This window comes from Bacillota bacterium, assembly GCA_023511835.1.
GTDB lineage: Bacteria > Bacillota > Sulfobacillia > JAIMAT01 > JAIMAT01 > JAIMAT01.
The window spans coordinates 1-53,877 of record JAIMAT010000007.1; the positions used below are offsets into that span (position 1 = coordinate 1).

The window sequence follows — 53,877 nt, forward strand, 5'->3', positions numbered from 1 at the left end:
CCGTCGCCGTCCAGCAGGTCCAGCGCCGCGCGCAGCTGCGCCTCCCGCTCCCCCAGGTTGGCGCCCAGCCCCAGGAAGCCCCGCCTCCAGCCCGCCGAAACCCGCGCCTCCACGCGCCCTCTCCGCTCCTCCCCCGCCGCTCCCCGCTCAGCCCGGCCAGCTCCAGCTCGCCACCACGTCGTCGAAGGGGTGGTGGAGCGGCGCCTCCGGCTTGTGTACGCGCACCTCGAGGCCCGCCAGCGGTCCCGCGCCGAAGCGCTCCAGGAGCGCCGCGCCGATGCGGGCCGCCAGCGACTCGATCAGGTTGATCGGCTCCCCCTCCACCACCGCCCGCACCAGCCGGGCCACCGCCCCGTAATCGACCGACTCGCCCAACCGGTCGGCGCCCGGCCGGCCGGGCGCCAACTCCAGGAGCACGTCCACGCGGAAGGGGTGGAGCCCGCTTCGCTCGTAGGCGCGCGCCCCGTGCCGACCGTAGAAGAGGAGCCCGCGCAGCTCCAGGGCGACCCGGCCCTCCGGCCCGCCCGCCACGGCGGCGCGCCCGCGCGCCTCCGCGGCCGCGCGCACGGCGTCGGCCACGGCCAGCGCCCGCCGTGTCGGCCCCACGTCGTGGACGCGGACCATGGCGGCGCCGGCGCGGGCGGCCAGCACAGCCAGGGCCAGCGATCCCTCCAGCCGCCGCTCGGGCGGCTGCCCGAGCCAGCGGCCGGCCACCGCCTTGCGCGAGGCGCCCACCAGGAAGGGGTAGGCCGGCGGCATGGCTTCCTCCAGCCGCGCCATGAGCAGGAGGTCCTCCTCCACCCCCTTGCCGAAGCCGAGGCCGGGGTCGAGGAGGATGGCGCCGGGCGCGATCCCGGCCGCCAGCGCCCGCTCCGGCAGCTCCTCCATCTCCCGGCGGAAGGTGGAGAGGTAGGCGTCCGCCTCGCCGGCGCCTGGCGGCACCGCGCCCCGGGGCCGCCCCCCGCGCCCGCCGCCGTGGACCAGGACCACCGGCACGCCCAGGCGCGCCAGGGTGGAGGCCATGGCGGGATCGCGGGCGAGTCCGCCCACGTCGTTGACCAGCGCTGCGCCGGCGCGCACCGCCGCCTCCGCCACCCGCGCCCGGTAGGTGTCCACCGAGAGCGGCACGCCCAGCCGCGCTCCCGCCAGCGCCTCCAGCACGGGCAACAGGCGGCGCAGCTCCTCCTCCTCATCCACCGGTCGGGCTCCGGGTCGCGTCGACTCCGCGCCCACGTCGATCAGGTCGGCCCCCTCCGCCACCATCTCCCGCGCCCGGCCCACCGCCGCCGCCGGCTCCAGCCAGCGCCCGCGGTCCGGCCCGTCGGCGAAGGAGTCGGGGGTGGCGTTGAGCACGCCCATCACCAGCGTCCGCCCGCCCAGGGCGGGCAGCACCTCGCGCCACGTGGCCACCCGGTCTCCCGCCTCCTCTCGACGCCCTCCTTTTACCGCAGCAGGCCGCGGACCACCAGCCCGCCACCCAGCACCAGAAAGGCGGCGCCGGCGGCCAGCTGCAGGAGGCGCTCGGGCACCGCCCTCCCCAGCCAGCCGCCGGCCGCCGCACCCGCCGCCGCGTCCACCACCAGCGCCGCCGCCGCCCCCAGGAAGACGGCCAGCGGCGACCGGCTCTGCGCGGAGAGCAGGAGCACGCTCAGCTGCGTCTTGTCACCCAGCTCGGCCACCAGCACGACCCCGAAGGTCGAGAGCAGGAGGCGCCAGTCGACGGCGGCCCATCGCACGCCCATCCCCCCGCGGGGAGGAGTATGCGACGGGGCCCCGCGCCACCCGGCTCAGCGCGGGTGGCGCGCCTCCGCCAGGCTCCCGCTCCAGAGCAGCCGTCCCTCCTGTACCGGCACGCCCACCACCGGGGCCAGGCGCGGGTAGAGGAGCAGGACCAGGCCGGAGGAGAGGCCGGCCTTGACCAGGTTGAAGGGCAGGATGGTCCCCACCACCATGGGCGCCACCGCCTCCGCCGGCAGGTGGTAGAAGACGGGAAGGAACCACGCGTAGTTGAGGGCGCTGAGCAGCCCGGCCATCAGCACCGTGCCGCCCGCCATGCCGGCCGCCGCCCCCCAGCGGGTGGGGAAGCGCCGCGCCGTCAGGCCGGTCACCGTCACCAGCGCCAGGCCGGCCAGCAGGTTGGGAAGGACGCCCAGCCAGCCGAACTCGGACTTGCCGGAGAGCAGGTAGAGCGCGTCTTTCAGGATCTCCACCAGCACCCCGCCCCAGGGTCCCATGGCCAGCGAGGCGAAGACCGCCGGCACGTCGCCGGCGTCGTACTTCAGGTAGGAGGGAAAGGGCGGAAGCGGTACCTCCAAGAGGAACATGAGGGCGAAAGCCATGGCGCCCAGCACCGCCAGGCGCACCATCTGCACCAGCGTCAGACCGAAGGCCAGCCGTCGAACCCCGTTCTCCACCGCGCACGCCTCCACGCCAGGCCGCCTCCCGGGCCCATCAAAAAACCCCGGGCGGAAACCCGGGGCCTCTTGGGACCAGCAGGCGAAGGCCCGCGGCACATCACGCCGGCATCCACCGGCGGCGCCACCGCGCGGCACCACGCTGCTCCTTCTCCCATCCGGACTGTACCGTCGGCGCCGGGATCGCACCGGCTCCACCGCTTGCGCGGGTCGCGGGCTCGTCGAGCCGTCCTGGCGGCTCGCATCACCGCCGGTCAGGAATTGGGGCCGCAGCCCCTCACCTTGCCCCGAAGGAGACCAGCCTGTGCAGTTGTCGACGCCAGCTTAGCACGGCGGCTCCATCGCCGGCAAGGCGGGCAGCGGGCGCGGGCCGGCCGGCGGCAGCAGGTGCACCTGGGGTACGCCCAGCACGGGGTGGCGCACCACCGCCAGCGGCGTCCGGTAGACGGCCTCCAGCAGGTCGGGGCGGAGCACTTCCTCCGGGCGTCCCTGGGCCACCAGACGGCCCCCGGAGAGGACGAGCAGTCGGTCGCAGAAGAGCGCGGCCAGGTTGACGTCGTGCAGGGCGGCCAGGACGGCCAGACCGGCCTCCGCCTGGCGCCGGACGAGCTCCAGCAGCTCCGCCTGGTAGCGGAGGTCCAGGTGGGCGGTGGGCTCGTCCAGCAGGAGCACCTTCGGCTCCTGGGCCAGCGCCTGGGCGAGGAGGACGCGCTGCCGCTCGCCCCCGCTCAGCTCCAGGAAGGGCCGGTCGGCCAGCTCCAGCGCCCCGCTCGCGGCCAGGGCGCGCTCCACCGCCCTCCCCCCGTCGGCCGCCGCACCGCCGTGGACGTAGCGCCCCATCTCCACCACGTCGCGCACCGTCAGGCCGGCGGGCTCCGGCTCGCCCTGGGGGAGGACGGCCAGCCGACGCGCGCGCTGCGAGGCGCGCCCCCCGGCCTCCAGCCCCTCGAGACGCACCCGCCCCGCCTCCGGCTCCAGCGCCCCGGCCAGCAGTCGGATCAGCGTGCTCTTGCCGGCGCCGTTGGGGCCCAGCAGCCCCGCCACCTCCCCGCCGCGCAGCTCCAGCGAAATCCCTCGGACGACCAGGCGGCGCCGGTAGCCGCCCGCCAGGTCGCGCGCCTCCACGCGCACGGACTCCTTCACCGGCCGGTCGAGCGCGGCCACCGCTCCCGCCTCCCCTCGACGCGCAAGAGGACGAGCAAAAAGACTGGCGCCCCTGCCAGCGCCGTCACCACCCCCACGGGCAGCTCGCCCGGCGCGACCGCCGTCCGCGCCAGCAGGTCGGCCGCCACCAGCGCCGCCGCGCCGCCCAGCGCCGCCAGGGGGAGGAGCCAGGCGTGCCCGGCGCCGCCGAGAAGGCGCAGCAGGTGCGGCACGAGCAGGCCGACGAAGCCGATCATGCCCGCCAGCGCCACCGCACCCGCGGTGAGGAGCGAGGTGGCCACCAGCAGCCAGCCCAGCTGGCGCCCCACCTCCACGCCCAGGTAGCCGGCCCGCTCCTCGCCCATAAGGAGTGCGTCCAGCTCACGGTGGCGCGCCAGGGCCAGCGCGAGCCCCAGCAGCACCGGCGGAGCCGCCAGCGCCACCGCCCGCCAGTCGGCGCCGGAGAAGCCTCCCAGCAGCCAGAAGGTGATGGGCCCCAGCCGGGCGGGCTCCAGGCTGGCTACCAGCGAGACGCCGGCGGAGAGGAGGGAGGAGAGCGCCACGCCGGCCAGGAGCAGGCTGGCCGGCCCCGGCCGGCCGAGCAGGCGCGCCAGCGCCGCCACGGCGCCGAGGGTGGCGGTCGCCCCGGCGAAGGCGGCCACGGGCAGCGCCCACCAGGCCAGACCCCAGCCGGCGGGTCCGGGAAGGGCCGGCAGGAAGGCGATGACCAGGGTGGCGGCCAGCGCCGCCCCGCTGGAGAGCCCGAGCACGTACGGATCGGCCAACGGATTGCGGAAGACGGCCTGGAGCACCGCCCCCGAGACGGCCAGGGCGGCGCCGGTGAGCGCCGCCAGTAGCACGCGTGGCAGGCGGATCTGGAGCAGGATGACCAGGCGCGTAGGGTCGAGACGGTTCGGCGGCAGGATCGGGACGGCGCCCACCGCCAGGCCGGCCAGAAGGGCCAGCAGAAGGGTGAAGGCCGCCGCCAGCGCCAGCAGGTGGCGCCTGGGACGGCGCGGATCAGGGGGCAGGCTGTGGCGCCGGGAGCCGGGCGCCGGCGGACCGGCCGGTGGCGGGACGGCTTGCACCGCGCGGTTCTCCTCCCTGCGAGCCCCGCGAGAAGAACCGGCTCCCGTCGGGTCGGCCGAAAGGCGGGCACGCCCCGAAGACCGCGGGGGACCGCTTCGATCCGGGCAGGTCTCCTGGCTCCCGTTCCTCGGGCCCGGCGGCCTTCCCGCGGCCAGGGCGACCGCAGTGGCGCCTTTGCCGGACCCTCCCGGTCACAGTGGCGGTTCCGCGCCGGAATCGCCCCGCGCCCCCGCCCGGCGGGCGGGCGCGCGAAGGGCTCACCGGACTTCCCTATTCTCCCCCGGGGCTCGCCGCGGGGGCACCCGGATCCTCACTGCCCGTGCAGGCCGCCGCCTGCCGGGCGGGCGGGGCGGTCAGCGCCCCGCCTCGCGCCGCCGCTCGCGGCAGTCGGCGCAGAGGCCGTAGAACTTGAGCTCCCGGTCGGAGATGCGGAAGCCGGTCCGCCTTCCGATCTCCGCCTCCAGCTCGGCCAGCAGGGCGTCCGGCTGGAACTCCTCCACGCGTCCGCAGGCGGTGCAGACCAGGTGCAGGTGGCGCTGCCCCGTCCCCCGGTCCAGCTCGTAGCGGGCGCGCCCGTCGCCCAGCTCCAGCTTGTCCAGAACGCCCAGGTCGCTGAGCAGGTCCAGCGTGCGATAGATGGTGGCCAGGCCCACCTCGGGGTTCTGCTGGCGCACCTCCGCGTAGACGTCGTCGGCGCTCAGATGCTCGCCGGGATGGCGGAAGAAGACCTCCACCACGCGCCTGCGCTGCGGCGTCAGCTTCAGCTCGTGCGCCGCCAGCGTCTGGAGTACCGCCTCGACGTCCGTCACCGGGCCCACCTCGGGTCCATTGTAGCGCAGGGTTTGTGCCGGCCGGCTGCGAAGTGTAGGCTGGGGCCGGCCCCCGGAGTGCGCCGGCGGGGCGGCTTGAGCCGCCCGGATGACCGGCGCCGGGCGCCCGCCGCTTCGCGGGAGGGGAGCGCGTGTTCCGCAAGGTCCTGGTGGCCAATCGCGGCGAGATCGCCGTGCGCGTCATCCGCGCCTGCCACGAGATGAACATCGAGGCGGTGGCCGTTTACTCCGAGGCGGACGTCGACTCGCTGGCCGTCCGCCTCGCCGACGAAGCCTACCCCATCGGCCCCGCCCCGGCCAGCCAGTCGTATCTCAACATCGCCCGGCTGGTGGAGGTGGCGCGCCAGTCCGGGGCCGACGCCGTCCACCCCGGGTACGGCTTCCTTTCGGAGAACGAGGCCTTCGCCCGGGCGGTGGGGGAGGCAGGCCTGACGTTCATCGGCCCGACCCCCGAGGCGATCCAGGCGATGGGCGTCAAGGCCGAGGCACGCGAGCGCATGCGCCGCGCCGGCGTTCCCGTCATCCCGGGCTCCGAGGGGCCGGTGCGGAGCGTGGAGGAGGCGCGACGGGTGGCCGAGCAGATCGGCTACCCCCTTCTGATCAAGGCCTCGGCCGGGGGCGGCGGCCGCGGCATCCGCGTGGTGGAGGAGCCCTCGCAGCTGGAGCCGCTCCTGGAGAGCGCCGCGCGGGAGGCCGTCTCCGGTTTCGGCTCGGGCGAGGTCTACCTGGAGCGGCTCTTGCGCGCGCCGCGCCATGTCGAGTTCCAGGTGGTGGGCGACCGGTTGGGCGAGGTGGTCCACCTCTGGGAGCGCGACTCTTCGCTCCAGCGCCGGCGCCAGAAAGTGGTGGAGGAGGCGCCCAGCCCCATCGTCACCGCGGCGCTCCGCCGCCGCATGGGCGAGGCGGCCGTGCGCGCGGCCCGCGCCATCGGCTACCACACCGCTGGCACCGTCGAGTTCCTGGTCGACGGGAACGGCGACTTCTACTTCATCGAGATGAATACGCGCATCCAGGTGGAGCACCCGACCACCGAGTGGATCAGCGGACTCGACCTGGTCAAGCTCCAGATCCGCACCGCGGCAGGGGAGCCCCTGGGCTTCACCCAGGGCGATGTCCGGCCGCGGGGCTGGTCCATCGAGTTCCGCATCAACGTCGAGGATCCGCGCCGCAACTTCATCCCCTCGCCGGGGGCCATCACCGACTACCACGAGCCCGGCGGCCCGGGCGTGCGCGTGGACAGCGCCGCCTACGTCGGCTACGCCGTCCAGCCCTTCTACGACTCGCTCCTGGCCAAGCTGGTGGTCTGGGGGAACGACCGCGAGGAGGCGCTGGCCCGTGCCGCCCGCGCCCTGGACGAGTACCGCGTAGAGGGCGTGCAGACTACGCTGGAGATGCACCGCGCGCTCGTCGGCCATCCCGACTTCCGCGCAGGCCGCTACCACACGCAGTGGCTGGAGGGCGTCTTTCTCCCGGCCTTTCAGCGCGCCCCGGCCGTGCCGCGCTGAGGCGCGGTCTCGGGCGCCGGCAGCGGCGCCTCCTCGAAGAAGCGGAGCACCCCGAGAAAGATGCCCCAGGCGATCTTCCTCTGAAAGGAGGCGTCCTTCAGGCTCCGCTCCTCCGCGGGGTTGGAGAGGAAGCCGATCTCCACCGTGGCCGCGGGCATGGTCGCCCGGTTGAGCACCAGCTGGCGGATGTCGCTGGAGATCCCGCGGTCGACCATGCCCGAGGCCGCCACCAGCTCGTGCTGGATGTCGCCGGCCAGGCGCCGGTTCTGCCCGGCCGGGTCCGGCCGGTAGAAGGTCTGCGCCCCGCGGGCGGAGCGGTCCGGGTAGGCGTTGGCGTGGATGGAGAGAAAGAGGTCGGGGTCGAGCGCCTCGATGATGGTGGCCCGCTGGTAGAGGTCGGTCCGGTAGCGGCGCGGGTCCTGCGGCGCCAGGCCGCTCAGGTCGCGGTCGTCCTGGCGTGTCAGCACCACCGTGGCGCCGGCCGAGCGCAGGTCCTGCGCCAGGGCGAGCGAGACGCCCAGCACCACGTCCTTCTCCAGCGCGCCGTTGGAACCGACGCTTCCCGGATCGGCCCCGCCGTGGCCGGGGTCGATCAGGATCAGCCGCCCCGTCAGCAGGTCGGCCGTCGCCTGACGGCGCACCCACGGCGCCGCCGTGGCCACGCCCAGGGCCAGAAGCAGGCCGAGCAGCCCGACGGCCGCCAGCGGAGCGGCCGACCGGAGCGCCTTCAGATCCAGGAGCAACCGGCGCCCCCCCTCGCCTGCCGGCTCTCCCGGCTCAGCGGCGGGCTTCCGGTCCCGCCGTCTCGCCCCGCCGCACCTCGGTCAGCCGGTTGGCCTCGTCCACGAAGACGAGCGTGGGCACCCAGCCCTCCGCCTCCTCGGCCGTCACCCAGGCCAGCGAGAGGACGATCACCTCGTCGCCCGGCTGGAAGTGGCGGGCCGGCGGGCCGTTGAGGACGACGCGGCCCGAGCCCTCCGCCTCCGGGACGACGTAGGTGCGCCAGAGGACGCCGTTGGCGCGGTTGGCGATCTGGACCATCTCGTAGGGCAGGATGCCGGCGGCCGCCAGGAGGCCCCCGTCGATGCCGATGCTGCCCATGTAGTCGAGGTTGGCCCCGGTCACCCGCAGCCGGTGCAGCTTGGCCCGGCAGACCACCCGGAGCAAGCGCGACCCCCTCCTCCGCCAAGCGACGGGGGTGGCGAGAGCCGTTGGCCACCCCTCGCATCAGGCTTATGCGGCAGTGCTGGGGGTCAAGACCCGGGGATGGGGAGGTTCAGCGCTTGGAGAACTGAGGTGCCTTGCGCGCCTTCTTCAGGCCGTACTTCCGCCGCTCCTTCATGCGCGGGTCGCGGCGCAGGAGGCCCGCCTTCTTGAGGATCGGACGCAGCTGCGGATCGAGCGCCTGGAGCGCCCTGGCCAGCGCGTGCCGGACGGCCCCCGCCTGGCCGGAGACGCCTCCCCCGCGCACATTGACCAGCACGTCATAGCGGCCCTCCAGCTGACAGAGGCGGAGCGGCTCGGTCACCTGAACCCGCCAGTGGACGGCCGGGAAGTATTCCTCGTACGGATGGCCGTTGACCACGATCCGCCCGCTGCCGGGGACGACACGCAGGCGCGCCACCGCCTCCTTGCGCCGCCCCGTCCCCCAGTACTGCACCTTGTACGGCACTCGCCACCCTCCCTTGCTCGCGAGGCCCGTTGCCGCCGCGGCTCGCCCCGCCCGGCGGGGCCTGTGCCCCGGCCGGCGCCGGCCTCAGATCTCCACCGGCTCCGGCTTCTGCGCGGCGTGGGGGTGGCTGGGCCCCGCGTAGACGTGGAGCTTGCGGAGCTGGGCCCGGCCCAACCGGTTCCGCGGCATCATGCCGCGCACGGCCAGCTCGATGACCCGCTCCGGTCGCCGCTGGAGCATCGTCCCCAGCGACGTCGCCTTCAGCCCGTGCGGGTACCCGCTGTGCCGGTAGTAGATCTTCTGCTCGCGCTTCCGCCCGGAGACGTCGATCTTCTCCGCGTTGACCACGATGACGAAGTCGCCCGTATCCACGCCTGGCGTGTACTCGGGCTTGCCCTTGCCACGCAGGAGGTTGGCGACCGCCACGGCCACCTTGCCCAGCCGCTTCCCTTCCGCGTCGATCACGAACCACCTGCGGGGAAGGCTGCGAGGCTTGGCCATGAAGGTCTTCTGCGTCGCCAGCACGGTCTCACCTCCTCGCACCCTCCACGGGCTCCTTGCAGCAAGAGACCGCCCCGCAGCCTGCGCCCGGGGCGTCCCTGATCCGGCAGCCGGCGCTCCCGCGGCCCCGCGCGGCCGCGCGGCGGCGAACAGCGAATGGAGTTTATCCTCCGCCGTGAAAGGGTGTCAAGGCGCCCGACGCCTCCTCACCGGCCGCCCATGGGCACCAGGCGGCCAGCTGCAGACGGCGGGCCCTCTCCACCTCCCGCGGCTCCGCCAGGTCGTAGCGCACCTCGGCCAGGCAGAGGCCCTCGGGCGGCGCCGTGGCGGCGCGCAGCCGACCGGTCTCCAGGGCTCGGAGCGGCTCCGCCTCGTCCAGCGCGCCGGCGCCCACGGCCGCCAGCGCGCCCACGATGCGCCGCGCCATCCGGTAGAGGAAGCCCTGCGCCGTCACCCGGACCAGCACCACCGGCCCCCGCCGCTCCACCTCCACCCGCTCCACCCGGCGCCGCGTGCTGGCCACCGGTCGCCCCGCCGCCTGGTAGGCCCGGAAGTCGTGGAGCCCGGCCAGGCCGGCCGCCACCCGGCGCATGGGCTCCAGCTCCAGCCGGCGGCCCGGCGCCCAGAGCCTTCCTCGCAGGAAGGGCGGCGGCTCGCCCTCGGTCCAGACGACGTAGACGTAGCTCTTGGCCCTGGCCCAGCGGCGCGCGTCGAACGCCTCTTCCACCGGTTCGGCCGCGTAGACGCGGGCCGCCCCGGGCAGGCGCGCGTTGACCGCCCGCACCAGCCGCTCGGGGGCGATCTCGCGCTCCAGCGCCAGGTCGACCACTTGGCCCGCTGCATGGACGCCCGCGTCCGTCCGGCCGGCCGCCCGCACGCGGACCGCACCGCCGGCCAGCGGCGCCAGGGCCTCTTCCAGCGCGGCCCGGACCGTCGCCTCCCCGCGCCGCTGGCGCTCCCAGCCGCGGAAAGCGGAGCCGTCGTAGGCCAGCCAGAGGCGCCAGCGCGCCGTCGCTCACACCCCCAACAGGCGGTCGAGGAGGACGAAGAGCAGGGCGGCCGTCGTCACGCCCGCGGCCACCCAGTCGGCCCGGCCGATGCGGTACTCCCGGTAGCGGGTGCGCCCCTCGCCGCCGTGGTAGCAGCGCGCCTCCATGGCCGTGGCCAGCTCGTCGGCGCGGCGGAAGGCGCCCACGAAGAGCGGCACGAGGAGGGGCACCATGGCGCGCGCCCTGCGCAGCAGGTTGCCGCTCTCGAAGTCCGCGCCGCGCGCCTGCTGCGCCTTGAGGATGTTTTGCGCCTCCTCCAGGAGGGTGGGGATGAAGCGCAGGGCGATGGTCATCATCATGGCCAGCTCGTGGGCCGGTACCCCCACCCTGCGGAACGGCCGGAGGAGGCTCTCCAGGCCGTCCGTCAGTTCGATGGGCGAGGTGGTCAGGGTGAGAAGCGTGCTCGTCACCATGAGGAGGATAAGGCGGACCGCCATCTCCAGGCCAAGGCGGAGCCCCTCGGCCGTCACCGCCACCCGCCCCAGGCGATAGAGCGGGTGGCCGGGCGTCATCAGGGCGTTGAGCACCACGGTGAGGAGGAGGACGAAGGCCACCGGCCGCAGCCCCTGCCAGACCATACCGAGCGGCATGCGGGCCAGGAGGTAGCCCGCCAGCGGCAGCAGAAGCAGGGCCGCGTAGGCCGCCGGGCGGGCGGCGAAGAAGAGGACGACCACGTAGGCCATGGTCAGGAGCAGCTTGACACGGCTGTCCAGGCGGTGAACCGGCGAGTCGCCGGGCACGTAATGGCCGATGGTGAGCGCTTCCGGCACGGCTACCGCCCCCCCTCCCAGAGGCGCAGGATCTCGTCGCGGGCCTCCTCCACCGTGATGCGGTCGCTCCGCACGTCGTAGCCGCAGGCGCGCAGGCCCGCCAGCACCTGCGCCACCTGCGGAGGCGCCAGCCCCCAGGCGCGGAGCCGTTCCCCCTCGGCATAGACCTCGCGAGTCGGACCGGAGAGGACCAGCCGCCCGCGGTGCAGGACGAAGACCCGCTCCGCCAGCCGGGCCACGTCCTCCATGTTGTGGGTGACCAGGACCACCGTCATGCCGCGTCCGCGGTGGAACTGGCGGATCTGCTCCAGGATCTGCCGCCGCCCGCGGGGGTCGAGACCGGCGGTGGGCTCGTCCAGGACCAGCGTGCGCGGCTCCATGGCCAGGATGCTGGCGATGGCGACGCGGCGCATCTCGCCGCCGCTCAGCTCGAAGGGCGAGCGGCTCCAGAGGGCGGGCGCGACGCCCACCGCCTGCAGCGCCCGCTCCGAGCGGGTGCGTACTTCCTCGTCGGAGAGACCGAGGTTGCGCGGGCCGAAGCCGACCTCGGCCAGCACCGTCTCCTCGAAGAGCTGGTTCTCGGGGTACTGCATCACCAGGCCGACCCGCCGGCGCACCTCCAGCAGACGCGTGCGCCGGTCGCCCAGGTCGAGGCCGTCGACGACCACGCGTCCCCGCTGGGGGCGGATCAGCCCGTTGAAGTGCTGGATCAGGGTCGACTTGCCGGAGCCGGTGGAGCCGATGATGGCGACGAACTGGCCGTCCTCGATGCGCAGCGAGACGTCCTCCAGCGCCACCACCGGGTCCGGCCCGCGCTGGCCGTAGACGTAGCTCAGGTGCTCGACTTCAATCGGCATAGCGCCTCGACCAGCTCCCCCGGTGCGATCAGGTCGGCGGGAAGGGGAAGCCCGCGCCGCCGCAGCTCCAGGGCCAGCTCGCTCGCCTGGGGCACCTCCAGGCCCAGCTGGGCCACCTCCTCGACGCGCCCCAGGAGCGCGCGCGGGCTCGCGTCGGCCACCACGCGGCCTCCGTCCATGACCACGAGCCGCTCTGCCCGCGCCACCTCGTCCATGAAGTGGGTGATCATGACCACGGCGATGCCGCGCTCGCGCCGCAGGCGCTCCACCGCCTCCAGCACCTCCGCCCTGCCGGCAGGGTCGAGCATGGCGGTGGCCTCGTCCAGGACCAGGCAGCGCGGCTCCATGGCCAGGACGCCGGCGATGGCGACCCGCTGCTTCTGCCCGCCAGAAAGCTGATAGGGCGCCCGCCGGGCGAACTGGCTCATGCCCACGGCGGCCAGGGAGGAGGCGATGCGGCTGCGGATCTCGGCAGGAGGAAGCCCCAGGTTCTCCGGGCCGAAAGCGACGTCCTCCTCCACCAGGGAGGCCACGATCTGGTTGTCGGGGTTCTGGAAGACCATCCCCACCGTACGCCGGATGGTCCAGAGCTGGCCGGGATCCCGCGTGGACCTGCCGTCGACCAGGACCTCGCCCTCGGCGGGCAGGAGGAGCGCGTTCAGGTGCTTGGCCAAGGTGGACTTGCCTGAACCGTTGGCGCCGACCACCGCCACCCACTCGCCCTCGTCGACGGTCAGGTCGACGCCGTCCAGGGCCGTCCGCCGCTGCTCGCCCTCGTCGGGGGAGGGGTAGAAGTAGCGGACGCCGCGTACCTCGATCAGGTGGGCCATGCGGCCGTCTTCCGGCTCAGATCAGTTCGACCAGCACCATGGGGGCGGCGTCGCCGCGGCGTGGCCCCAGGCGGGTGATGCGCGTGTAGCCTCCATTGCGCGACGCGTACCGCGGCCCGATGGTGTCGAAAAGCTTCTTGACCACGTCCTCGCGCGTCAGGTAGGCCAGCGCCTGGCGGCGCGCGTGCAGGTCGCCGCGCTTGGCCAGCGTCACCATCTGGTCGGCGATGCGGGCCACCTCCTTGCCGCGCGCCTCGGTGGTCTCGATCTGCTCGTGCTCGAAGAGCGACGTGCTCAGTGCCCGGAGCATGGCCTGGCGGTGGCCTGTCCGTCGCCCCAGCTTGCGGTATGCCATTCCCCTTCTCCCCCCGCGGCCGCGGCGGCGGCTACTCCTCCGACGAACGGAGCGAGAGCCCCAGGGCCGCCAGCTTCTCCTGGACCTCCTCCAGCGACTTCCGGCCCAGGTTGCGGACTTTCATCATCTCTTCCGGCGTCTTGGCCACCAGCTCGCCGATGGTGTTGATGCCCGCCCGCTTGAGACAGTTGTAGGAGCGGATGGAGAGCTCCAGCTCGTCGATGGAGCGCTCCAGGAGGCGGTCGCGTTCGCTGGCCTCCGTCTCGGCGCCCTCCGCGGGCCCCTCTTCCCGCCCCACGAGACCCCGGAAGAGGTCGAGGTGCTCCTGAAGGATGGAGGCGGCCTCCGCCACCGCCGTCTTCGGGTCGACCGAGCCGTTGGTCCAGACCTCAAGGATCAGCCGGTCGTAGTTGGTCACCTGGCCGACGCGCGTGTCCTCGACGCGGAAGTTGACCCTGCGGATGGGCGTGAAGATCGAGTCGACGGCGATGACGCCGATGGGCTGGTCGGGTCGCTTGTTCCGGTCGCCCGGGACATAGCCGCGCCCATGCTCCACCGTCATCTCGATCTCCAGGCGGCCGCCCTCGTCCAGGGTGGCGATGAGCTGGTCGCCGTTGACCACCTCGACGTTCTCCGGGCAGAGGATATCCGCGCCGCGCACCTCGCCGGGTCCGCGGGCGTCGATGCGGATGGTGGCCGGGCCGTCCCCGTAGAGGCGCAGCGCGAGGCTCTTGATGTTGAGGATGATATCGGTCACGTCCTCGACCACGCCCGGAATGGTGGAGAACTCGTGCAGCACGCCGTCGATGCGTACGCTGGTGACGGCGGCGCCGGGGAGCGAGGAGAGCAGCACGCGCCGCAGCGAGTTGCCCAGGGTCGTGCCGTAGCCCCGCTCCAGCGGCTCCACGACGAACCGCCCGTAGGTGCCGTCCTCGGAGAGCTCCTCGCTCTCGATGGTCGGCTTCACGATCTCCAGCATCGGACGGCCTCCCCTGCGCTTACCTGGAGTAGTACTCGACGATCAGCTGCTCGCGCAGACCGGAGTCGATCTCCTCGCGCCTGGGAACGCGCAGGACCCGGCCGCGCAGGTTCTCCAGATCGGCGTCCAACCAGCCCGGCACCGTCGGGCCCACCGGTGATTCCCGCAGCGCCTGGAACTTCACCAGGTCGCGCGACTTGGGGCGCACCTCGACCACATCGCCCTCCCGCACCTGGTAGGAAGGGATGTCCACCTTCCGGCCGTTGACCTGGAAGTGGCCGTGGCGCACGAGCTGGCGGGCCTCCGGACGCGAGCCCGCCAGGCCGAGGCGGTAGACGACGTTGTCCAGGCGCAGCTCCAGCAGCTGCAGGAGCCGCTCGCCCGTCACGCCCGGGCTCTTGGCAGCGCGTGCGAAGGTCTTGCGGAACTGACGCTCCAGCACGCCGTACGTCCAGCGGGCCTTCTGCTTCTCGCGCAGATGGATGCCGTACTCGGAGAGCTTCCTCCGCGCCAGACCGTGTTGCCCCGGAGGCACGTTCCGTCGCGCCACCGGGCACTTGTCGGTGTAGCAGCGCGTCCCCTTCAGAAAGAGCTTCTCGCCCGCCCGCCGGCAGAGCCGGCAGACGGGACCGGTGTATCTGGCCATCTCGCCTCTCCCTTCCGCCGCCGGCGGCCCGCTCAGACGCGGCGCCGCTTGGGCGGCCGGCAACCGTTATGGGGCACCGGCGTCACGTCGCGGATCGCGGTCACTTCCAGCCCCGCCGTCTGCAGCGAGCGGATGGCCGCCTCGCGTCCCGAGCCGGGTCCCTTCACCCAGACCTCCACCTCGCGCATGCCGTGCTCCATGGCCTGGCGCGCGGCCGCCTCGGCCGCGGTCTGGGCGGCGAACGGCGTGCCCTTCTTGGAGCCCTTGAAGCCCCGCGTCCCCGCCGATCCCCAGGCGATGGTGTTGCCCTGCGGATCGGTGATGGTGACGATGGTGTTGTTGAAGGTCGACTGAACGTGCGCCACGCCGCGTTCGACGTGCTTCCGCTCGCGGCGGCGGACGTGGCCGGCGGCCGCTCTCTGACGCCGATTGGGCATCGCTACGCCTCCATCCGTTCCGGCAAGCCGGCTACTTCTTGCGGCGGACGCCCACCGTCCGCCGCGGCCCCTTTCTCGTCCGGGCGTTGGTCTTGGTCCTCTGGCCGCGGACGGGGAGGCCTCGGCGGTGACGGAGGCCGCGGTAGCAGCCGATGTCGATGAGGCGGCGGATGTTGCGCTGCTCCTCGGCCCGCAGGTCGCCCTCGACCTTGTACTCGCGCTCCACCACCTCGCGCAGGCGCGAGACCTCGTCCTCGGTCAGATCCCGCACGCGCGTATCCGGGTTGATGCCCGTCCGGGCCAGGATCTCCCGCGAGCGGCTCCAGCCGATGCCATAGATGTAAGGTAGGGCGGCCTCGATCCGCTTCTCCCTGGGCAGGTCGACCCCTGCGATCCTCGCCATGGCCACACCCCCTATCCCTGGCGCTGCTTGTGTTTGGGGTTTTCGCAGATCACCATCACGGTGCCGTGACGCCGGATGATCTTGCACTTGTCGCAGATCTTGCGCACGGACGGCCGCACCTTCATCCTCTCACCCCCGCCCGCCGCCGCACTCGTACGGTCATAAAGTCACGAGCCCGATTATAGCACGGCAAGCCGTGCCTCGGGCCGAAGGTGCGCGCCGGGCCGCCCCCCGCCTCGACCGTTTCCTCCGCCTCCCGCCCTTCAGCTCCGGTGGCGGTAGGTGATCCGCCCGCGCGTCAGGTCGTAGGGCGAGAGCTCCAGCGTCACCCGGTCGCCGGGCAGGATCCGGATGAAGTGCATGCGGATCTTCCCCGAAACGTGGGCCAGCACGCGGTGGCCGTTGTCCAGCTCGACCCGGAACATGCCGTTGGGCAGCGGTTCGACCACGCGTCCCTCGACCTCGATGGCCTCCTCCTTCGGCAAATCCGTCCCTCCTTTCATCCCCGCCTCGCCGCCGTCCCCTCCTCAGGTCGCCCCGGGGGGATCCGGCGCCGCCCCCTTCGGCACCGCGCCGTCGCCGAGCAGGCGGGCGACGGCCTCCCGCACGCGCCGGTTGGACCATTCGCGGGCGCCTGGGGGGAGCTGGGCCAGCTCCTCCGCCACGCGTCCGGTGGGGGCGAGGTGGCGCGGGTTCTTCTTCTTGGGCCGGCGGACGTCCCGCACCGTCCCGTCGGCCACCCAGACCCAGCGAGTGTCGACGGCCACCACCAGGTAGGCCCTTCCGCGGTCGCGCCCCGCCCTGGAGATGACCAGCTGCCCCGGGCTGAAGCGCAGGTCGGCTCGCTCCATACGCCCTCCTATGGCAGCGTCAGCACCTCGGGGCCGTCCGGCGTGACGGCCACCGTATGCTCGAAGTGCGCCGAGAGGCTGCCGTCCGCCGTGCGCACCGTCCACCCGTCCGGCATCGTATATACCCGATGGCCACCTGCGTTCACCATGGGCTCGATGGCGATGACCAGGCCCGCGCGGAGGCGCAGCCCCCTCCCGGCCGGACCGTAGTTGGGCACCTGCGGGTCCTCGTGCATCTCGCGCCCCACGCCGTGGCCCACGTACTCGCGCACCACCGAGTAGCCGTTGGCCTCCACATGCTCCTGGACGGCGTGCGCGATGTCGCCCAGGAAGCCGCCCTCCACGGCCCGCGCGATGCCGCGCTCCAGCGCCTCGCGCGTCACCTCGATCAGGCGGGCCGCCTCGGCGCTCACCCGCCCCACGGGGAAGGTGCGCGCGTGGTCGCCCACGTACCCCGCGTAGGTGGCGCCCACGTCGACGGAGAGGATGTCGCCCTCCTCCAGCCGTCTCGGCCCGGGGATGCCGTGGACCACCTCGTCGTTGACGGAGGTGCAGATGGCGGCCGGGTAGCCATGATAGCCGATGAAGGTGGGTATGGCGCCGTGCGAACGGATGAACTCCTCCGCCCAGGCGGCCAGCTCGCCGGTCGTCACCCCCGGGCGGATCCGCTCCTCCAGCTCTACCAGGCACTGCGCCGCGATCCGGCCCGCTTCCCGCATCAGGCGGATCTCCCGCGGCGACTTGAGGATGATCATGCCAGACCCAGAGCCTCTTTCAGGGCGGCGGTCACCTCGCCGGGCGCCCGCGAGGCGTCGATGCGCACCAGGCGCCCGCCTGCCTCGTAGAAGTCGACCAGGGGGGCGGTCTGCCGCCGGTAGACGGCCAGGCGCGCCCGCACGGTCTCCTCGCGGTCATCCTCCCGCTGGACGAGCGGCTCGCCGCAGCGGTCGCAACGGCCCTCCCGCTGGGGCGGCTGCGTATAGACATTGTAGACCGCGCCGCAGCGCGGGCAGGTCCGCCGCCCCGCCAACCTGCGCACCACCTCTTCCTCGCCGATGACGAACTCCACCGCCCGCTCCAGCGGGCGCCCCGCCGCCGCCAGGATCCGGTCCAGCGCCTCGGCCTGGGCCACCGTGCGCGGGAAGCCGTCCAGGATGAAGCCCTCGCGGCAGTCGTCCGCGCGCAGGCGCTCCTCCACGATCCCGATGGTCACCTCGTCGGGGACCAGCTGGCCGGCCTCCATGTAGCGCTGCGCCTCCCGGCCCAGCGGCGTCTGGTCGCGCACGGCCGCCCGGAACATGTCGCCCGTGCTGATCTGCGGGATACCCAGCTCCCGGGCGAGGATGGCCGCCTGGGTACCCTTGCCCGCGCCGGGCGGGCCGAGGAAGACCAGCTGCACCGATCCCACACTCCTAGCGCAGGAAGCCTTCGTAGTGGCGCATCAGCATCTGGGACTCGATCTGCTTCATGCTCTCCAGAGCGACGCCCACCACGATGAGAAGGGCCGTCCCGCCGAAATTCAGGTTCGGAATGCCCACCAGCCGCCCGAAGAAGAAGGGCAGCACCGCCACCAGCGCCAGGAAGATGGCGCCCGCGAAGGTCACCCGGTTCAGGATCCGGGTCAGATAGTCGGTTGTGGGGCGGCCGGGCCGGATGCCCGGGATGAAGCCGCCGTACTTCCGGATGTTGTCGGCCACGTCCACCGGATTGAAGACGATCACCGTGTAGAAGAAGGTGAAGCCGATGATCAGGAGGGCGTAGAGCACCGGGTAGATGCCGCCCATCAGCCAGTTGTTGACGGCGGTGAAGACCGGGAAGAAGGTGGCCAGCGTCGCCGGCAAAGAGAGCACCGCGGCGGCGAAGATCACCGGGATGACGCCCGCCTGGTTGACGCGCAGCGGGATGTGGGTGGCCTGGCCGCCGTACATCCGCCGGCCCACCACCCGCTTGGCGTACTGGACCGGGATGCGCCGCGCCGCCTGCTGGACGACGACCACCAGCGCGATGACCGCCAGCCCGAGGACGACCATCACGATCACGTTGAAGATGTTGGCCACGCCGCCGTGCAGATACTGGTAGACGGTGTTCACCCCTCCCGGCAGGCGGGAGAGGATCCCGGCGAAGATGAGCAACGAGATGCCGTTGCCGATGCCCCTGTCCGTGATCAGCTCCCCCAGCCACATCAGGAAGAGGGTCCCGGCGGTCAGCCCGATCACCGCCACCGCGGCGCTGGCGAAGCCGGGGCGGAGGAAGGCTCCCTCGCGGCTGAGGAGCACCGCCGTGCCCGTGGCCTGCACCAGCCCCAGGATGGCCGTCCCGTAGCGCGTCCACTGCGCGATCTTGCGCTGGCCCTCGGCCCCCTCCTTCGCCCACTCCTCCAGCCTCGGGATGACCAGCGTGAGCAGCTGGAGGATGATCGACGCGTTGATGTACGGGATGATGGACATGGCGAAGATCGAGAGGTTGCGCAGCGCGCCGCCCGAGACCACGTCCAGAAAGCCGAAGAGCGTTCCCGACGTCAGCAGCTGCTCGATCTTGGTCGGGTCGATGCCGGGGATGGGGATGTGCGCCCCCAGCCGGAAGACGACCAGCATGGCGGCCGTAAAGAGGATGCGCCGCCGCAGGTCGGCCAGGCGGAAAGACTGGCGCAGCGTCTGGGCGATGGACACCTAGATCACCTCAGCCTTGCCGCCGGCCGCCTCGATCTTGGCCCGCGCGGTCTGGCTGAAGGCGTGGGCACGGACGGTGAGCGCCTGCTCCAGCTCGCCGTCCCCCAGGATCTTCACCCCGTCCAGGAGCTTGCGGACCAGGCGGCGCTGGCGCAGCAGCTCCGGCGTCACCTCGCTGCCCGCCTCGAAGACGTTGAGGGCGCCCACGTTGACGGTCGCATACTCCTTCCGGAAGCGGGCGTTGTTGAAACCGCGCCGTGGCAGCCGCCGCTGCAGCGGCATCTGGCCGCCCTCGAAGCCGGCGCCCTTGGCGCCTCCCGTCCGGGCCTTCTGCCCCTTGGTCCCCCGCGTCGACGTCTTGCCATGTCCCGAGCCGGGGCCGCGACCCACGCGCTTGGGCGGCTTCCTCTTCTGGCCCGGGTGGAGTTCGTGGATTCCCGCCATGGGTTCACCTCCCTGGGCCATCCGGCCTCAGCCGGCGGCCCGCTCCGCGTTCCGCTCGCGCAGCCGCCCGACTTCCTGCGGATCCTTCAGCTGGCGGAGCGCGTCGATGGTGGCCAGCACCACGTTGTTGGGATTGGAGGAGCCCAGCGACTTGGTGAGCACGTCGCTCACGCCGGCCAGCTCCATGATCGCCCGGGTCGCCCCCCCGGCGATGATCCCGGTGCCGGGCGCCGCCGGGCGGATCAGCACCTTGCCCGCCCCGAAGTGTCCCAGCGCCTCGTGCGTGATGGTGGTCCCGCGGCGCGGCACCTGGAAGAGGTTCTTCTTGGCCGCCTGAATGCCCTTACGGATCGCCTCGGGGATCTCGGCCGCCTTCCCGGTGCCTGCCCCCACGCGGCCGTTCCGGTCGCCCACGACGACGAGGGCGGTGAAGTGGAAGCGCCGGCCGCCCTTCACCACCTTGGCCACCCGGTTGATGCGCACCACCCGTTCCTCGAGCTCCGCGCCTTCCGCGTTCCCCTCGGAGCGCGCCATCCGCCCACCTCCCTGCCTTTCCGGTTTCAGAATTCGAGGCCGCCCGCCCGGGCGCCCTCGGCCAGCGCCTTGACCCGCCCGTGGTAGAGGTAGCCGCCGCGGTCGAAGCTGACCTTGCGGATGCCGGCCGCCAGCGCTCGCCGGGCCACCAGCTCGCCCACGCGCTGCGCCGCCTCCACCGTGGCGCCGTTCTTCAGCTGACCGCGCAGCTCCGGGTCGATGCTGGAGGCGGCGACCAGCGTGTGGCCCGCGCGGTCGTCGATGACCTGCGCGTAGATGTGCTTGGAGCTGCGGAAGACGTTGAGCCGCGGCCGCTCCGGCGTGCCGAAGACCTTCTTGCGCACGCGCAGGTGCCTGCGGCGGCGCGCCTCGCGCCGATCCGACGCCATCCCGATCCCCCCTGCCCGCCTTACTTGCCCGTCTTGCCGGCCTTCCGCCGGATCCGCTCGCCGGCGTAGTGGATGCCCTTGCCCAGATAGGGTTCGGGCTTCCGCACGGCGCGGATGTCGGCCGCCACCTGGCCGACCTTCTGCTTGTCGGCGCCGCGCACGACGATGGTGGTCGGGTTGGGCGCCTCGATGGTTACGCCCTCGGGCGGATCGATCTCGACGGGGTGCGAGTAGCCCACGGCGAGCACCAGCCGCCGGCCCTGGACCGAGGCGCGGTAGCCGGTGCCGGTGATCTCCAGCGTCCGCTCGAAGCCCTGCGAGACGCCCTGAACCATGTTGGCGATGAGCGTCCGCGTCAGGCCGTGGAGCGCCTTGCTCCGCCGCTCGTCGTCGGGCCGCCGGACGACCACCTGGCCGTCCTCCACGCTGGCCGTCAGGGCGCCGGGCAGCTCCTGCTCCAGCTCGCCGCGCGGTCCGCGGACGACCACCTTCCGCCCCTCGACCGTCACCTGCACGCCGGCAGGGATCGGGATGGGCTGCTTTCCTACACGGGACACCCTGTTCCCCCCTACCAGACGTAGCAGAGGACCTCGCCGCCGATGCCCAGGCGGCGCGCCTCCCGGTCCGTCATGATCCCCTGCGACGTGGAGATGATGGCGACACCGAGCCCGCCCAGGACGCGCGGCAGCTGGTCGTGGCTGGCGTAGACCCGCAGGCCCGGCCGCGAGATGCGCCGCAGGCCGGTGATCACCCGCCGCCGCCCCGGTCCGTAGCGGAGGAAGACCCGCAGGGTCTTGTTCTTGCCCTCCTCCAGCCACTGGTAGTCCTGGATGAAGCCGTTCCGCTTCAGGATCTCCGCGATCGCCCGCTTCATCTTGGAGCCGGGGATGTCGACCCGGTCCCGGTAGACGGTGTTGGCGTTACGGATGCGCGTCAGCATGTCCGCGATGGGATCCGTCATGCTCAAGGGACGCTTCCCCCCTCTCCCCGCCTGCCTCACCAGCTCGCCTTGCGAATCCCGGGGATCTCACCGCGGTGGGCGAGCTCGCGGAAGCAGAGGCGGCAGAGGCCGAACTTGCCGATATAGCCGCGCGGCCGCCCGCAGCGGGCGCAGCGGTTGCGCCCGCGCACCGGAAACTTCGGCTTCCGCTTCGCTTTCTCGATCATGGCCTTCCTGGCCATCGCTCCACCTCCGGATCGCGCTTCTAGGCGGCACGGAAGGGGACGCCCAGCTCCTCGAGGAGGGCCTTGGCCTCCTCGTCGGTGCGCGCGGTCGTCACCAGGGTGATGTCCATGCCGCGGATCTGGTCGATCTTGTCATACTCGATCTCCGGGAAGACCAACTGCTCCCGGAGACCGAGCGAATAGTTGCCGCGTCCGTCGAAGGCGTCGGGCGAGACCCCGTGGAAGTCGCGCACGCGAGGCAGGACGACGCTGACCAGTTTCTCCAGAAAATCGTACATCCGCTCGCCGCGCAGCGTCACCTTGGCGCCGATGCTCATGCCCGTGCGCACCTTGAAGGCCGCCACCGACTTCCGTGCCTTGGTGACCAGCGGCTTCTGTCCGGTGATGGCGGCCAGGTCACGGACTGCGCCGTCCAGCAGCTTGGGGTCGCGTGTGGCCGCACCGACGCCCATGTTGACGACGATCTTCTCGAGGCGCGGGACCTCCATGATGTTCCGGTAGCCGAAGCGCCGCTGAAGCCCCGGCCGGATCTCTTTCAGATAGCGCTCGCGGAGCGAATTCACGGCCTCTTTTCCACCTCCCCAGGCCGCCGCCTCACCGGTCGACGACCTCTCCGCACCGCTTGCAGACCCGGACCTTGCGCCCGTCGTCCAGGAGCCGGTGGCCGACCCGGGTCGGGCGGTCGCAGTTGGGGCAGACGACCATGGCGTTGGAGGCGTCGATCGGGTTCTCCTGTTCGATGATGCCGCCCTGCATCACCTGGGGTGTCGGCTTCCGGTGCTTCTTGGCGATGTTGACACCCTCCACCACCACCCGGTGCGCGGCGGGGAGGACGCGGAGCACCTTGCCGCGCCGCCCGGCGTCCTTGCCCGAGAGGATCTGGACCGTGTCGCCCTTCCTCAGGTGCACCTTCGGCTTCACCGCTCTTTCCTTCCCACCGGCCGGCATCTCACAAGACCTCCGGGGCGAGGCTGATGATGCGCATGAACTCCCTCTCGCGCAGCTCCCGGGCCACGGGGCCGAAGATGCGCGTACCTCGCGGCTCGCGCGCGTCGCGCAGGATGACGGCGGCGTTGTCGTCGAAGCGGATGTACGAGCCGTCCTCGCGCCGCACCGGTCGCCGCGTCCGCACCACCACCGCGCGCACCACGTCGCCCTTTTTCACCATGCCGTTGGGCGCCGCCGCCTTGACGCTGCAGACGACGGTGTCACCCACGTGCGCATAGCGCCGGTTCGGCCCCCCCAGCACGCGGATCACCTGCAGCTCCTTGGCGCCGGTGTTGTCCGCCACGCGGAGGCGCGTCAGCGTGCGGATCACGACTGCGCCTCCTCCTTCCTGGAGAGGATCTCGACCACCCGCCAGCGCTTCTCCTTGGAGAGCGGCCGCGTCTCCATCAGGCGCACCCGGTCGCCCACGCGACAGCGGTTCTCCTCGTCATGGGCCTTGAAGCGCCGCGTGCGGCGGACGGTCTTGCCGTAGACGGGGTCGGCGACCATGCGCTCCACCGCCACCACGACGGTCTTGTCCATCTTGTCGCTGACCACGCGGCCGACCATCACCTTGCGCCGCTTCCGTGCCGTACCCTCTTCCACACCCGTCCCCCCCTAGGCCCCGCGTTCGCGGGCCAGTTCCCGCTGGCGCAGCACCGTCTTGACGCGAGCGATGTCGCGCCGGACCTGGCGGAGACGCATCGGGTTCTCCAGCTGGCCCGTGGCGTGCTGGAAGTGGAGGTTAAACAGTTCCGATTTCAGGTCGCGGATCTGCTTCTCCAGCTCGGCGTCGCTCAGCTCGGCCAGTTCCCTAGCCTTCACCCGCTCCACCTCCAACCTCGCTGCGCCTGACGAAGCGGGTCTTGATGGGCAGCTTGTGGGAGGCCAGCCGCAGCGCCTCCTGCGCCACCGCCTCCGGGACGCCGGCCAGCTCGAAGAGCACCCGGCCCGGATGGACGACAGCCACCCAGTACTCGGGGTTGCCCTTGCCGCTGCCCATGCGCGTCTCGGCGGGCTTCTTGGTGTACGGCTTGTCGGGGAAGATCTTGATCCAGACGCGCCCGCCGCGCCGGATGTAGCGCGTGATGGCCACGCGGGCGGCCTCGATCTGCCGGTCGGAGATCCAGGCCGGCTCCAGCGCCTGCAGGCCGTACTCGCCGTACTGGACCTCCGAGCCCCGGCTGGCGAGCCCCTTCATCCGTCCCCGGTGCTGCTTGCGATGCTTGACACGCTTGGGCATCAGCATGGCTCACGACCCCCCCGCGGCCGCCCGCTGGGAGCCGCCCCGCTCGCCCGTCCCCGCATGCAGCGGCGCCGCCTGCCCGCGGTTGATCCAGACCTTGACGCCGATCTGGCCGTAGGTGGTGAAGGCCTCCGCGAAACCGTAGTCGACGTCGACGCGCAGGGTGTGCAGGGGCACCGAGCCCTCGGCCGTCCACTCCGTGCGGGACATCTCCGAGCCGCCCAGGCGGCCCGAGACCATCACCTTGACGCCCTTCGCCCCGGCGCGCATCGCCCTCTGGGCCGCCTGCTTGATGGCGCGGCGGAAGGAGACGCGCCGCTCCAGCTGGGTGGCCACGCTCTCGGCCAGGAGCTGCGCCTCCAGCTCGGGGTTCTTCACCTCGGCGATGTTGATGGAGACCTGCTTGCGGGTCATCCGCTCCAGCTCGCCGCGCAGCTGCTCGATGCCCGAGCCGCCCCGGCCGATGACCATGCCGGGCTTGGCCGCGTGGATGACGATCTTGATGCGGCTGGCCGCCCGCTCGATCTCCACCCGCGAGATGCCCGCGTCGTACAGCTTCTTCTTGATGTAGCGGCGGATCGCGATGTCCTCCTGAAGGAGGCTGGCGAAGTCGCGCCGCGCGTACCAGCGGGACTCCCAGTCCCGGATGATGCCGATGCGCAGACCCTTCGGGTGAACCTTCTGTCCCATCCGCTCACGCCTCCCCTCGTTCGCGCAGCACCACCGTGATGTGGCTCGTGCGCTTGAGGATGGGGAAGGCCTGGCCGCGCGCCCGCGGATGGATGCGCTTCATCATCGGGCCGCCGTCCACGTAGGCCCGGTAGATGTAGAGGCGCTCCTCGTCCATCTCGTGGTTGTGCGCGGCGTTGGCCGCGGCCGAACGGATCACCTTGTCGACGATCTTGGACGCCCGCTTCGGCACGAAGCGCAGCATGGTCCGCGCCTCCCGCACCGACTTGCCGCGCACCAGATCGATCACGATCCTCGCCTTGCGCGGGGCGATGCGGACGTAGCGTGCCACCGCCCGCGCCTCGCGCACCGGCTCTTCCGTCGACCGCTCGCCGGCCGATGCCATACCGTCCCCTCCTTGCCCCGCTCTCACTTGAGGGCGATGGACCGCTCCGTCGGATGGCCGTGCCCGCGGTACGTCCGCGTGGGGGCGAACTCGCCCAGGCGGTGTCCCACCATCTCCTCGGTCACGTAGACGGGGACATGCTTCCTGCCGTCATGGACCGCGATGGTCAGGCCGACCATCTCCGGCACGATGGTCGAGGCGCGCGACCAAGTCCGGATCACGCGGCGCTCGCCGCTGCGGCGCACCGCCTCCACCTTCTCCATCAGTTTCGGGTCGACGAACGGACCCTTCTTCAGCGAACGACCCAAGGCGCAGACCACCTCTCCCCCGGCCGCCGCCTCAGGCCTTGCGGCGCCGGACGATCAGCCGGTCGGACTTCTTGCCCCGCTTGCGCGTCTTGTGTCCGAGGGCGGGCTTGCCCCAGGGGGTCACCGGATGCTTCCGGCCGATGGGGGCCCTTCCCTCGCCGCCGCCGTGCGGGTGGTCGACCGGGTTCATCACCGAACCGCGCACCTCCGGCCGCCTTCCCAGCCAGCGCGCCCGGCCGGCCTTGCCGATGCGGACGTTCTCGTGATCGACGTTGCCCACCTGGCCCACGGTGGCGCGGCACTCCTGGAGCACCATGCGCATCTCGCCCGAAGGAAGCCGCAGCGTGGCGTACTTCCCCTCCTTGGCGACGACCTGCGCTACCGTGCCCGCCGCTCGCACCATCTGCCCGCCGCGCCCCGGGTAGAGCTCCACGTTGTGGACCAGTGTCCCGGTCGGGATGCGGCGGAGAGGCAGCGTGTTGCCCGGGCGGATGTCCACGTCCTCGCCGGAGAGGAGGGTGTCGCCCACCCGGACGCCCTCCGGCGCCAGGATGTACGCCTTCTCGCCGTCCGCGTACTGGAGGCGGGCGATGTGCGCGGTCCGGTTCGGGTCGTATTCGATGGCCACCACCCGCGCCGGCACGCCGTCCTTGCGGCGGCGGAAGTCCACCAGCCGGTAGCGCCGCTTGTGGCCACCCCCGCGGTGGCGGACCGTGATGCGGCCCTGGTTGTTCCGCCCGGCGCGCTTGCGGATTCCCCGCACCAGCGACTTCTCGGGCTCCTCGGCCGTCAGCGCCGCCTTGTAGTCCAGGACGGACATATTCCGCCGCCCGGGCGAGGTGGGCTTCAGCTTTCTAACACCCATGCCCCATCCTCCTCCGACCGCTCTCCGGGCTCAGCGCAGCCCCTCGAAGAAGTCGATCTTCTGGCCCGGCTTGAGGACCACGTAGGCCTTCTTCCGGTCGGGCGTGCGGCCTTCCGCCCCGCGCTGGCGGCGCCGCTTGCCGGGCAGGATGACCGTGTTGACGCGCTCCACCTTGACGTGGAAGGCCTCCTCCACGGCGCGTTTGACCGCGGTGCGCGTCGCCCTCCGATCGACCAGGAAGACGTACCTGCCCTGGTCGATCCCCTTCATGCTCTCCTCCGTCACCACCGGCCGGAGGATGACGTCCTGCGGCGCCGGTCCGCTCACCCCGCCAGCACCTCCCCGGCCCTCTCGACGGCCGCCTTCTCGAAGAGGAGCGCCTTGTGCGCCAGGACCTCGTAGGCGTTCAGGTCCTGGACCGGGGCCGTCGCCACCTTCGGCAGGTTCCGGGCCGACAGGTAGACGTTCGGCTTCAGGTCGGAGGTGACCACCAGCGCGCCCTCCAGCCCGATGGCCTCGAGAAGCCTCCGCATCTCGCGGGTACGGGGCTCGCTGAACTCCAGCCCCTCCACCACCTTTAGCTGGCCGTCACGCACCTTGGCGGAGAGCGCCGAGCGCAGCGCCGCGCGCCGCGCCTTGCGGGGGATGGCGTAGCGGTAGGAGCGGGGCTGGGGCCCGAAGACCGTGCCGCCGCCCTTCCAGTGCGGGGCGCGGATGCTGCCCTGGCGCGCGCGACCTGTGTGCTTCTGGCGCCACGGCTTCCGCCCGCCGCCCGAGACCATGCCACGCGTCCGCGTGGCCGCCGTCCCCTGCCGGCGGTTGGCCAGGTACATGACCACCGCCTGGTGCATCAGCGGCTCGTTGGGCTCCACGCCGAAGACCGACTCCGGCAGCTCCATCTCCCCGGTCTGTTCGCCCTGCATGTTGTAGACAGGAACCCTGGGCACCCCTCGTCCCCCCTTTCGCGCCCGGCCGGACTCCCGGCGGCCGGCCCGAGCGGGCCGGCTCCGCCGCCGCTCACGCCCGCGCCGGGATCATCTTGTTCGTGGAGCGGATGAGTAGAAGCGCGCCCTTGGCGCCAGGCACGCTGCCCTTGACGAGCAGGAGGTTCCGCTCCGGTTCGACGCGCACGACCTCCAGGTTCTGCACCGTCGCGCGCCGCGCCCCCATATGCCCGGGCATTCCCCGGCCCTTGAAGACGCGCGCCGGGTAGGTCGAGGCGCCCAGGGAGCCGACGCGCCGGTGATACTTCGAACCATGCGACATGGGGCCGCGCCGGAAACCGTGGCGCTTGATGACGCCCTGGAAGCCCTTGCCCTTGCTGATTCCGGTCACGTCCACCCGGTCGCCGCGGTTGAAGAGCGCCACCGTCACCTCCTGGCCGCTGGAGAAGGCGCCGGGCTCCTCCACGCGGACCTCGCGCAGCCAGCGGACGGGCTCGACGCCGTGGCGGGCGAAGTGCCCCGCCATCGGCTTCTTCACCCGTCTCGGCTTGACGCTGCCGAAGCCGAGCTGGACGGCGGCGTAGCCGTCGCGCTCGGGCGTCTTGACCTGGACCACGCGGCAGGGACCCGCCTCGATGGCGGTGACGGGGAGCAGGCGGCCCTCTTCGTCGAAGAGCTGCGTGATCCCCAGTTTCCTGCCCAGAATCGCCTTGGCCAAACCCTTCACCTCCGCCCCGCGCCGGGCCGGCGCCGGCTACAGCTTGATCTCGATGTCCACGCCGGCCGGCAGGTCGAGGCGCATCAGCGCGTCCACGGTGCGCGGCGTCGGGTCCAGGATGTCGATGAGGCGCTTGTGCGTCCGCATCTCGAATTGCTCCCGGATGTCCTTCTCGCCGTTGGGCGCCACCAGGACGGTGTAGACCGCGCGCTCCGTGGGAAGCGGGACCGGGCCCGCCACCTCCGCGCCGGTCCGCTTGGCCGTCTCCACGATCTGCCCCGCCGACTGGTCCAGGACCGCGTGGTCGAAGCCCCGCAACCGGATCCGGATCTTCTGGCGAGCCATCGGATCCCTCCTAGTCCTCGATCTTGGTCACCACGCCGGCGCCGACCGTGTGACCGCCCTCGCGGATGGCGAAGCGGAGCCCCTCCTCGATGGCGATGGGCTCGATCAGCTCGACCGACATGGTGATGTTGTCACCCGGCATGACCATCTCCGTCCCCTCGGGCAGCGTGATGGTGCCGGTGACGTCGGTGGTCCGGAAGTAGAACTGCGGCCGGTAGCCGTTGAAGAAGGGGGTGTGGCGCCCGCCCTCTTCCTTGGTCAGGACGTAGACCTGGGCGCTGAACTTGCGGTGCGGGTGGATGGAGCCGGGCTTGGCCAGCACCTGGCCGCGCTCCACATCCTTCTTGTCGACGCCGCGCAGCAGGGTGCCGATGTTGTCGCCGGCGACCGCCTGGTCGAGCAGCTTCCGGAACATCTCCACGCCCGTCACCACGGTCCGCCGCGGACGGTCCGCCAGGCCGACGATCTCCACCTCGTCGCCGACCTTGACCGTGCCACGCTCCACGCGCCCCGTGGTCACCGTGCCGCGGCCGGTGATGGTGAAGACGTCCTCGATGGGCATCAGGAAGGGCTTGTCGACGTCGCGCTCGGGCGTCGGGATGTAGCTGTCGACGGCGTCCATGAGCTCCCAGATCTTGCCGCACCACTGGCACTCGCGCTGCCCGCAGCCGCACTCCAGCGCCTTGAGCGCCGAGCCGGTGACGATGGGCACCTCGTCGCCGGGGAACTCGTACTTGGAGAGAAGCTCGCGCACCTCCAGCTCCACCAGCTCGAGGAGCTCCGGATCGTCCACCATGTCCGCCTTGTTCAGGAAGACAACCATGGCCGGCACGCCTACCTGGCGGGCGAGAAGGATGTGCTCGCGCGTCTGCGGCATGGGCCCGTCGGCGGCGCTCACCACCAGGATGGAGCCGTCCATCTGCGCCGCGCCGGTGATCATGTTCTTGATGTAGTCGGCATGGCCCGGGCAGTCGACGTGGGCGTAATGGCGGTGCTCCGTCTCGTACTCGACGTGCATGGTGTTGATGGTGATGCCGCGGGCCCGCTCCTCCGGCGCCTTGTCGATCTGCTCGTAAGGCGTGTACTGCGCCCATCCGCGCTTGGAGAGCACCAGCGTGATCGCCGCGGTCAACGTCGTCTTGCCGTGGTCGACGTGGCCGATGGTGCCGATGTTCACGTGCGGCTTGGTGCGCTCGAACTTCTGCTTGGCCATCGCTCGTTCACCCTCCCCGCTTCAGTCCTCCCGGGCACTCGCCCGGCCTGCCGACAGCCTCAAGCCTTCTGGGCCTGGGCGCGGTGGTGGATCACCTCGTCCGCGAGGTTGCGCGGCACTTCCTCGTAATGGTCGAACTGCATGGTGTACGTGCCCCGCCCCTGCGTCTTGGAACGCAGGTCGGTGGCGTAACCGAACATCTCCGCCAGGGGCACGAAGGCGCGGATCACCTGGGCGTTGCCGCGCGGCTCCATGCCCTCGATCCTGCCCCTGCGCGCGTTGATGTCGCCGATCACGTCGCCCATGTACTCCTCGGGTACCACCACCTCGACCTTCATCACCGGCTCCAGGAGCACGGGGTCGGCCTGCTGCGCCGCGTTGCGGAAGGCCATGGACCCTGCGATCTTGAAGGCCATGTCCGACGAGTCCACCTCGTGGTAGGAGCCGTCGAAGAGCGTGGCCCGCACGTCCACCATGGGGTAGCCGGCCACCACGCCATTCTGCATCGCCTCGCGCACGCCGGCCTCCACGGCCGGGATGAACTCCTTGGGAACCACCCCGCCGACGATCTTGTCGACGAATTCGAAGCCCTTGCCCGCCTCCAGCGGCTCGATCTCCAGCCAGACGTCGCCGTACTGACCGTGGCCACCCGTCTGTCGGACGAAGCGGCCCTGGGCCCGCGCGCTGCGGCGGATGGTCTCACGGTAGGCCACCTGCGGCCGCCCCACATTGGCCTGGACGTGGAACTCCCGCTTCAGCCGGTCGACGATGATCTCCAGGTGGAGCTCGCCCATACCCGAGATGATGGTCTGCCCGGTCTCCGGATCCGTGGCGACGCGGAAGGTGGGATCCTCGTCGGCCAGGCGCTGTAGCGCCTCGCCCATGCGGTCCTGATCGGCCTGCGTCTTCGGTTCGATGGCCACCGAGATGACAGGCTCGGGGAACTGCATGGCCTCGAGGCGGATGGGCGCCTCCTCGGGGCAGAGCGTGTCGCCGGTCTTGGTCTGCTTCAGTCCCACCGCCGCCACGATCTCGCCGGCCCCGGCCTCGGCCACCTCCTCGCGGTGGTTGGCGTGCATGCGCAGGAGCCGGCCGATGCGCTCCTTCCTCCCGGTGTTGGCGTTGAGCACGTAGGAGCCGGCGCTCAGCCGCCCGGAGTAGACGCGCAGGAAGCAGAGCTTGCCCACGAAGGGGTCGGCCGCGATCTTGAAGGCCAGCGCCGCCAGCGGCTCCTCGTCGGAGACCTGACGCACGATCTCCTCCCCGGTGCGCGGGTCGACGCCGTGGACCGGCGGCAGGTCCAGGGGCGAGGGCAGGTACTCCAGGACCGCGTCCAGGAGCGTCTGCACGCCCTTGTTCCGGTAGGCGGCGCCGCAGAGGACGGGCACAGCCCGCAGCTCCAGCGTCCCCTTGCGGAGGGCCGCGCGGATCTCCTCGGGCGCGATGGCCTCGCCGTCGAGGTACTTCATCATCAGGTCGTCATCCAGCTCGGCCGCCGCCTCGACCAGCTTCTCCCGCCACTCCTCCGCCCGCGAGCGGAGTTCCTCGGGGATCTCCCGCTCCTCCATCACCGTGCCCAGCTCGTCGACCCAGTAGATCGCCTTGCCGCGCACCAGGTCGACCACGCCGGCGAAGCTCTCCTCCGCCCCGATGGGGATCTGGACCGGCACCGGGTTGGCGCCGAGCCGCTCGCGGATGGAGCGGACCGAACCGTAGAAGTCCGCGCCGACGGAATCCATCTTGTTGATGAAGGCGATGCGCGGAACGCCGTAACGGTCGGCCTGCCGCCAGACGGTCTCCGACTGCGGCTCCACACCGTTCTTGGCATCAAAGATGGCGATGACGCCGTCCAGCACCCGTAGCGCGCGCTCCACCTCCACGGTGAAGTCCACGTGCCCGGGCGTGTCGATGATGTTGATCCGGTGGTCCTTCCAGAAGCAGGTCGTCGCCGCGGAGGTAATGGTGATGCCCCGCTCCTGCTCCTGCGGCATCCAGTCCATGGTGGCCGAACCCTCGTGGACCTCGCCCATGCGGTGGACCCGGCCGGTATAGAACAGGATGCGCTCCGTCGTGGTCGTCTTGCCGGCGTCGATATGCGCGGAGATACCGATGTTGCGCACGCGCTCCAGCGGGATCTCAGGCATCACGTTCCCTCCTTCCCTCTCGAAATCTCCCCCGCAGCCCGCCGGCCGGAATCCGCGGGCCACCTCGGTCCCGGGACACGCCGCTACCAGCGGTAGTGGGCGAAGGCCCGGTTCGACTCGGCCATGCGATGGAGTTCCTCTTTCCGGCGCACGGCGCCGCCGGTGTTGTTGGCCGCATCCAGGATCTCGCCGGCCAGCCGTTCCACCATGCCGCGCTCGTTCCGCTGCCGGGCGTACTGCACGAGCCAGCGCAACGCCAGCGACCGCCGCCGCTCCGGCCGCACCTCGAGCGGCACCTGGTAGGTGGCGCCGCCGACCCGCCGAGGGCGGACCTCCAGGGCGGGCATGGCGTTGCGGACCGCCTGTTCGAAGACTTCCAGCGGCTCCCGCCCGGTCCGCTCGCGGATCCGCTCCAGCGCCTCGTAGAAGATTCTCTGGGCCAGCGACTTCTTGCCGTCCCGCATGATTTTGTTAATCATGCGCGCCGCCAGCTCCGACCCGTAGACCGGGTCCGGTGCCACCTCTCGTGGCGGTACGGGACCGCGTCTGGGCATCCTGGCGCCCCCTCCTCCCAGCCCCGTCTCTCAGGGAACTACTTCTTGGGCCGCTTGGCGCCGTACTTGGAACGTCCCTGGCGCCGGCGCTCCACCCCGGCCGCGTCCAGCGTGCCGCGGATGATATGGTAGCGGACCCCGGGGAGATCCTTGACGCGCCCGCCGCGGACCAGGACCACCGAGTGCTCCTGGAGGTTGTGCCCCTCGCCCGGGATGTAGGCCGTCACCTCGACGCCGTTGGTCAGCCGTACCCGGGCCACCTTGCGCAGAGCGGAGTTGGGCTTCTTGGGCGTCTGGGTCCGGACCTGGACGCAGACGCCGCGCTTCTGCGGATTGCCGCGCAGCGCCGGCGCCGCAGTCTTCTGGGCGACCGGCTGACGACCGCCGCGGATCAGCTGGTTGATGGTGGGCATCCCGCACCTCCTCTCACGCGCTCAGGTGGCCCGGAAGCAGCTTCCGGGCCACCGCCGATCCCGATCCTGGACCGGGCTCTCCTCCGGAACCGCTCATCCCGTTTCGCGGAGGATCGCCGCCGCCGCCGTGCCCACGTCGACCCCGCACTCCCGGCCGAGCTCCATCATACTCTCGTACCAGCTGACGGCCACGTGGTTTTCTTCGCACAGCTTGAGCAGCGGCTCGATCACCCTGCGCTCGGCGTCGCGCGCCACGCAGACCAGGCGCGCCTGGCCCCGCTGTACCGCCTTCAGCGTCTGCTTGGTGCCCACCACGCGGCGGGCACCAGCCGCTTCCGCCATCGGGCCCATGCCTCGCCCTCCACTCTCCAGGCGCAGAGCGCCGGGCAAAGCGCTAGCATTCTAGCACCGGCCGGAAAAGCCCGTCAACGCTCCGCGGGCGCCGCCCCGGCCGCCTGCGCGGCCTCGCCCAGGCCGTTCCCGCGGGCTTGGCCGTCGCCCGCAAGCCCCAGCACCTCCTCCGCCAGCGAGGGGCCGGCTCCGGGCACCGTCGGACGCTCGCCCTCCACGCGGATGGTCAGCCTGCGGTAAGTCGGAAGGCCGGTACCTGCGGGGATCAGCTTCCCCAGGATCACGTTCTCCTTCAGGCCGACGAGGTGGTCCTGCTTCCCCTTGGTGGCCGCCTCGGTCAGCACCCGCGTCGTCTCCTGGAAGGAGGCGGCCGACAGGAAGGAGTCCGTCGCCAGCGAGGCCTTGGTGATCCCCAGCAGCACCGGGCTGACCCGCGCCGGCTCCAGCCCGGCCGCCTCCGCCTCGCGGTTGGCGTCCTCGGCCTCCCACTGGTCCACCAGGCCACCCGGCAGAAGCCGGGTGTCGCCGGGGTCGTCGACGCGCACCTTGCGCAGCATCTGCCGGATGATGATCTCGATGTGCTTGTCGTTGATCTCCACGCCCTGCAGCCGGTAGACCCGCTGCACCTCCTGCAAGAGGTACTCCTGGACGCCCTTGACGCCCTTGACGCGCAGGATGTCGTGCGGATTGATGGGGCCCTCGGTCAGGGGGTCGCCCGCCTCCACCCGGTCGCCCTCGCCCACCCGCAGGCGTGCCCCGTAGGGCACCGGGTACTCCTGGACGCGCCCGTCGTCGGCGGTCACCCGTACGGCGCGATGATTGGCTTCCTCGGAGATGGAGACCACGCCCTCCAGCTCCGTGGTCACCGCCTGGCCGCGCGGGCGCCGGGCCTCGAAGAGCTCCTCCACCCGCGGCAGACCCTGGGTGATGTCCTCGCCGGCCACGCCGCCCGTGTGGAAGGTGCGCATGGTCAGCTGCGTCCCCGGCTCCCCGATGGACTGGGCGGCGATGATGCCCACCGCCTCGCCCACCTCCACCAGGCCGCGCGCCGCCAGATCGCGCCCGTAGCAGCGGGCGCAGACACCGAGTCGCGAGCGGCAGGTGAGCACCGAACGGACCTTGACCGCCTCGATGCCGGCCTGGACGATGGCCTGGGCCACTTCCTCGTTGATCATCTCGTTGCGCCGGCAGAGGATCTCGCCACTCCCAGGGGCGACCACGTCCTCGGCCGCCACGCGGCCGTTGATGCGGTCGAAGAGCGACTCGATCTCCTCACCCCCGTCGCGCACCTCGCGCACCACGATGCCGTCGTCGGTGCCGCAGTCCTCCTCGCGGACGATGACGTCCTGGCTGACGTCCACCAGCCGGCGCGTCAGGTAGCCCGAGTCGGCGGTGCGCAGCGCCGTGTCCGCCAGCCCCTTCCGGGCGCCGTGGGTGGAGGTGAAGTACTCCAGCACGGTCAGCCCCTCGCGGAAGTTGGAGCGGACGGGGATCTCGATGGTCCGCCCCGACGGGTCGGCCATCAGGCCGCGCATGCCGGCCAGCTGGGAGAGCTGGGCCACGTTGCCTCGCGCGCCCGAGTTGACCATCATGGCCACCGGGTTGGTGGGGTCCAGCGCCTTCATCACGTTCTCCGTGATCTCGTCCTTGGCGCGCGTCCAGACGTCGATCACCCGCTGGTATCGCTCCTCGTTGGTCAGGAAGCCCCGCCGGTACTGGCGCTCGATGGCGTCCACCTCGGCGTCCGCGCGCGCCAGCACCTCCTCCTTGTCGGCCGGCACGGTCAGGTCCGACATGGAGATGGTGGCACCGGCCCGCGTCGCGAAGCGGTAGCCCAGCTCCTTGATGCCGTCCAGCATGGTGGTGGTGGCCGTGGTGCCGCCCTTGCGGAAGCACTCGCCGACCAGCTGGCCCAGCCGCCCTTTGTCGACCGTCTCGTTGACGAAGCCCAGGAAGTCCGGCAGCTTCTCGTTGAAAATCAGCCGCCCCACGGTGGTGGTCAGCCGGCGCCCGTCCAGGCGCACCTGGACCCGCGCGTGCAGGTCGACCTCGCCCAGCTCGTAGGCCATGATGGCCTCTTCGCGCGAGGCGAAGGCGCGTCCCTCGCCCCGGGCTCCCTCGTGGTCGAAGGTGAGGTAGTAAGAGCCCAGGACCATGTCCAGCGTCGGCGTCACCACCGGGCTGCCGTCCTTGGGGCTGAGGATGTGGTCGGCGGCCATCATGAGCACCCGCGCCTCGGCCTGGCCTTCGGCGGAGAGCGGCACGTGGACGGCCATCTGGTCGCCGTCGAAGTCGGCGTTGTAGGCCGTGCAGACCAGCGGGTGGATCTGGATGGCCCGCCCCTCCACCAGCACCGGCTCGAAGGCCTGGATACCCAGCCGGTGGAGCGTCGGCGCCCGGTTGAGGAGGACGGGGTGCTCCTTGATCACTTCCTCGAGGACGTCCCAGACCTCGTCGCGGGCGCGCTCCACCATGCGCTTGGCGTTCTTGATGTTGTGCGCGTAGCCCAGCTCCACCAGCCGCTTCATGACGAAGGGCTTGAAGAGCTCCAGCGCCATCTCCTTGGGCAGGCCGCACTGGTTCATGCGCAGCGTCGGCCCGACCACGATGACCGAGCGGCCGGAGTAGTCGACGCGCTTGCCCAGCAGGTTCTGGCGGAAGCGGCCCTGCTTCCCCTTGAGCATGTCGCTCAGCGACTTGAGCGGCCGGTTGCCCGGCCCCGTCACGGGGCGGCCGCGGCGCCCGTTGTCGATGAGGGCGTCGACGGCCTCCTGGAGCATGCGCTTTTCGTTGCGCACGATGATGTCGGGCGCGCCCAGTTCGAGGAGCCGCTTCAGGCGGTTGTTCCGGTTGATCACGCGGCGGTAGAGGTCGTTCAGGTCGGAGGTGGCGAAGCGGCCGCCGTCCAGCTGCACCATCGGCCGCAGGTCGGGCGGGATGACCGGGATCACGTCCAGGATCATCCACTCCGGCCGGTTGCCCGACTGGCGGAATGCCTCCACCACCTCCAGCCGGCGGATGGCGCGCACGCGCCGCTGCCCGGAGCTGGAGCGGCTCTCCTCGCGCAGCTCCTCGGCCAGCTCGTCGAGGTCGATCTTCTGCAGGAGCTCCTTGATCGCCTCGGCGCCCATGCCGGCCCGGAAGGCGTTCCCGTATCGCTCCCGCGCCTCCCGGTACTCGTTCTCGGTGAGCAGCTGCTTCTCCATCAGCCCCGTCTCGCCGGGGTCGATGACGATGTAGTTGGCGAAGTAGAGGACCTTCTCCAGCTGGCGGGGCGACATGTCCAGCATGAGGCCCATACGGCTGGGGATGCCCTTGAAGTACCAGATGTGCGAAACGGGCGCCGCCAGCTCGATGTGGCCCATGCGCTCGCGCCGGACCTTGGAGCGCGTCACCTCGACGCCACAGCGGTCGCAGACGATGCCCTTGTAGCGGACCCGCTTGTACTTGCCGCAGTGGCACTCCCAGTCCTTGGTCGGCCCGAAGATCTTCTCGCAGAAGAGCCCGTCCCGCTCCGGCTTCAGCGTCCGGTAGTTGATGGTCTCCGGCTTCTTCACCTCGCCATGGGACCACTCGCGGATCTGCTCCGGCGAGGCGAGGCCGATGGCGATGGACTCGAACGAGTTGAGGTCTACCACCCGCAGGTCCCCCTTCCTTGCGCTGGCCGGAGCCTCATTCCAGGTCGTCCACGGGCTCGTCGCCGGCGAAGCCGTCCTCCGGCTCCACCGCGAAGACGCCCATGCCGGGAAGCTCGCCTTCCTCGTCGGACTCCTCGGCGCTCTCCTCGATACGCTCCTCGTCCAGCGTGGCCTGGGCGGCCTGGCGCGCCTCGACCGCGGCCGGGCGGCGCACCTCGCTCAGGTCGAAGTCGTATTCGCTCGGCGTCTCGCCGTACTCGTCGTCGGTCTCGACCAGCTCCACCTCCTGGCCGTCGTGCGAGTAGATGCGAACGTCCAGCCCCAGGCTCTGCATCTCCTTGATCAGCACCTTGAAGGACTCGGGTACGCCGGGCTGCGGCACGTTCTCGCCTTTGATGATGGCCTCGTAGGTCTTGACGCGCCCGATGGTGTCGTCGGACTTGACCGTCAGCAACTCCTGCAGCGTGTAGGCCGAGCCGTACGCCTCCAGCGCCCAGACCTCCATCTCGCCAAAGCGCTGGCCGCCGAATTGTGCCTTTCCGCCCAGCGGCTGCTGGGTGACCAGCGAGTAGGGGCCCGTCGAACGCGCGTGGATCTTGTCGTCCACCAGGTGCGCCAACTTGAGGATATAGACGTAGCCCACCGTCACCGGGTTGTCGAAGGGCTCGCCCGTCCGACCGTCATAGAGCACCGTCTTCCCGTTCTCGGGCAGGCCCGCCTCGCGCAGCATCTCCAGGATCTCTTGCTCGCTGGCCCCGTCGAAGACCGGCGTCGCCACCCGGATGCCCAGCTCCTGCGCCGCCCAACCCAGCGTGCACTCCAGGATCTGGCCCAGGTTCATGCGCGAGGGCACGCCCAGCGGGTTGAGGACGATGTCCACCGGGCGACCGTCGGGCAGGTAGGGCATATCCTCCACGGGGAGGATCTTGGAGACGACGCCCTTGTTGCCGTGGCGGCCGGCCATCTTGTCGCCGGCCGAGATCTTCCGCTTCTGGGCCACGTAGACGCGGATGAGCTGGTTGACGCCCGGGGCCAGCTCGTCGCCGTTCTCGCGCGAGAAGACCTTGACGTCGACCACGATGCCGCTCTCGCCGTGCGGCACGCGCAGCGAGGTGTCGCGCACCTCGCGCGCCTTCTCGCCGAAGATGGCGCGGAGCAGCCGCTCCTCCGCCGTCAGCTCGGTCTCGCCCTTGGGCGTCACCTTGCCCACCAGGATGTCGCCCGGGTGGACCTCGGCGCCGATGCGGACGATGCCGCGCTCGTCCAGGTCCTTCAGCACGTCCTCGCCCACGTTGGGGATGTCGCGCGTGATCTCTTCCGGGCCCAGCTTGGTGTCCCGCGCCTCGCACTCGTGCTCCTCGATGTGGATCGAGGTGAAGGTGTCGTCCCGGACCAGGCGCTCGCTGAGCAGGATGGCGTCCTCGTAGTTGTACCCCTCCCAGGGCATGAAGGCGCAGAGGACGTTCTTGCCCAGGGCCAGCTCGCCGTGGTCGACGCTCGGCCCGTCCGCCAGGATGTCGCCCGCCTCGACGCGCTGGCCGACGCGGACCACCGGCTTCTGGTTGAAGCAGGTCCCCTGGTTGGTCCGCTGGAACTTCAACAGTTCGTAGAGGTCTCGCTGGCCGTCGTCGCCGCGCACGATCACCTCGTCGGCGGTGACGCGCTCCACGATCCCCGCCCGCCGCGCCAATACCTGCACCCCCGAGTCCATGGCGGCGCGGAACTCGATGCCTGTGCCCACCAGCGGCGCCTCGGTGGTCAGGAGCGGGACCGCCTGTCTCTGCATGTTGGCGCCCATCAGCGCGCGGTTGGCGTCGTCGTGCTCCAGGAAGGGGATGAGCGCGGTGGCCACGCTCACCACCTGCTTCGGCGAGACGTCCATGTAGTCGACCTCGGTGGGCGCCACTCGGACGATGTCCTGCTGGTAGCGGCAGGTAACCCGCTCCGCCTGGAAGCGCCCCGCCTCGTCCAGCGGCTCGTTGGCCTGGGCGATGCGCGCGTCGTCCTCCTCGTCGGCGGTCAGGTAGACGATCTCGTCCGTCACCTGACCCTCGACCACCTTCCGGTAGGGCGTCTCGATGAAGCCGTACTCGTTGATGCGGGCGTAGGTGGAGAGCGCGCCGATCAGGCCGATGTTGGGCCCTTCCGGCGTCTCGATGGGGCACATGCGCCCGTAGTGCGAGTGATGGACGTCGCGCACGTCGAAGCCGGCCCGCTCGCGCGAGAGGCCGCCCGGCCCCAGGGCGCTCAGGCGGCGCTTGTGCGTCAGCTCGGCCAGCGGGTTGGTCTGGTCCATGAACTGGCTGAGCTGGCTGGAGCCGAAGAACTCCTTGACCGCGGCCACCACCGGCCGGATGTTGATCAGCGCCTGTGGCGTGATCAGCTCCGCGTCCTGGATGGTCATGCGCTCCCGGATCACCCGCTCCATGCGGGCCAGCCCCACCCGGAACTGGTTTTGCAGGAGCTCGCCCACCGAGCGCAGGCGCCGGTTCCCGAGGTGGTCGATGTCGTCGGTGGCGCCGACGCCGCGCATCAGCGTGAACATGTAGTTGACGATAGCCGCCACATCGTCCGGCGTGATGGTCTTGACGTCCATGGCGGGCGCCCCGTTGCTCAGCACCAGCAGCTCGCGGTCGTCGTCGGTACGGACGCGCAGCTCGCGCACGCCCGCCTGGCTCAGCTGCTCGGCCACGGCGCGGGTGATGCGGCCGCCCGCGGGCAGGAGGAGCGCGCCGCTGGCGGGATCCCGGACGTCCTCCGCCGCCGTGCGGCCGACCACGCGGTTGCGCAGGCTCAGCTTCTTGTTCAGCTTGTAGCGGCCCACCGCGGCCAGGTCGTACCGCTTGGGATCGGTCAGGAGCCCCTCCAGGAGGGCGCGCGCATTCTCCTCCGTGGGGGGCTCGCCCGGGCGGAGCCGTTTGTAGATCTCGACCAGGGCGGTGCGCGCATCGCGGGTCGGGTCGTGTTCCAGCGTCGCACGCACCTCCGCCGTCTCCCCGAGGAGGGCGAGAAGCTGTTCGTCGCTCTCCCAGCCTAGCGCGCGGAGCAGGGCGGTCGCGGGCAGCTTCCGCGTCCGGTCGACGCGCACCTGGAGGATGCCGCCCGCCTCGGTCTCGAACTCGAGCCAGGCGCCGCGGTTGGGGATGACCGTGCAGGTGTAGACCGGGTTCCCGCCGGCGTCGACGTCACGGCCGTAGTAGACGCCTGGCGAGCGGACGAGTTGGCTGACGACGACGCGCTCGGCGCCGTTGATGATGAAGGTGCCCGTCTCGGTCATGAGCGGGAAGTCGCCCATGAAGACCTCCTGCTCCTTCATCTCGCCCGTCTCGCTGTTGATCAGGCGGACGCGGACGCGCAGCGGCGCCGCATAGGTGGCGTCGCGCTCCTTGCACTCGCGCTCGCTGTACTTGGGCTCGCCGAGGGTGTAGTCCAGGAACTCCAGGATCAGGTTCCCGGTGAAGTCCCGGATGGGGGAGATGTCGTGGAACATCTCCAGCAGGCCTTCCTCCAGGAACCACTGGTAGGACTTCCGCTGCACCTCGATCAGGTTGGGGATGTCCAGGACCTCGGCGATCTTCGCAAAGCTCTTGCGCTGCCCCGCCAGCCGCGTCGGGTCGGCCATCGGCCTCACTCCTCTGCGCGAAGTTGACGATCACCCACAGGCGGGAACGACCCGAGTCAGCCGCTCGGCCGCGTGACAGGAAGGAACCAGCCGACGGGCATCGAATGGAGGAGCGTGGATGGAGCCTTTGGGAGTCGCAAGCGGAGGCGTCACTCTCCCGGCAGTGGTTCGCGCGCGATGAGGGCATCACGCTGCGGCAAGCTTTGAGTGTACATTATCCCCCTTGCGAGGTCAAGAGAGTAGCGGCCCAGCCCGCCGGCCTTCCGCCGGCGGGCTGTCCTTTCCGCGGCCGCCGCCCGGTCGGCCGCGGCCCGTCATCCTTGCGGGCTGGGCGTCCTACTTGATCTCGACCGTCGCCCCCGCCTCCTCCAGCTTGGCCCGCAGCGACTCGGCCTCCTCCTTGGAGACCTTCTCCTTGACCGGCTTGGGAGCGCCGTCCACGAGGTCCTTGGCCTCCTTGAGGCCGAGGCCGGTCAGCTCACGGACCACCTTGATCACCTGGATCTTCTTGTCGCCGGCCGACTGGAGGATGACGTCAAACTCCGTCTGCTCCTCGGCCGCCGGCTCCGCCGCGGCGGCGCCGGCCGCCCCCGCGCCCGGCGCGGCCGCCACCATGGCTACCGGCGCGGCCGCCGAGACGCCGTACTTCTCCTCGAACCGGTGCACGAGCTCCGAGAGCTCCAGCACCGAAAGCGTATCCACCAGCTCGAGAATCTGGTCCACCGCCGACATCGCTTCCAACCTCCCCTTCGGCACCGGGTGTCCCGGTCCTCTTCCGAACTCCTCTCGGCCGCAGGAAGCCCGGCCCGCTGCGCTCCCCGCATCCGGGCAGGCGCCTCTCCGCCCTGTGGTCCCGTTCCCGCGCTAGGCCGCCGCCTGCCGCTGCTCCGCCAGCGCGTGCAGCTGCGTGGCCAGCCCGCGCAGCGGGGCCGCCAGGACAGAGGCCATGTTGCGCAGCGGCGCGGCCAGCATGCCGGCCACCTGGGCCAGCAGCTCCTCCCGGCCGGGCAGCGTCGCCAGCCGCTGCACGCCAGCCGCGTCGATGGCGCGGCCTTGCAGCACCCCGCCCTTGATGGTGACGCTCTTATGCGTCCGGGCGAACTCGCTCATGGCCTTCGCGACCGCAACCGGGTCGCTGTCGCCGAAGGCATACGAGTTGGGGCCCTCCAGGAGCGGCTTCAGCTCGTCCAGCCCGGCCTGCTCGGCTGCGCGGCGCGCCAGGGTGTTCTTGACCACGCGGAAGTCGATGCCCTGACTGCGCAGCTGCGCCCGCAAGGCGGTGCTCTCGGCCCCGGTCAGGCCGCGGAACTCCACCAGGACGACCGCCGCCGACTCCTTCAGCCGCCGGCTCAGCCATGCCACCGTCTCCGCCTTGGCGGCCATGGTGGCCGCATTGGGCATCCCGCACCCCTCCCCTCTTCCGGCTTGCCTGTTCCGCACGCCGCCCCGCCGGCGGCGGAGCGGCGTCGCTCCCAGACGAAAGGCGCCTCCCGCAGACGGGAGGCGTGACGGAGTGCCGGCTCCATCGGCCGGTTCATCCGCTCGCCTCGGCAGGCGACCGGCCGCCGCCGGTCCTTGGGCCCCTCGGGCACCTGCTGTCTACGGCCGAGCAGCGTCCTTCAGCTGGCAAGGCGCCCGGAGTATACCACAGCCCCCGGGTCGAGGCCAGGTCCGCGGCCGGCTGCTCGTCAGGCGACCCGCGCGGGATTGACGCGGATTCCGGGCCCCATGGTGGAAGAGACGGTGACCGAGCGCAGGTACTGTCCCTTGGCCGTCTCCGGCCGCGCCTTGACCAGGGCGTCCACCAGCGTGCGCAGGTTTTCGGCCAGCGCCTCCACCGGGAAGGAGACCTTGCCGATGGGCGCATGGACGATGCCGGCGCGGTCGGTCCGGTACTCCACGCGACCCGCCTTGGCCTCCTGGACCGCGCGCGCCGGATCGGGAGTGACCGTCCCCGACTTGGGGTTGGGCATCAGGCCCCGCGGGCCGAGGATGCGGCCGAGCTGGCCCACCAAGCCCATCATCTCCGGCGTGGCGATGGCCACGTCGAACTCCAGCCATCCTTCGCGGATGCGCTGGACCAGGTCCTCGTCGCCTACCACCTCGGCCCCCGCCGCCTGCGCAGCCTTTGCGGCCTCTCCGCGAGCGAAGACCGCGACGCGGACCTGCCGCCCCGTGCCGTGCGGCAGGACGACGGCGCCCCGGACCATCTGGTCCGCATGGCGCGGATCGACACCCAGCCGGACGGCCGCCTCCACCGTCTCGTCGAAGCGCGCGCGGGCCAGTTCCTTTACCTTGCTCAACGCTTCCTCGGGCTCGTAGAGGCGTCCCCTCTCCACCTGTGCGGCGACGCTCTGGTAGCCCTTTCCGCGATGCATACGCATCCACCTCCCGTGGTCCCGTCGGGCCTAAAGCCCTCCCACGCCCTACACTGCTACCCGCGGCCGGCCCTCAGCCTTCGACCACCTCGATCCCCATGCTGCGGGCCGTCCCCTCGATCATCCGCTCCGCCGCCTCCAGCGAGGCCGCGTTCAGGTCGGGCATCTTGGTCCGCGCGATCTCCCGCACCTGCTCGCGCGTCACCTTGGCCACCTTCTGGGTGTTGGGGCGGGGCGAAGCCGTCTCGATCCCGGCCGCCTTTTTCAGGAGGACCGCCGCCGGTGGCGTCTTGGTGACGAAGGTGAAGCTCCGGTCGGCGTAGATGGTGATGACCACCGGGATGATCAGGCCCACCTGCTCCTTGGTCCTTTCGTTGAACTCCTTGGTGAAGGCCATGATATTGATCCCGTGCGGTCCCAGCACCGTGCCGACCGGAGGCGCGGGCGTAGCCTTTCCTGCGGGGATCTGGAGCTTGACGACGGCTGCGACCTTCTTCGCCATCTCGGCGGCCAACCTCCTCGCGACTGCCTAAAGCTTTTCCACCTGCGTGAAGTCCAGCTCCACCGGCGTCTCGCGGCCGAACATGGAGACGAGCACCCGGAGCTTGCCGCTGGACGCGATCTCGTCCACCACCCCGGTGAAGCCGGCGAAGGGGCCGGAGTTGACCTTGACGGTCTCGCCCACTTCGACGTCGATACGCGGCCGCGGCTCCTGCTGCGACTCCTCCGCCTCGCGCCCGAGGATGGCCTCCACTTCCGCCCTGGTCAGGGGGGTCGGCTTGGAGCCCGACCCCACGAAGCCGGTGACGCCCGGCGTGTTGCGGACCACGTACCAGGAGTCGTCGCTCATGATCATGCGCACCAGCACGTACCCGGGGAAGATCTTCCGGCGGACCGTACGGCGTTTGCCGTCCTTGACCTCCACTTCCTCCTCGGTCGGTACCAGCGCCTCGAAGATCTTATCCGCCATGTCCATGGACTCCACACGCTTCTCCAGGTTGGCCTTCACCTTGTTCTCGTACCCGGAGTAGGTGTGGATGACATACCACTGCGGTTCCTGGTCGCTCGTCCGGTCGGCTATCTCGGCCATCTGCGCCTCCCTCGCCCCCTCGGCCCGGCCTTTCACAGGGAGAGGAGCAGCCGGAAGAGCCAGCTGAAGACTGTGTCGGAGACCCAGAGAAGGAGGGTGACCGCGACCGACGCCAGCAGGACCACGCCCGTATAGAGCGCCGCCTGCTGGCGCGTGGGCCAGCTGATCTTGTGAAGCTCGGCCCAGACTTCGCGGAAGTATTGGACGATGCGGTTCATGCCGGCTGAACCAACCCCGATCCGTGGTACTGCGCTGGCAAAATAAATGGCAGGCCCGGAGGGACTCGAACCCCCAACCAACGGTTTTGGAGACCGCTACTCTACCAATTGAGCTACGGGCCTGCGATGCTCTCGGTTGTCTGGCTTGTCGATCTCTCTCCCGGCGCCCTTCAGCGGGTCTCCCGGTGGACGGTGTGGCGGCGGCAGAACGGGCAGTACTTTCTCAGTTGAAGCCGACTGTTGTCCTTTCGGTTCTTGGACGTGGCGTAGTTGCGCCGTTTGCACTCTTCGCAGGCCAGTGTCACCAACACCCGCACCGCCATGCCTCCCAGTCCCAGGGGGCGCCAGCCCCACCATAGCATGCCCGTTCCAGCAGCGTCAACGCGACCACCAGCCCGGCAGCCGGTTCTCTCCGGCCCGGGGAGCCGCCTTGCGCCTGGTCGCCGTCAGAGAAAACCGACCACCCGCGTGGTCGGACCCTGGAGCTGTCGACCGGAATCGAACCGGTGACCTCCTCCTTACCATGGAGGCGCTCTGCCTGCTGAGCTACGACAGCGAGGAAAGTGGTTGCGGGGGTGGGATTCGAACCCACGACCTCCGGGTTATGAGCCCGACGAGCTACCTGGCTGCTCTACCCCGCGACAAATCCCCTGGTGGAGAGGGCTGGATTCGAACCAGCGAAGGCTGTGCCAGCGGTTTTACAGACCGCCCCGTTTGGCCGCTTCGGTACCTCTCCTCTCGCGACGTCCGCTATTATAGCGGCCGCCCCGCCCGGAGGCAACCACGAGGCTGGAGCTGGCGGTCGGGCTCGAACCGACAACCTGCCGCTTACAAGGCGGCTGCTCTGCCCGTTGAGCTACGCCAGCCCGGATCGCGTGTGCGCCCCTGCTCAGGCGTCCGAGGAGTCCATGGCGTGGCGGGACTCCAGGTAGCGCTCGAGCTTCCGCTTGACGCGTTGGAGCGCGTTGTCCACGGATTTTACGTGCCGGTCCAGCTCGTCGGCAATCTCCTGGTAGGACTTTCCGTCCAGGTAGGCCATCAGCACCTGCCACTCCAGGTCGCTGAGGATCTCGCCCATCTTGGCCTCGATGTCCCCGAACTCCTCGCGGCTGATGATCAGCTCCTCGGGGTCGCTCACCTTGACGCCGGCGATGACGTCCAGGAGCGTCCGGTCCGAGTCCTCGTCGTAGATGGGCTTGTTGAGGGAGACGTAGGAGTTGAGCGGGATGTGCTTCTGCCGGGTGGCCGTCTTGATGGCGGTGATGATCTGCCGCGTCACGCAGAGCTCCGCGAAGGCGCGGAACGAGGCCAGTTTGTCCTCCCGGAAGTCCCGGATGGCCTTGTAGAGGCCGATCATCCCCTCCTGGATGATGTCCTCCCGGTCCGCGCCTACCAGGAAGTAGGAGCGCGCCTTGGCCCGGACGAAGTTCCGATAGCGGTAGATCATGTACTCCAGGGCCTGCGAATCGCCTGCGCGTGCGAGTTCAACCAGCTCCTCATCGAGCATCTCGTCGTAGACCGGCAGGACGTCGCGTTGGGGATTCACGCTCACCCGCTACCGCCTCCGTGAGTGGCGAGAGGGACATGATGTGACGGTGCTCCCGTGGCCTAGCTTATGACCACTCCGCGGTGGAACGACAGGTCAAAGTCGCTGGAATTGTAATGCAAGCGACATTATACGGGGGGGCCGCGAAGAGCGTCAACGGACGAGCCCTCCGGCTAGGGCCGCGGAAGGGCGCCTCCGCTTCCGGTGCCGGGTCGCGCCGCCCACCGCCAGTGCGGCCCGTCGCGGCGGTCTTCGACCACCAGGCCCAGCTCCTCCAGGCGCGCGCGAATGGCGTCCGCCTCCGCCCAGTCGCGCCGGGCCCGGGCCAGCTCGCGCAGGGAGAGGACCAGCTCCACCAGGGCCTCGACCAGCTCGCCCGCCCCCTGGCTCCCCGTCTCCCGGGATGCGGGGGCGAGGCGGGGGGTCCCGGTCCCCGCTCCGTCGACCTCCAGCACGCCCAGCAGGCCAGCCAGCTCCCGGAAGGCGGCCAGCGCCTCGCCCAGCGCAGCGCGCTGGGAGGCGCTGCCCGAGAAGCCTGGGCCCTGCACCAGACCGTTCAGGCGCCGCGCCAGGTCGAAGAGGGAGGCCAGCGCCTCGGCGCTGTTCAGGTCGTCCTCCAGCGCGGCCAAAAAGGCTTCCCGCGCGCCCTCGACAGCCGCCCGGAGGGAGGCCGTGAACGGTTCGGCAGGGTCCGGCGCCGCGCCGCCGGGATCGCCCGCCGCCTCGGCCACGAGGCGGGCGGCGTTCTGCAGGCGGGCCTGGGCGCGCGCGGCCTCCTCCAGAGCCTGCGGGGAGAAGAGGAGCGGGTTGCGGTAGTGTGTGGAATAAATATACAGGCGCAGCGCCGCCGGTGAGACCAGCTCCAGGGCGCGTTCCACCGTGAAGTAGTTGCCCAGCGACTTGGCCATCTTCTCCTCGCCGACGCGCACCATGCCGTTGTGCACCCAGTAGCGCGCCAGGGGCACCCCGTTGAGCGCCTCCGACTGGGCGATCTCGTTCTCGTGATGGGGAAAGATGAGGTCAGCTCCGCCGCCGTGGATGTCCAGCGTCGGCCCTAGGTACCGCAGGCACATGACCGAGCACTCGATGTGCCAGCCTGGCCGCCCTTCCCCCCAGGGGCTGGACCAGCGCGGTTCGCCCGGCTTGGCCGCCTTCCAGAGAGCGAAGTCCAGCGGATCGCGCTTCTTCTCGCTCACCTCGACGCGCGCCCCAGCCAGGAGCTCGTCGGGGTCCCGTCCGGAGAGCTTCCCGTATTGGGGCTGCGTCCGCACGGCGAAATAGACGTCGCCGGCGGAGGGGTAGGCGTGGCCGCTTTCCACGAGGCGCGCCACCGCCTCCACGATGGCCTCCATGCTCTCGGTGACGCGGGCGTAGCGATCCACCTGGTCCGCGCCCATGCGGCGCATCAGGTCGAGATACTGGCGCGCGTAGCGGTCGGCCACGTCACGGGCGGCCACCCCTTCCTCGCGCGCCCGCTGGATGATCTTGTCGTCGACGTCGGTCAGGTTGCTGACATAGTCGACGTGAAAGCCCCGGTAACGGAGGTAGCGGGCGAGCAGGTCGCCCGTCAGCGCCGGGCGCAGGTGGCCGATGTGCGTGTCGGAATAGACGGTGGGACCGCAGAAGTACATGCGGACCCGCCCCGGCTCCAGCGGAACGAACTCCTCTTTCCTCCGCGTCAGGGTGTTGTAGAGCTGCAACCCATCGCCCCCGTCGTCGCCGCCCGGTGCCCCGGCACCGTGCCCAGACTATAGCCAGCGCCGGCGCGGGGCGTCAACGCGGGCCGGGTACGGGCGGGAGGCTGCCGGCGGCCGCGGTGGCCTCAGGCGGCGGTTCGAGCAGGGCGACCGCCACCGCCGCCAGGCCACGCCCCTCGCCGGCGAAGCCCAAGCCGTTGCCGCTGGCCGCCTTGACGCTGACCCGGGTGGCGTCGACGCCCAGGGCGGCGGCCAGCGACTGGACGAAGCCCTCGCGCCACGGGGCCAGCGGAGGTTCGGAGGCGATGAGAGTCAGGTCCACGTTCTCGATCCGCCACCCGCTCCCGGCCAGCCAGCCGGCCACCTGGCGGAGCATGCCCAGGCTGGAGGCGTCGCGCCAGCGCGGGTCGTCCGGCGGGAACCAGCGGCCGATGTCGCCAGCGGCCGCCGCGCCGAGGAGCGCGTCGACCAGCGCGTGACAGGCCGCGTCCCCGTCGGAGTGGCCCTCCAGCCCCGCGTGCCCGGGGATGGAGAGGCCGCAGAGGACCAGCGGCCGCGACTCCGTCCAGGGATGGGCGTCGTAGCCCCAGCCCACCCGCACCTTCAACACCCGCCCTCCCCGCGCCGGGGGAGGGCCCCGCCGGGGAAGCGTCCCGGCTCGCCGGGCGCCGCGCCGGCGGAACCGCCCGCCGAGGCCTCCCGCCCCAGGCTGCGCAGCCACGCCTCCGCCAGCAGGCGGTCGGCCGGATAGGTCACCTTCAGGTTCCAGGGCTCGCCCGGCACGGCGACCACCTCCCACCCCAGCGCCTCCACCAGGGCGGCGTCGTCGCCCGCGTCGGGCAGCTCCCCCGCCGGCTCGCCCTCGAGCCGGTGGGCGCGCCGGAGGAGGTCGGGCAGGAAGCCCTGCGGGGTCTGCGCCAGAAAGAGCGACTCGCGCGAGAGTGTGGCCCGCACCCGCTCGCCCTCCACCCGCTTGACCGCGTCGGTGACAGGCAGCACCGGCACGGCCGCCCCGGCCTCCAGCGCCGCCTGGGCGACGCGGCGCCAGAGGTCGGGGGAGGCCAGCGGACGGGCGCCGTCGTGGACCAGGACGGCGTCGCAAGCGCCCTCCCTCTCCAGGGCGCGGAGGCCGGCGCGGACCGAATCGGAGCGACGCGGCCCCCCGGCGACCACGCGGGCGGGGCGAAAGCCGAAGGGGCGGACGACCTCCGCCATGCAGCGCGCCTCTTCGCCTGGGGCGACCACCACCACGTAGCGCCCCACGCCGGCCGCCTCCAGTCGTTCCAGCGTATGCGCGAGGAGCGGGCGGTCCAGGAGCGGGGCGAAGGCCTTGTTCTCGCCGCCGGCGAAGCGGAGCCCGCGGCCCGCCGCCACCACCACCGCCGCCACCCGCCCCATCCCGGCCGGCGGCAGGGGGGGGAGCGGCCGCGCCGCCGCCGTCACGCGCCCGCCTGGGCCGTCGAGTCGACGGCCGCAGGCTTGGGTCGGGCGAAGATCATCCGGCCGGCCGAGGTCTGCAGCACGCTGGTCACCTCGACCCAGGTGGTCTCCCCGATGTAGCGCTTGCCCCCGTCCACTACCACCATGGTGCCGTCGTCCAGGTAGCCGATGCCCTGTCCCGCTTCCTTGCCGTCGCGCAGGACGTGGATCTCCAGCAGCTCGCCGGGCAGGACGGCCGGCTTGACGGCGTTGGCCAGCTCGTTGATGTTGAGCACGTCGACGCCGTGCAGGACGGCCACCTTGTTCAGGTTGTAGTCGTTGGTCAGCACCTTGCCGCGCAGGCGCTGGGCCAGCTCGACCACCTTGCTGTCCACCTCGGCGGCCGCCAGCTCGCCGTGCCAGATCTGGACGGGGACGTTCAGCTCCTTCTGGATGCGGTTGAGGATGTCCAACCCGCGGCGCCCTCGGTTCCTCTTCAGGGTGTCCGAGGAGTCCGCGATGTGGCGGAGCTCGTCCAGGACGAACTCGGGGATGACCAGCGGCCCCTCCAGGAAGCCGCTGGCGCAGACGTCGGCGATGCGGCCGTCGATGATGGCGCTGGTGTCGACGATCTTGGGCTGCTCCCCGGCCGCGGGGACGTTCTCCCCGTCCCCGCCCTGCGGCGTCGCCGCGCCTGCCTGACCTGCCGCCATGCGGGCGCCGGCCTCGTCCGTCCGCGCGCGCTCCTCGTGGGGGCGGCGGCCGAGGTGGCGCAGCGCCTGCTGGATCTCCGACCCCTTGCGAAGGCCGATGAAGCCACCCAGGTACCCGAGCAGAAGGCTGAAGACGGTCGGGGCCACCACGCCCACGAAGGGCAGGCGGGAGAGCGGCGGGAGAAGAAGCAAAGCCAGGATGAGTCCGGCGAAGATACCCACCGCCCCGCTGCCGATCTCCTGAAGGGTAAGCGTGGCCACCGCCGATTCGACCCGGCGCACCAGGCGCTCGATGCTCCGGCCCAGCCACGGACCGAGCAGGAGCCCGGCCGCCCCGGCCAGCAGGGCGAAGATCAGCCCCAGAAAGGTGGACCACGTCATGTGGGTGGTCCCGGGCCACGAGCCGATCCGGAAGATGTCCGACCCGACGTATCGCCCGGCGTAGAAGCCGCCGGTCAGGCCCAGGAGGGCCAGGACGATACGCGAAGCCAGGATCAAAGCCTTCACCTCCTCCACCTCCGGCCGCCGGCCTGCGGCTTTTCTCTATTCTTGTGCAGGAAGGCCCCCCCACAAACACCGCTGCCGGCCAGGCATGCCACGGGCCGGCAGTCGTCGTTTCCGGCGTCAGGCCAGGAGCCGGTCGAGTTCGGCGTGCGCCTCCGCCTCCCCCACCCCTTCGATCAGGGCCAGCTCGGATTCGAGGATCTGGCGCGCGCTCTCCAGCATCTTCCGCTCGCCCGAGGAGAGCCCGCGGTCGCGCTCGCGCCGCGCCAGGCCGCGGACCACCTCGGCGACGGCGTAGGGGTCGCCGCTCTTCAGCTTCTCCACGTTGGCCCGGAAGCGCCGATTCCAGTTGGTCGCCAGGACCGGGGCCTCGCCCTGCTGGCGGAGGACGTCCAGCACCCGCCGGAACTCCTCGCGCGGCAGGACCGCCCGCAGGCCGCACCGGTCGGCGCCGTCGACGGGTACCATCACCTTGATGTTGCCGCCCCGCACCGAGAGGACGTAGTAGCGCCGCCGCTCGCCCAGGACCTCCCGCTCCTCGATGGCCTGGATGACCCCGGCGCCGTGCATGGGGTAGACCACCCAATCCCCGACCTGAAACACGCCGAGATCACCTCCGCCTGGACGAATTGTAGCACACTGCCCCGACGGAAATCGTCGTGCCGTCGCGGGGAGGTGGGCCGGAAGCCTGCGGCGCTCCGTTCGCGCCACGCGCCGTCTGTCGATCCCGCCATCGGATCCCGGCCCGTGGCCCGGTCCGCCGCCGGAGGCCCGGGGGGCTCCGGGCCGCCCGGAGTGGCACCCGGTCTACGAATCTAGTTCAAGTTTGCCGGGGCTTCGTCGTTTCTCGTCAGCTGGCGGCTCCAGCGCCGCCTCGACGGCCTCGGCCAGCGAGCGGACCGGCACCGCGGCCGGGCCGGGCGCCTGGGCACCGTTCCGCCACGGCACCAGGCAGCGGGAGAAGCCGAGGCGCACCGCCTCGCGCACCCGCTCTGCCGCGCGGTGGACGGCGCGGATCTCCCCGGTCAGGCCCACTTCGCCGAAGGCGGCCACTCCCGGGCGGACCGCCCGCTCCAGGTAGGAGGAGGCCAGCGCCAGCGCCACGGGCAGGTCGGCCGCCGGCTCCTCCAGCCAGAGGCCGCCCGTCACCTTGACGAAGGCGTCGCGGCTGCCGAAGGCGAGGCCGAGCCGCTTCTCCATCACCGCCAGGAGCAGGGCCTGGCGGACGCTGTCGAAGCCCGAGACCGCCCGCCGCGGCACCGCCTGGGCGCTGGGTACCACCAGGCCCTGTACCTCCACCAGCACCGGCCGCTCGCCTTCCAGCGCCACCGCCACCGCGGAGCCGGGCACGTCCGCGCTCCGCTCGGCGAGAAAGAGCGAGGAGGCGTCGGGTACCTCCTCCAGGCCGTCGGCGGCCATGGCGAAGAGACCGATCTCGGCGGTGGAGCCGAAGCGGTTCTTGCTCGCCTGCAGGATGCGGTAACCCGAGCTGGGCTCTCCGCGCAGCGTCAGGACCACGTCGACGGCGTGTTCCAGGACCTTGGGGCCGGCCAGCGCCCCGGACTTGGTCAGATGGCCCACCAGCATCACCGCCACGCCCTTCCGCTTGGCGAGGCGGAGGAAGAGCGCGGCGCTCTCCCGGACCTGGGCGACGCTTCCCGGGGCGGAGTCGAGGCCGGGCAGGTAGACCGCCTGGATGGAGTCGACCACGACCACCTCGGCGCCGCTCGCCTCCACCGCCGCCGCGATGGCGTCGGCCGCGCTCTCCGCCGCCACCAGCAGCCCCGGTTCCAGCACGCCCAGCCGCTCGGCGCGCAGGCGGACCTGGCGCGCCGACTCCTCGGCGCTGGCGTAGAGCACCCGCCGGCTCGCCGCCATCCTCCCCAGGGCGCCCAGGAGGAGCGTAGACTTGCCCACCCCCGGCTCGCCTGCCAGGAGGACGAGCGAACCGGCGACCAGACCGCCGCCCAGGACGCGGTCCAACTCGCCGAAGCCGGTCTCTGCGCGGAGCAGCTCGCCCCGCTCCAGACGGTCCACGGGCGAGACCTCCGCCGGCCGCGCTCCCGGCCGGGCCTGGCGCCCCAGCCCTGGCCAGGGCTCGACGGCCGGTGGCGCCTCCTCGACCAGGCTGTTCCAGGCGCCGCAGGCCGGGCAGCGTCCCAGCCAGCGCGGCGCCGGCTGGCCGCAGCTCTGGCAGACGTAGCGGGTGGCGCGCCGCTCGCCCCGTTCACGCATGGTGGACCCAGGCGCCCGAGCCGTCGGGGTGGATCTCCCGCTTCCAGATGGGGACGACCGACTTGATCTCCTCGATGAGGTAGCGCGAGGCCTCGTAGGCCTCCGCCCGGTGCGGCGCGGCGACGGCGATGGCCACGCTGGGCTCGCCCAGCTCGAGGCGGCCGGTACGGTGGGCCAGCGCCACGCGCACCCCGGGCCAGCGGGCCAGAGCGCGCTCCACCAGCGCGCGCAGCTCCTGGCCTGCCATGGGTTCGTAGGCCTCGTACTCCAGGGCGACCACGGGCCGGGCGTCATCCCCCGTCTCCCGGACGGTCCCCAGGAAGAGAAGGACGGCGCCCGCGCCGCTCGTCCGGACGCGCTCCAGGCATTCCGCCACCGGGAGCGCCCCGGCGCCCAGCGCGTACCAGCCGGCCTCGGCGACAGCCTCCAGCCGGAGCGCGGGCGGCGCCCCGGCCGCTCCCCCGCCGGTTCCGGTCTCCGGCCCGTCGGCGGAACCGCCGCTCACCGGAGGGATGAGGGCTACCTCGTCGCCCTCGGCCAGGGGCGTCTCGCGGCCGGCGTAGCGGCGGTTGACGGCCACCAGGAGCGAGGGGCCGAAGCGGGCAAGTCCCGGGTACTCGCCCAACAGGCGGTCGAGGAGCTGGCCGGCGGTGCTTCCCGCCGCCAGCTCCACCTCCAGCTGGCGGCTGCCCGCCGCCTCGGCGGCCCCGGCGAAGAGGCGGACCGCGATGCGCAAGGGCGACCTCCTCCCGGGAAGGCTCTCAGGCCGGCGACTCGGTGGAGACGGGCTCCCGCTTCCGCTCGAAGACCAGCTTGCCGTCCCCGTCGGCGTCGACGAGCACCTCGTCGCCGCTGGCGAACTTGCCGGCGATGATCTCCTCGGAGAGGGGATCCTCCACCAGCCGCGTGATGGCCCGGCGTAGCGGGCGGGCACCGAACTCGGGGTTGTAGCCCTCGTCCACCAGGATCTCCTTGGCCCGCTCGCTCACCTCCAGCGTCAGACCCAGCTGCTTCAACCGGCCCTCCACCTGCTTGAGCATCAGGTCGACGATCTGGCGGATGTTCTCCCGGTTGAGCGGATGGAAGACGATGATGTCGTCGATCCGGTTGAGGAACTCGGGCCGGAAGGTCTTCCTCACCTCGTCCAGGATCCTGTCGCGCATCTGCCGGTAGCCGTACTCCTCGTCCTCGTTGGGCCGGAAGCCCAGCGCCGCCTGCCGCTTGAGGATGTCCTGGCCGACGTTCGAGGTGAGGATGACCACCGTGTTCCGGAAGTCCACGTGCCGACCCTTGGCCTCGGTCAGGCGTCCCTCCTCGAAGACCTGCAGGAGGACGTTGAAGACCTCCGGGTGCGCCTTCTCGATCTCGTCCAGGAGTACCACCGAGTACGGGCGCCGCCGCACCGCCTCGGTCAGCTGGCCGCCTTCCTCGTAGCCCACGTAGCCCGGAGGTGCGCCCACCAGCCGGGAGACCGTGTGGCGCTCCTGGTACTCGGACATGTCGATGGCCACCATGGCGTCCTCGTCGCCGAAGAGCGCCTCCGCCAGCGCCTTGGCCAGCTCCGTCTTGCCCACACCGGTCGGTCCCAAAAAGATGAACGAACCGATGGGCCGGCGCGGATCCTTCAGGCCCGCGCGCGCACGGCGGATGGCGCGCGAGACGGCCGAGACCGCCTCGTCCTGGCCGATGACGCGCGCGTGCAGGACCTCCTCCAGGTGCAGGAGCCGCTCCGACTCCTCCACGGCCAGGCGGCTGACCGGGATACCGGTCCAGCTGGAGACCACCTGGGAGACGTCCTCCTCGGTGACCAGAAGCCGCTCGGCCGCCTGGTTCTGGTGCCAGATCTCGCGGCGCTTCTCGATCTCCTGCTGCAGTTTCTGCTCCTGGTCGCGCAGGTTGGCCGCCTTCTCGAACTCCTGGCTCTGGACGGCCTCCTCCTTCTCCTTCTGGATCTCGCCCAGCCGCTCTTCCATCTCCTTCAGCTCGGGCGGCTCGACGAAGGCGCGGAGCCGCACCCGGGAGGCCGCCTCGTCGATCAGGTCGATGGCCTTGTCCGGAAGGAAGCGATCGGAGACGTAGCGGTCGCTCAGCTGCGCCGCCGC

69 protein-coding genes, 5 tRNA genes and 2 riboswitches (1 of these 76 only partly in view) are annotated in these 53,877 nt (G+C 71.4%); of the genes, 1 reads left to right on the plus strand and 73 read right to left on the minus strand.

All coding sequences use genetic code 11. The features are described 5' to 3' along the window. Positions 1–147: 147 nt before the first annotated feature. The 6 genes from folP to K6U79_02455 form a co-directional block, all read right to left on the minus strand. Positions 148–1,410 carry a dihydropteroate synthase gene (gene folP, locus K6U79_02430; protein ID MCL6521216.1) on the minus strand — a complete coding sequence of 421 codons (1,263 nt, stop codon included), beginning with the start codon at positions 1,408–1,410 and terminating at the stop codon, positions 148–150. A 32-nt stretch (positions 1,411–1,442) separates the two neighbouring features. Then, the gene (locus tag K6U79_02435; GenBank protein MCL6521217.1) at positions 1,443–1,742 is read right to left on the minus strand and encodes a TMEM165/GDT1 family protein; all 300 of its coding nucleotides are present in this window, start codon (positions 1,740–1,742) and stop codon (positions 1,443–1,445) included. Between the two features lie 45 nt (positions 1,743–1,787). Continuing rightward, complete coding sequence (locus K6U79_02440) at positions 1,788–2,429, minus strand: ECF transporter S component (GenBank protein MCL6521218.1); 642 nt, start codon at positions 2,427–2,429, stop codon at positions 1,788–1,790. Between the two features lie 127 nt (positions 2,430–2,556). Beyond that, positions 2,557–2,713, minus strand: a riboswitch (FMN riboswitch). Between the two features lie 25 nt (positions 2,714–2,738). Further along, on the minus strand, positions 2,739–3,545 hold the full coding sequence (locus K6U79_02445; GenBank protein MCL6521219.1) for an ABC transporter ATP-binding protein: 807 nt from the start codon (positions 3,543–3,545) through the stop codon (positions 2,739–2,741). An 8-nt stretch (positions 3,546–3,553) separates the two neighbouring features. Then, entirely contained in the window at positions 3,554–4,588 is a 1,035-nt protein-coding gene (locus K6U79_02450; protein MCL6521220.1) for an iron ABC transporter permease, read from the minus strand. A 143-nt stretch (positions 4,589–4,731) separates the two neighbouring features. Further along, positions 4,732–4,967: riboswitch (cobalamin riboswitch) on the minus strand. 32 nt (positions 4,968–4,999) lie between these two features. After that, positions 5,000–5,455, minus strand: a complete 456-nt coding sequence (locus K6U79_02455; protein ID MCL6521221.1) for a transcriptional repressor — start codon at positions 5,453–5,455, stop codon at positions 5,000–5,002. 152 nt (positions 5,456–5,607) lie between these two features. On the opposite strand from K6U79_02455, the gene accC reads away from it, so the two are divergent. Continuing rightward, positions 5,608–6,981, plus strand: a complete 1,374-nt coding sequence (gene accC / locus K6U79_02460; GenBank protein MCL6521222.1) for an acetyl-CoA carboxylase biotin carboxylase subunit — start codon at positions 5,608–5,610, stop codon at positions 6,979–6,981. Here the strand turns inward: accC and K6U79_02465 are convergent. The 67 genes from K6U79_02465 to K6U79_02795 form a co-directional block, all read right to left on the minus strand. Continuing rightward, positions 6,954–7,724: an N-acetylmuramoyl-L-alanine amidase gene (locus tag K6U79_02465; protein MCL6521223.1), complete on the minus strand. Its 771-nt coding sequence runs from the start codon at positions 7,722–7,724 to the stop codon at positions 6,954–6,956. The two genes, accC and K6U79_02465, sit on opposite strands and share 28 nt — an antisense overlap. Positions 7,725–7,758: 34 nt before the next feature. Then, the gene (locus tag K6U79_02470) at positions 7,759–8,148 is read right to left on the minus strand and encodes an aspartate 1-decarboxylase (GenBank protein ID MCL6521224.1); all 390 of its coding nucleotides are present in this window, start codon (positions 8,146–8,148) and stop codon (positions 7,759–7,761) included. Between the two features lie 109 nt (positions 8,149–8,257). Further along, entirely contained in the window at positions 8,258–8,653 is a 396-nt protein-coding gene (rpsI, locus tag K6U79_02475) for a 30S ribosomal protein S9 (protein ID MCL6521225.1), read from the minus strand. A gap of 84 nt (positions 8,654–8,737) precedes the next feature. Next, on the minus strand, positions 8,738–9,154 hold the full coding sequence (gene rplM, locus K6U79_02480; protein ID MCL6521226.1) for a 50S ribosomal protein L13: 417 nt from the start codon (positions 9,152–9,154) through the stop codon (positions 8,738–8,740). Between the two features lie 163 nt (positions 9,155–9,317). Further along, positions 9,318–10,145: a tRNA pseudouridine(38-40) synthase TruA gene (gene truA / locus K6U79_02485; protein ID MCL6521227.1), complete on the minus strand. Its 828-nt coding sequence runs from the start codon at positions 10,143–10,145 to the stop codon at positions 9,318–9,320. A 24-nt stretch (positions 10,146–10,169) separates the two neighbouring features. Next, complete coding sequence (locus K6U79_02490; protein MCL6521228.1) at positions 10,170–10,973, minus strand: energy-coupling factor transporter transmembrane protein EcfT; 804 nt, start codon at positions 10,971–10,973, stop codon at positions 10,170–10,172. A gap of 2 nt (positions 10,974–10,975) precedes the next feature. After that, positions 10,976–11,830, minus strand: a complete 855-nt coding sequence (locus K6U79_02495) for an energy-coupling factor transporter ATPase (protein MCL6521229.1) — start codon at positions 11,828–11,830, stop codon at positions 10,976–10,978. After that, complete coding sequence (locus K6U79_02500; GenBank protein ID MCL6521230.1) at positions 11,806–12,660, minus strand: energy-coupling factor transporter ATPase; 855 nt, start codon at positions 12,658–12,660, stop codon at positions 11,806–11,808. Before K6U79_02500 ends, K6U79_02495 begins: the two co-directional genes overlap by 25 nt. Before the next feature lie 16 nt (positions 12,661–12,676). Then, entirely contained in the window at positions 12,677–13,015 is a 339-nt protein-coding gene (rplQ, locus tag K6U79_02505; protein MCL6521231.1) for a 50S ribosomal protein L17, read from the minus strand. A gap of 31 nt (positions 13,016–13,046) precedes the next feature. Further along, positions 13,047–13,994, minus strand: a complete 948-nt coding sequence (locus tag K6U79_02510; GenBank protein MCL6521232.1) for a DNA-directed RNA polymerase subunit alpha — start codon at positions 13,992–13,994, stop codon at positions 13,047–13,049. A gap of 19 nt (positions 13,995–14,013) precedes the next feature. Further along, positions 14,014–14,640, minus strand: coding sequence for a 30S ribosomal protein S4 (rpsD, locus tag K6U79_02515; protein ID MCL6521233.1), 627 nt, complete (start codon positions 14,638–14,640; stop codon positions 14,014–14,016). A 32-nt stretch (positions 14,641–14,672) separates the two neighbouring features. After that, the gene (gene rpsK / locus K6U79_02520) at positions 14,673–15,077 is read right to left on the minus strand and encodes a 30S ribosomal protein S11 (protein MCL6521234.1); all 405 of its coding nucleotides are present in this window, start codon (positions 15,075–15,077) and stop codon (positions 14,673–14,675) included. Between the two features lie 31 nt (positions 15,078–15,108). Beyond that, positions 15,109–15,480, minus strand: coding sequence for a 30S ribosomal protein S13 (rpsM, locus tag K6U79_02525; protein MCL6521235.1), 372 nt, complete (start codon positions 15,478–15,480; stop codon positions 15,109–15,111). Positions 15,481–15,491: 11 nt separating this feature from the next. Continuing rightward, positions 15,492–15,605, minus strand: coding sequence for a 50S ribosomal protein L36 (rpmJ, locus tag K6U79_02530; protein MCL6521236.1), 114 nt, complete (start codon positions 15,603–15,605; stop codon positions 15,492–15,494). Positions 15,606–15,743: 138 nt separating this feature from the next. After that, positions 15,744–15,965: a translation initiation factor IF-1 gene (gene infA / locus K6U79_02535; GenBank protein ID MCL6521237.1), complete on the minus strand. Its 222-nt coding sequence runs from the start codon at positions 15,963–15,965 to the stop codon at positions 15,744–15,746. A gap of 42 nt (positions 15,966–16,007) precedes the next feature. Beyond that, complete coding sequence (locus K6U79_02540; protein MCL6521238.1) at positions 16,008–16,331, minus strand: KOW domain-containing RNA-binding protein; 324 nt, start codon at positions 16,329–16,331, stop codon at positions 16,008–16,010. Positions 16,332–16,339: 8 nt separating this feature from the next. Further along, positions 16,340–17,086 (minus strand): type I methionyl aminopeptidase, encoded by a 747-nt coding sequence (gene map / locus K6U79_02545; protein ID MCL6521239.1) that lies wholly within the window; start codon positions 17,084–17,086, stop codon positions 16,340–16,342. Beyond that, on the minus strand, positions 17,083–17,730 hold the full coding sequence (locus K6U79_02550) for an adenylate kinase (GenBank protein ID MCL6521240.1): 648 nt from the start codon (positions 17,728–17,730) through the stop codon (positions 17,083–17,085). Before K6U79_02550 ends, map begins: the two co-directional genes overlap by 4 nt. A gap of 13 nt (positions 17,731–17,743) precedes the next feature. Continuing rightward, on the minus strand, positions 17,744–18,994 hold the full coding sequence (gene secY / locus K6U79_02555; GenBank protein MCL6521241.1) for a preprotein translocase subunit SecY: 1,251 nt from the start codon (positions 18,992–18,994) through the stop codon (positions 17,744–17,746). Positions 18,995–19,000: 6 nt separating this feature from the next. Next, the gene (gene rplO, locus K6U79_02560; protein ID MCL6521242.1) at positions 19,001–19,444 is read right to left on the minus strand and encodes a 50S ribosomal protein L15; all 444 of its coding nucleotides are present in this window, start codon (positions 19,442–19,444) and stop codon (positions 19,001–19,003) included. Between the two features lie 27 nt (positions 19,445–19,471). Continuing rightward, positions 19,472–19,978: a 30S ribosomal protein S5 gene (gene rpsE, locus K6U79_02565; protein ID MCL6521243.1), complete on the minus strand. Its 507-nt coding sequence runs from the start codon at positions 19,976–19,978 to the stop codon at positions 19,472–19,474. Positions 19,979–20,004: 26 nt separating this feature from the next. Further along, the gene (gene rplR, locus K6U79_02570) at positions 20,005–20,373 is read right to left on the minus strand and encodes a 50S ribosomal protein L18 (GenBank protein ID MCL6521244.1); all 369 of its coding nucleotides are present in this window, start codon (positions 20,371–20,373) and stop codon (positions 20,005–20,007) included. Positions 20,374–20,387: 14 nt separating this feature from the next. Next, the gene (gene rplF / locus K6U79_02575) at positions 20,388–20,924 is read right to left on the minus strand and encodes a 50S ribosomal protein L6 (GenBank protein ID MCL6521245.1); all 537 of its coding nucleotides are present in this window, start codon (positions 20,922–20,924) and stop codon (positions 20,388–20,390) included. A gap of 11 nt (positions 20,925–20,935) precedes the next feature. Then, positions 20,936–21,334 carry a 30S ribosomal protein S8 gene (gene rpsH, locus K6U79_02580; protein ID MCL6521246.1) on the minus strand — a complete coding sequence of 133 codons (399 nt, stop codon included), beginning with the start codon at positions 21,332–21,334 and terminating at the stop codon, positions 20,936–20,938. Between the two features lie 29 nt (positions 21,335–21,363). After that, the gene (locus K6U79_02585; protein ID MCL6521247.1) at positions 21,364–21,549 is read right to left on the minus strand and encodes a type Z 30S ribosomal protein S14; all 186 of its coding nucleotides are present in this window, start codon (positions 21,547–21,549) and stop codon (positions 21,364–21,366) included. A gap of 23 nt (positions 21,550–21,572) precedes the next feature. Further along, positions 21,573–22,115: a 50S ribosomal protein L5 gene (gene rplE / locus K6U79_02590; protein ID MCL6521248.1), complete on the minus strand. Its 543-nt coding sequence runs from the start codon at positions 22,113–22,115 to the stop codon at positions 21,573–21,575. A gap of 31 nt (positions 22,116–22,146) precedes the next feature. Next, positions 22,147–22,500, minus strand: a complete 354-nt coding sequence (gene rplX, locus K6U79_02595) for a 50S ribosomal protein L24 (GenBank protein ID MCL6521249.1) — start codon at positions 22,498–22,500, stop codon at positions 22,147–22,149. 1 nt (position 22,501) lies between these two features. Beyond that, positions 22,502–22,870 (minus strand): 50S ribosomal protein L14, encoded by a 369-nt coding sequence (rplN, locus tag K6U79_02600; protein ID MCL6521250.1) that lies wholly within the window; start codon positions 22,868–22,870, stop codon positions 22,502–22,504. Further along, the gene (gene rpsQ, locus K6U79_02605; GenBank protein ID MCL6521251.1) at positions 22,867–23,109 is read right to left on the minus strand and encodes a 30S ribosomal protein S17; all 243 of its coding nucleotides are present in this window, start codon (positions 23,107–23,109) and stop codon (positions 22,867–22,869) included. Before rpsQ ends, rplN begins: the two co-directional genes overlap by 4 nt. Positions 23,110–23,157: 48 nt before the next feature. After that, entirely contained in the window at positions 23,158–23,364 is a 207-nt protein-coding gene (gene rpmC / locus K6U79_02610) for a 50S ribosomal protein L29 (protein ID MCL6521252.1), read from the minus strand. Further along, positions 23,354–23,788 carry a 50S ribosomal protein L16 gene (rplP, locus tag K6U79_02615; GenBank protein ID MCL6521253.1) on the minus strand — a complete coding sequence of 145 codons (435 nt, stop codon included), beginning with the start codon at positions 23,786–23,788 and terminating at the stop codon, positions 23,354–23,356. Before rplP ends, rpmC begins: the two co-directional genes overlap by 11 nt. 3 nt (positions 23,789–23,791) lie before the next feature. Beyond that, complete coding sequence (rpsC, locus tag K6U79_02620) at positions 23,792–24,475, minus strand: 30S ribosomal protein S3 (GenBank protein MCL6521254.1); 684 nt, start codon at positions 24,473–24,475, stop codon at positions 23,792–23,794. A 4-nt stretch (positions 24,476–24,479) separates the two neighbouring features. Next, positions 24,480–24,860, minus strand: a complete 381-nt coding sequence (gene rplV / locus K6U79_02625) for a 50S ribosomal protein L22 (protein MCL6521255.1) — start codon at positions 24,858–24,860, stop codon at positions 24,480–24,482. Between the two features lie 23 nt (positions 24,861–24,883). Further along, positions 24,884–25,168, minus strand: a complete 285-nt coding sequence (gene rpsS / locus K6U79_02630) for a 30S ribosomal protein S19 (protein ID MCL6521256.1) — start codon at positions 25,166–25,168, stop codon at positions 24,884–24,886. Positions 25,169–25,199: 31 nt separating this feature from the next. Further along, entirely contained in the window at positions 25,200–26,033 is an 834-nt protein-coding gene (gene rplB / locus K6U79_02635) for a 50S ribosomal protein L2 (GenBank protein MCL6521257.1), read from the minus strand. Between the two features lie 30 nt (positions 26,034–26,063). Beyond that, positions 26,064–26,303, minus strand: a complete 240-nt coding sequence (gene rplW, locus K6U79_02640; protein MCL6521258.1) for a 50S ribosomal protein L23 — start codon at positions 26,301–26,303, stop codon at positions 26,064–26,066. Positions 26,304–26,356: 53 nt separating this feature from the next. Next, positions 26,357–26,980 (minus strand): 50S ribosomal protein L4, encoded by a 624-nt coding sequence (rplD, locus tag K6U79_02645; protein ID MCL6521259.1) that lies wholly within the window; start codon positions 26,978–26,980, stop codon positions 26,357–26,359. Positions 26,981–27,050: 70 nt separating this feature from the next. Continuing rightward, positions 27,051–27,695 carry a 50S ribosomal protein L3 gene (gene rplC / locus K6U79_02650; protein MCL6521260.1) on the minus strand — a complete coding sequence of 215 codons (645 nt, stop codon included), beginning with the start codon at positions 27,693–27,695 and terminating at the stop codon, positions 27,051–27,053. Positions 27,696–27,731: 36 nt separating this feature from the next. Next, entirely contained in the window at positions 27,732–28,040 is a 309-nt protein-coding gene (gene rpsJ / locus K6U79_02655) for a 30S ribosomal protein S10 (GenBank protein MCL6521261.1), read from the minus strand. A 10-nt stretch (positions 28,041–28,050) separates the two neighbouring features. Continuing rightward, positions 28,051–29,253 carry an elongation factor Tu gene (tuf, locus tag K6U79_02660; GenBank protein MCL6521262.1) on the minus strand — a complete coding sequence of 401 codons (1,203 nt, stop codon included), beginning with the start codon at positions 29,251–29,253 and terminating at the stop codon, positions 28,051–28,053. 59 nt (positions 29,254–29,312) lie between these two features. Continuing rightward, a complete protein-coding gene (gene fusA / locus K6U79_02665; GenBank protein ID MCL6521263.1) occupies positions 29,313–31,397 on the minus strand; it encodes an elongation factor G in 2,085 nt (694 codons plus the stop codon). Between the two features lie 83 nt (positions 31,398–31,480). Then, complete coding sequence (rpsG, locus tag K6U79_02670; GenBank protein ID MCL6521264.1) at positions 31,481–31,951, minus strand: 30S ribosomal protein S7; 471 nt, start codon at positions 31,949–31,951, stop codon at positions 31,481–31,483. A 38-nt stretch (positions 31,952–31,989) separates the two neighbouring features. Then, positions 31,990–32,364 carry a 30S ribosomal protein S12 gene (rpsL, locus tag K6U79_02675; GenBank protein ID MCL6521265.1) on the minus strand — a complete coding sequence of 125 codons (375 nt, stop codon included), beginning with the start codon at positions 32,362–32,364 and terminating at the stop codon, positions 31,990–31,992. Between the two features lie 93 nt (positions 32,365–32,457). Continuing rightward, positions 32,458–32,715: a ribosomal L7Ae/L30e/S12e/Gadd45 family protein gene (locus tag K6U79_02680; GenBank protein ID MCL6521266.1), complete on the minus strand. Its 258-nt coding sequence runs from the start codon at positions 32,713–32,715 to the stop codon at positions 32,458–32,460. A gap of 74 nt (positions 32,716–32,789) precedes the next feature. Beyond that, positions 32,790–36,353 (minus strand): DNA-directed RNA polymerase subunit beta', encoded by a 3,564-nt coding sequence (gene rpoC, locus K6U79_02685; protein ID MCL6521267.1) that lies wholly within the window; start codon positions 36,351–36,353, stop codon positions 32,790–32,792. A gap of 34 nt (positions 36,354–36,387) precedes the next feature. Beyond that, positions 36,388–39,975 carry a DNA-directed RNA polymerase subunit beta gene (rpoB, locus tag K6U79_02690; protein ID MCL6521268.1) on the minus strand — a complete coding sequence of 1,196 codons (3,588 nt, stop codon included), beginning with the start codon at positions 39,973–39,975 and terminating at the stop codon, positions 36,388–36,390. Positions 39,976–40,311: 336 nt separating this feature from the next. After that, the gene (rplL, locus tag K6U79_02695; protein ID MCL6521269.1) at positions 40,312–40,707 is read right to left on the minus strand and encodes a 50S ribosomal protein L7/L12; all 396 of its coding nucleotides are present in this window, start codon (positions 40,705–40,707) and stop codon (positions 40,312–40,314) included. A 132-nt stretch (positions 40,708–40,839) separates the two neighbouring features. Next, positions 40,840–41,376 (minus strand): 50S ribosomal protein L10, encoded by a 537-nt coding sequence (gene rplJ / locus K6U79_02700; GenBank protein MCL6521270.1) that lies wholly within the window; start codon positions 41,374–41,376, stop codon positions 40,840–40,842. Between the two features lie 287 nt (positions 41,377–41,663). Continuing rightward, positions 41,664–42,359, minus strand: coding sequence for a 50S ribosomal protein L1 (rplA, locus tag K6U79_02705; protein ID MCL6521271.1), 696 nt, complete (start codon positions 42,357–42,359; stop codon positions 41,664–41,666). Positions 42,360–42,426: 67 nt separating this feature from the next. Beyond that, positions 42,427–42,855 carry a 50S ribosomal protein L11 gene (gene rplK, locus K6U79_02710; protein ID MCL6521272.1) on the minus strand — a complete coding sequence of 143 codons (429 nt, stop codon included), beginning with the start codon at positions 42,853–42,855 and terminating at the stop codon, positions 42,427–42,429. Positions 42,856–42,882: 27 nt separating this feature from the next. Further along, positions 42,883–43,443 (minus strand): transcription termination/antitermination protein NusG, encoded by a 561-nt coding sequence (gene nusG / locus K6U79_02715; protein ID MCL6521273.1) that lies wholly within the window; start codon positions 43,441–43,443, stop codon positions 42,883–42,885. Between the two features lie 32 nt (positions 43,444–43,475). Continuing rightward, entirely contained in the window at positions 43,476–43,661 is a 186-nt protein-coding gene (gene secE, locus K6U79_02720) for a preprotein translocase subunit SecE (protein ID MCL6521274.1), read from the minus strand. A 47-nt stretch (positions 43,662–43,708) separates the two neighbouring features. Then, a tRNA-Trp gene (locus K6U79_02725) sits at positions 43,709–43,784 on the minus strand. A gap of 47 nt (positions 43,785–43,831) precedes the next feature. Beyond that, on the minus strand, positions 43,832–43,978 hold the full coding sequence (gene rpmG, locus K6U79_02730) for a 50S ribosomal protein L33 (protein ID MCL6521275.1): 147 nt from the start codon (positions 43,976–43,978) through the stop codon (positions 43,832–43,834). A gap of 163 nt (positions 43,979–44,141) precedes the next feature. Continuing rightward, positions 44,142–44,217 (minus strand) — tRNA-Thr (locus tag K6U79_02735). An 8-nt stretch (positions 44,218–44,225) separates the two neighbouring features. Continuing rightward, positions 44,226–44,302 (minus strand) — tRNA-Met (locus K6U79_02740). 10 nt (positions 44,303–44,312) lie between these two features. Continuing rightward, positions 44,313–44,397, minus strand: a tRNA-Tyr gene (locus K6U79_02745). A 54-nt stretch (positions 44,398–44,451) separates the two neighbouring features. Continuing rightward, positions 44,452–44,527 (minus strand) — tRNA-Thr (locus K6U79_02750). 23 nt (positions 44,528–44,550) lie between these two features. Then, the gene (sigH, locus tag K6U79_02755) at positions 44,551–45,213 is read right to left on the minus strand and encodes an RNA polymerase sporulation sigma factor SigH (protein ID MCL6521276.1); all 663 of its coding nucleotides are present in this window, start codon (positions 45,211–45,213) and stop codon (positions 44,551–44,553) included. Between the two features lie 167 nt (positions 45,214–45,380). Further along, a complete protein-coding gene (cysS, locus tag K6U79_02760; GenBank protein ID MCL6521277.1) occupies positions 45,381–46,907 on the minus strand; it encodes a cysteine--tRNA ligase in 1,527 nt (508 codons plus the stop codon). Positions 46,908–46,980: 73 nt separating this feature from the next. Next, positions 46,981–47,505 carry a 2-C-methyl-D-erythritol 2,4-cyclodiphosphate synthase gene (ispF, locus tag K6U79_02765; GenBank protein ID MCL6521278.1) on the minus strand — a complete coding sequence of 175 codons (525 nt, stop codon included), beginning with the start codon at positions 47,503–47,505 and terminating at the stop codon, positions 46,981–46,983. A 2-nt stretch (positions 47,506–47,507) separates the two neighbouring features. Continuing rightward, positions 47,508–48,302 (minus strand): 2-C-methyl-D-erythritol 4-phosphate cytidylyltransferase, encoded by a 795-nt coding sequence (gene ispD, locus K6U79_02770; GenBank protein MCL6521279.1) that lies wholly within the window; start codon positions 48,300–48,302, stop codon positions 47,508–47,510. 41 nt (positions 48,303–48,343) lie between these two features. Further along, entirely contained in the window at positions 48,344–49,417 is a 1,074-nt protein-coding gene (locus K6U79_02775) for a TRAM domain-containing protein (GenBank protein MCL6521280.1), read from the minus strand. A gap of 243 nt (positions 49,418–49,660) precedes the next feature. Further along, complete coding sequence (locus tag K6U79_02780) at positions 49,661–50,143, minus strand: CarD family transcriptional regulator (protein ID MCL6521281.1); 483 nt, start codon at positions 50,141–50,143, stop codon at positions 49,661–49,663. A gap of 204 nt (positions 50,144–50,347) precedes the next feature. Beyond that, the gene (gene radA, locus K6U79_02785) at positions 50,348–51,775 is read right to left on the minus strand and encodes a DNA repair protein RadA (protein MCL6521282.1); all 1,428 of its coding nucleotides are present in this window, start codon (positions 51,773–51,775) and stop codon (positions 50,348–50,350) included. Next, the gene (locus K6U79_02790) at positions 51,768–52,505 is read right to left on the minus strand and encodes a molybdenum cofactor biosynthesis protein MoaE (protein MCL6521283.1); all 738 of its coding nucleotides are present in this window, start codon (positions 52,503–52,505) and stop codon (positions 51,768–51,770) included. Before K6U79_02790 ends, radA begins: the two co-directional genes overlap by 8 nt. Before the next feature lie 31 nt (positions 52,506–52,536). Continuing rightward, positions 52,537–53,877: the 3' portion of an ATP-dependent Clp protease ATP-binding subunit gene (locus tag K6U79_02795; GenBank protein MCL6521284.1), read on the minus strand. Its footprint extends 1,140 nt past the window's final position; the window shows 1,341 of its 2,481 coding nt (coding positions 1,141–2,481); the start codon falls outside the window, past its right edge; the stop codon is at positions 52,537–52,539.

Excerpts from the sequence above, each read along its gene's own strand:
- K6U79_02435 (MCL6521217.1), bottom strand. The coding sequence starts at position 1,742 with ATGGGCGTGCGATGGGCCGCCGTCGACTGGCGCCTCCTGCTCTCGACC.
- rplM (MCL6521226.1), bottom strand. The coding sequence starts at position 9,154 with ATGGCCAAGCCTCGCAGCCTTCCCCGCAGGTGGTTCGTGATCGACGCG.
- K6U79_02495 (MCL6521229.1), bottom strand. The coding sequence starts at position 11,830 with ATGCCGATTGAAGTCGAGCACCTGAGCTACGTCTACGGCCAGCGCGGG.
- K6U79_02500 (MCL6521230.1), bottom strand. The coding sequence starts at position 12,660 with ATGGCCCACCTGATCGAGGTACGCGGCGTCCGCTACTTCTACCCCTCC.
- rplQ (MCL6521231.1), bottom strand. The coding sequence starts at position 13,015 with ATGGCATACCGCAAGCTGGGGCGACGGACAGGCCACCGCCAGGCCATG.
- K6U79_02510 (MCL6521232.1), bottom strand. The coding sequence starts at position 13,994 with ATGCTGGAGATCGTGAAGCCGACCATCGAGAGCGAGGAGCTCTCCGAG.
- rpsD (MCL6521233.1), bottom strand. The coding sequence starts at position 14,640 with ATGGCCAGATACACCGGTCCCGTCTGCCGGCTCTGCCGGCGGGCGGGC.
- rpsK (MCL6521234.1), bottom strand. The coding sequence starts at position 15,077 with ATGCCCAATCGGCGTCAGAGAGCGGCCGCCGGCCACGTCCGCCGCCGC.
- rpsM (MCL6521235.1), bottom strand. The coding sequence starts at position 15,480 with ATGGCGAGGATCGCAGGGGTCGACCTGCCCAGGGAGAAGCGGATCGAG.
- rpmJ (MCL6521236.1), bottom strand. The coding sequence starts at position 15,605 with ATGAAGGTGCGGCCGTCCGTGCGCAAGATCTGCGACAAGTGCAAGATC.
- K6U79_02540 (MCL6521238.1), bottom strand. The coding sequence starts at position 16,331 with ATGGAGCGAGCCGACCTGCGCTTCAGCCCGGGGCAGCTGGTCATCTCC.
- map (MCL6521239.1), bottom strand. The coding sequence starts at position 17,086 with ATGATCATCCTCAAGTCGCCGCGGGAGATCCGCCTGATGCGGGAAGCG.
- rplO (MCL6521242.1), bottom strand. The coding sequence starts at position 19,444 with ATGGCGGGAATCCACGAACTCCACCCGGGCCAGAAGAGGAAGCCGCCC.
- rpsE (MCL6521243.1), bottom strand. The coding sequence starts at position 19,978 with ATGGCGCGCTCCGAGGGGAACGCGGAAGGCGCGGAGCTCGAGGAACGG.
- K6U79_02585 (MCL6521247.1), bottom strand. The coding sequence starts at position 21,549 with ATGGCCAGGAAGGCCATGATCGAGAAAGCGAAGCGGAAGCCGAAGTTT.
- rplX (MCL6521249.1), bottom strand. The coding sequence starts at position 22,500 with ATGCCGGCCGGTGGGAAGGAAAGAGCGGTGAAGCCGAAGGTGCACCTG.
- rpsQ (MCL6521251.1), bottom strand. The coding sequence starts at position 23,109 with ATGGTCGGCCGCGTGGTCAGCGACAAGATGGACAAGACCGTCGTGGTG.
- rplP (MCL6521253.1), bottom strand. The coding sequence starts at position 23,788 with ATGCTGATGCCCAAGCGTGTCAAGCATCGCAAGCAGCACCGGGGACGG.
- rpsC (MCL6521254.1), bottom strand. The coding sequence starts at position 24,475 with ATGGGACAGAAGGTTCACCCGAAGGGTCTGCGCATCGGCATCATCCGG.
- rplV (MCL6521255.1), bottom strand. The coding sequence starts at position 24,860 with ATGGCATCGGCCGGCGAGCGGTCGACGGAAGAGCCGGTGCGCGAGGCG.
- rplB (MCL6521257.1), bottom strand. The coding sequence starts at position 26,033 with ATGGGTGTTAGAAAGCTGAAGCCCACCTCGCCCGGGCGGCGGAATATG.
- rplW (MCL6521258.1), bottom strand. The coding sequence starts at position 26,303 with ATGAAGGGGATCGACCAGGGCAGGTACGTCTTCCTGGTCGATCGGAGG.
- rpsJ (MCL6521261.1), bottom strand. The coding sequence starts at position 28,040 with ATGGCTCGCCAGAAGATCCGGATCCGGTTGCGGGGCTTCGACCACGCG.
- tuf (MCL6521262.1), bottom strand. The coding sequence starts at position 29,253 with ATGGCCAAGCAGAAGTTCGAGCGCACCAAGCCGCACGTGAACATCGGC.
- fusA (MCL6521263.1), bottom strand. The coding sequence starts at position 31,397 with ATGCCTGAGATCCCGCTGGAGCGCGTGCGCAACATCGGTATCTCCGCG.
- rpsG (MCL6521264.1), bottom strand. The coding sequence starts at position 31,951 with ATGCCCAGACGCGGTCCCGTACCGCCACGAGAGGTGGCACCGGACCCG.
- rpsL (MCL6521265.1), bottom strand. The coding sequence starts at position 32,364 with ATGCCCACCATCAACCAGCTGATCCGCGGCGGTCGTCAGCCGGTCGCC.
- K6U79_02680 (MCL6521266.1), bottom strand. The coding sequence starts at position 32,715 with ATGGGCCCGATGGCGGAAGCGGCTGGTGCCCGCCGCGTGGTGGGCACC.
- rpoB (MCL6521268.1), bottom strand. The coding sequence starts at position 39,975 with ATGGCCGACCCGACGCGGCTGGCGGGGCAGCGCAAGAGCTTTGCGAAG.
- rplL (MCL6521269.1), bottom strand. The coding sequence starts at position 40,707 with ATGTCGGCGGTGGACCAGATTCTCGAGCTGGTGGATACGCTTTCGGTG.
- rplJ (MCL6521270.1), bottom strand. The coding sequence starts at position 41,376 with ATGCCCAATGCGGCCACCATGGCCGCCAAGGCGGAGACGGTGGCATGG.
- rplA (MCL6521271.1), bottom strand. The coding sequence starts at position 42,359 with ATGCGTATGCATCGCGGAAAGGGCTACCAGAGCGTCGCCGCACAGGTG.
- rplK (MCL6521272.1), bottom strand. The coding sequence starts at position 42,855 with ATGGCGAAGAAGGTCGCAGCCGTCGTCAAGCTCCAGATCCCCGCAGGA.
- nusG (MCL6521273.1), bottom strand. The coding sequence starts at position 43,443 with ATGGCCGAGATAGCCGACCGGACGAGCGACCAGGAACCGCAGTGGTAT.
- secE (MCL6521274.1), bottom strand. The coding sequence starts at position 43,661 with ATGAACCGCATCGTCCAATACTTCCGCGAAGTCTGGGCCGAGCTTCAC.
- ispD (MCL6521279.1), bottom strand. The coding sequence starts at position 48,302 with ATGGGGCGGGTGGCGGCGGTGGTGGTGGCGGCGGGCCGCGGGCTCCGC.
- K6U79_02775 (MCL6521280.1), bottom strand. The coding sequence starts at position 49,417 with ATGACGTGGTCCACCTTTCTGGGGCTGATCTTCGCCCTGCTGGCCGGG.
- radA (MCL6521282.1), bottom strand. The coding sequence starts at position 51,775 with ATGCGTGAACGGGGCGAGCGGCGCGCCACCCGCTACGTCTGCCAGAGC.